General features: G+C 37.4%; 55 protein-coding genes (2 of these 55 cut by a window edge). 27 read left to right on the top strand and 28 right to left on the bottom strand.

Annotated elements, in window-relative coordinates; all coding sequences use genetic code 11:
- The 4 genes in view from EA772_RS03500 to EA772_RS03485 are tightly spaced (at most 54 nt apart) and all read right to left on the bottom strand, a layout consistent with a single transcriptional unit that may run on beyond the window.
- Positions 1-716, bottom strand: the 5' portion of a protein-coding gene (locus tag EA772_RS03500) for a carbohydrate kinase (protein WP_124911190.1). Its footprint begins 154 nt before the window's first position; the window shows 716 of its 870 coding nt (coding positions 1-716); the start codon lies at positions 714-716; its stop codon lies beyond the left edge, outside the window.
- Positions 717-770: 54 nt separating this feature from the next.
- Complete coding sequence (locus tag EA772_RS03495; RefSeq protein ID WP_124911189.1) at positions 771-1076, bottom strand: hypothetical protein; 306 nt, start codon at positions 1074-1076, stop codon at positions 771-773.
- A gap of 4 nt (positions 1077-1080) precedes the next feature.
- A complete protein-coding gene (locus tag EA772_RS03490; RefSeq protein WP_210405071.1) occupies positions 1081-1974 on the bottom strand; it encodes a CbrC family protein in 894 nt (297 codons plus the stop codon).
- Positions 1975-1976: 2 nt separating this feature from the next.
- Positions 1977-2645, bottom strand: a complete 669-nt coding sequence (locus EA772_RS03485; protein WP_124911188.1) for a suppressor of fused domain protein — start codon at positions 2643-2645, stop codon at positions 1977-1979.
- A 177-nt stretch (positions 2646-2822) separates the two neighbouring features.
- On the opposite strand from EA772_RS03485, the gene EA772_RS03480 reads away from it, so the two are divergent.
- Both EA772_RS03480 and EA772_RS03475 read left to right on the top strand, forming a co-directional pair.
- A complete protein-coding gene (locus EA772_RS03480) occupies positions 2823-3251 on the top strand; it encodes a DUF4440 domain-containing protein (RefSeq protein ID WP_124911187.1) in 429 nt (142 codons plus the stop codon).
- Between the two features lie 3 nt (positions 3252-3254).
- A complete protein-coding gene (locus tag EA772_RS03475) occupies positions 3255-3791 on the top strand; it encodes a hypothetical protein (RefSeq protein WP_124911186.1) in 537 nt (178 codons plus the stop codon).
- On the opposite strand, the gene EA772_RS03470 is transcribed toward EA772_RS03475, so the two are convergent.
- The 8 genes from EA772_RS03470 to hemW all read right to left on the bottom strand — a co-directional run bounded on the left by EA772_RS03470 (position 3769) and on the right by hemW (position 12014).
- Positions 3769-5037 (bottom strand): DUF5690 family protein, encoded by a 1269-nt coding sequence (locus EA772_RS03470; protein ID WP_124911185.1) that lies wholly within the window; start codon positions 5035-5037, stop codon positions 3769-3771. The two genes, EA772_RS03475 and EA772_RS03470, sit on opposite strands and share 23 nt — an antisense overlap.
- 54 nt (positions 5038-5091) lie before the next feature.
- Positions 5092-6069: a metallophosphoesterase gene (locus EA772_RS03465; protein WP_124911184.1), complete on the bottom strand. Its 978-nt coding sequence runs from the start codon at positions 6067-6069 to the stop codon at positions 5092-5094.
- A 59-nt stretch (positions 6070-6128) separates the two neighbouring features.
- Complete coding sequence (locus tag EA772_RS03460; protein WP_010599039.1) at positions 6129-6743, bottom strand: sugar O-acetyltransferase; 615 nt, start codon at positions 6741-6743, stop codon at positions 6129-6131.
- Between the two features lie 259 nt (positions 6744-7002).
- Positions 7003-7881: a cupin-like domain-containing protein gene (locus tag EA772_RS03455; RefSeq protein WP_010599040.1), complete on the bottom strand. Its 879-nt coding sequence runs from the start codon at positions 7879-7881 to the stop codon at positions 7003-7005.
- 130 nt (positions 7882-8011) lie between these two features.
- Complete coding sequence (locus EA772_RS03450; RefSeq protein WP_010599041.1) at positions 8012-8797, bottom strand: DUF3050 domain-containing protein; 786 nt, start codon at positions 8795-8797, stop codon at positions 8012-8014.
- A 79-nt stretch (positions 8798-8876) separates the two neighbouring features.
- Positions 8877-9758 (bottom strand): cupin-like domain-containing protein, encoded by an 882-nt coding sequence (locus EA772_RS03445; RefSeq protein ID WP_124911183.1) that lies wholly within the window; start codon positions 9756-9758, stop codon positions 8877-8879.
- A gap of 257 nt (positions 9759-10015) precedes the next feature.
- Entirely contained in the window at positions 10016-10798 is a 783-nt protein-coding gene (locus EA772_RS03440) for an SDR family oxidoreductase (protein ID WP_124911182.1), read from the bottom strand.
- Positions 10799-10883: 85 nt separating this feature from the next.
- Complete coding sequence (gene hemW / locus EA772_RS03435) at positions 10884-12014, bottom strand: radical SAM family heme chaperone HemW (protein WP_124911181.1); 1131 nt, start codon at positions 12012-12014, stop codon at positions 10884-10886.
- Between the two features lie 98 nt (positions 12015-12112).
- Between hemW and EA772_RS03430 the strand changes: the two genes are divergently transcribed.
- The 6 genes from EA772_RS03430 to gldN all read left to right on the top strand — a co-directional run bounded on the left by EA772_RS03430 (position 12113) and on the right by gldN (position 18766).
- Entirely contained in the window at positions 12113-13090 is a 978-nt protein-coding gene (locus EA772_RS03430) for a DUF4271 domain-containing protein (protein ID WP_124911180.1), read from the top strand.
- Between the two features lie 14 nt (positions 13091-13104).
- Positions 13105-13875 (top strand): uroporphyrinogen-III synthase, encoded by a 771-nt coding sequence (locus EA772_RS03425; RefSeq protein ID WP_010599046.1) that lies wholly within the window; start codon positions 13105-13107, stop codon positions 13873-13875.
- Between the two features lie 222 nt (positions 13876-14097).
- On the top strand, positions 14098-15423 hold the full coding sequence (locus tag EA772_RS03420) for an SUMF1/EgtB/PvdO family nonheme iron enzyme (RefSeq protein ID WP_116169120.1): 1326 nt from the start codon (positions 14098-14100) through the stop codon (positions 15421-15423).
- 41 nt (positions 15424-15464) lie between these two features.
- A complete protein-coding gene (gene gldL, locus EA772_RS03415; protein ID WP_010599048.1) occupies positions 15465-16274 on the top strand; it encodes a gliding motility protein GldL in 810 nt (269 codons plus the stop codon).
- A gap of 43 nt (positions 16275-16317) precedes the next feature.
- Positions 16318-17850 (top strand): gliding motility protein GldM, encoded by a 1533-nt coding sequence (gldM, locus tag EA772_RS03410; RefSeq protein WP_116169121.1) that lies wholly within the window; start codon positions 16318-16320, stop codon positions 17848-17850.
- Positions 17851-17857: 7 nt separating this feature from the next.
- Positions 17858-18766 carry a gliding motility protein GldN gene (gene gldN, locus EA772_RS03405; protein WP_246834032.1) on the top strand — a complete coding sequence of 303 codons (909 nt, stop codon included), beginning with the start codon at positions 17858-17860 and terminating at the stop codon, positions 18764-18766.
- Between the two features lie 58 nt (positions 18767-18824).
- On the opposite strand, the gene EA772_RS03400 is transcribed toward gldN, so the two are convergent.
- The 3 genes from EA772_RS03400 to EA772_RS03390 form a co-directional block, all read right to left on the bottom strand.
- Positions 18825-19433, bottom strand: a complete 609-nt coding sequence (locus tag EA772_RS03400; protein ID WP_124911179.1) for a SprT-like domain-containing protein — start codon at positions 19431-19433, stop codon at positions 18825-18827.
- A 46-nt stretch (positions 19434-19479) separates the two neighbouring features.
- Entirely contained in the window at positions 19480-19857 is a 378-nt protein-coding gene (locus tag EA772_RS03395; RefSeq protein ID WP_116169124.1) for a GxxExxY protein, read from the bottom strand.
- 67 nt (positions 19858-19924) lie between these two features.
- The gene (locus EA772_RS03390) at positions 19925-22195 is read right to left on the bottom strand and encodes a helix-turn-helix domain-containing protein (RefSeq protein WP_124911178.1); all 2271 of its coding nucleotides are present in this window, start codon (positions 22193-22195) and stop codon (positions 19925-19927) included.
- Between the two features lie 464 nt (positions 22196-22659).
- Here EA772_RS03390 and EA772_RS03385 point away from each other — a divergent pair, with 464 nt between their 5' ends.
- On the top strand, positions 22660-24243 hold the full coding sequence (locus EA772_RS03385; RefSeq protein ID WP_116169126.1) for a peptide chain release factor 3: 1584 nt from the start codon (positions 22660-22662) through the stop codon (positions 24241-24243).
- Positions 24244-24316: 73 nt separating this feature from the next.
- Positions 24317-24916, top strand: a complete 600-nt coding sequence (locus EA772_RS03380; RefSeq protein ID WP_124911177.1) for a thioredoxin family protein — start codon at positions 24317-24319, stop codon at positions 24914-24916.
- 109 nt (positions 24917-25025) lie between these two features.
- Here the strand turns inward: EA772_RS03380 and EA772_RS03375 are convergent, their stop codons facing one another.
- Positions 25026-25307 carry an ATP-dependent Clp protease adaptor ClpS gene (locus EA772_RS03375; RefSeq protein WP_010599054.1) on the bottom strand — a complete coding sequence of 94 codons (282 nt, stop codon included), beginning with the start codon at positions 25305-25307 and terminating at the stop codon, positions 25026-25028.
- A gap of 164 nt (positions 25308-25471) precedes the next feature.
- Between EA772_RS03375 and EA772_RS03370 the strand changes: the two genes are divergently transcribed.
- Positions 25472-26518, top strand: a complete 1047-nt coding sequence (locus EA772_RS03370) for a 3-oxoacyl-ACP synthase III family protein (protein ID WP_010599055.1) — start codon at positions 25472-25474, stop codon at positions 26516-26518.
- Between the two features lie 71 nt (positions 26519-26589).
- Here the strand turns inward: EA772_RS03370 and EA772_RS03365 are convergent, their stop codons facing one another.
- Genes EA772_RS03365 through EA772_RS03355 form a run of 3 tightly spaced genes read right to left on the bottom strand, consistent with a single transcriptional unit; the run spans position 26590 to position 30460 of the window.
- Positions 26590-26988: a hypothetical protein gene (locus EA772_RS03365; protein WP_124911176.1), complete on the bottom strand. Its 399-nt coding sequence runs from the start codon at positions 26986-26988 to the stop codon at positions 26590-26592.
- A gap of 33 nt (positions 26989-27021) precedes the next feature.
- Positions 27022-29469, bottom strand: a complete 2448-nt coding sequence (locus EA772_RS03360) for a hypothetical protein (protein ID WP_124911175.1) — start codon at positions 29467-29469, stop codon at positions 27022-27024.
- Complete coding sequence (locus tag EA772_RS03355) at positions 29435-30460, bottom strand: hypothetical protein (protein ID WP_246834031.1); 1026 nt, start codon at positions 30458-30460, stop codon at positions 29435-29437. Before EA772_RS03355 ends, EA772_RS03360 begins: the two co-directional genes overlap by 35 nt.
- Positions 30461-30490: 30 nt before the next feature.
- Here EA772_RS03355 and dtd point away from each other — a divergent pair, with 30 nt between their 5' ends.
- Together dtd and EA772_RS03345 are read left to right on the top strand one after the other, a co-directional pair.
- The gene (dtd, locus tag EA772_RS03350; RefSeq protein WP_124911173.1) at positions 30491-30943 is read left to right on the top strand and encodes a D-aminoacyl-tRNA deacylase; all 453 of its coding nucleotides are present in this window, start codon (positions 30491-30493) and stop codon (positions 30941-30943) included.
- A gap of 3 nt (positions 30944-30946) precedes the next feature.
- Positions 30947-31273, top strand: coding sequence for a nucleotide pyrophosphohydrolase (locus tag EA772_RS03345; RefSeq protein ID WP_124911172.1), 327 nt, complete (start codon positions 30947-30949; stop codon positions 31271-31273).
- Between the two features lie 5 nt (positions 31274-31278).
- On the opposite strand, the gene EA772_RS03340 is transcribed toward EA772_RS03345, so the two are convergent.
- Entirely contained in the window at positions 31279-31581 is a 303-nt protein-coding gene (locus EA772_RS03340; protein WP_010599060.1) for a DUF4286 family protein, read from the bottom strand.
- A gap of 87 nt (positions 31582-31668) precedes the next feature.
- Between EA772_RS03340 and EA772_RS03335 the strand changes: the two genes are divergently transcribed.
- Positions 31669-32223 (top strand): GNAT family N-acetyltransferase, encoded by a 555-nt coding sequence (locus tag EA772_RS03335; protein WP_124911171.1) that lies wholly within the window; start codon positions 31669-31671, stop codon positions 32221-32223.
- 8 nt (positions 32224-32231) lie between these two features.
- Here EA772_RS03335 and EA772_RS03330 read toward each other — a convergent pair whose 3' ends face one another.
- Entirely contained in the window at positions 32232-34055 is a 1824-nt protein-coding gene (locus tag EA772_RS03330) for a tetratricopeptide repeat protein (protein WP_124911170.1), read from the bottom strand.
- Positions 34056-34321: 266 nt separating this feature from the next.
- Here EA772_RS03330 and EA772_RS03325 point away from each other — a divergent pair, with 266 nt between their 5' ends.
- From EA772_RS03325 to EA772_RS03315, 3 genes are all read left to right on the top strand, one after another.
- On the top strand, positions 34322-36208 hold the full coding sequence (locus tag EA772_RS03325) for a prolyl oligopeptidase family serine peptidase (RefSeq protein WP_124911169.1): 1887 nt from the start codon (positions 34322-34324) through the stop codon (positions 36206-36208).
- 3 nt (positions 36209-36211) lie between these two features.
- Positions 36212-37879 carry a sensor histidine kinase KdpD gene (locus EA772_RS03320; protein WP_116169138.1) on the top strand — a complete coding sequence of 556 codons (1668 nt, stop codon included), beginning with the start codon at positions 36212-36214 and terminating at the stop codon, positions 37877-37879.
- A 102-nt stretch (positions 37880-37981) separates the two neighbouring features.
- Positions 37982-38671 (top strand): response regulator transcription factor, encoded by a 690-nt coding sequence (locus EA772_RS03315; RefSeq protein ID WP_010599064.1) that lies wholly within the window; start codon positions 37982-37984, stop codon positions 38669-38671.
- Positions 38672-38775: 104 nt separating this feature from the next.
- Here EA772_RS03315 and EA772_RS03310 read toward each other — a convergent pair whose 3' ends face one another.
- From EA772_RS03310 to EA772_RS03280, 7 genes are all read right to left on the bottom strand, one after another.
- Positions 38776-40044 (bottom strand): metallophosphoesterase, encoded by a 1269-nt coding sequence (locus tag EA772_RS03310; RefSeq protein ID WP_124911168.1) that lies wholly within the window; start codon positions 40042-40044, stop codon positions 38776-38778.
- Positions 40045-40130: 86 nt separating this feature from the next.
- Complete coding sequence (locus EA772_RS03305) at positions 40131-41618, bottom strand: sigma 54-interacting transcriptional regulator (protein ID WP_124911167.1); 1488 nt, start codon at positions 41616-41618, stop codon at positions 40131-40133.
- Between the two features lie 79 nt (positions 41619-41697).
- The gene (locus tag EA772_RS03300) at positions 41698-41991 is read right to left on the bottom strand and encodes a DUF3861 domain-containing protein (RefSeq protein WP_124914966.1); all 294 of its coding nucleotides are present in this window, start codon (positions 41989-41991) and stop codon (positions 41698-41700) included.
- Between the two features lie 80 nt (positions 41992-42071).
- Positions 42072-43169, bottom strand: a complete 1098-nt coding sequence (locus EA772_RS03295; protein WP_116169142.1) for a VWA domain-containing protein — start codon at positions 43167-43169, stop codon at positions 42072-42074.
- A 418-nt stretch (positions 43170-43587) separates the two neighbouring features.
- Positions 43588-44277, bottom strand: a complete 690-nt coding sequence (locus tag EA772_RS03290; RefSeq protein ID WP_124911166.1) for a hypothetical protein — start codon at positions 44275-44277, stop codon at positions 43588-43590.
- A 1-nt stretch (position 44278) separates the two neighbouring features.
- Positions 44279-44785 (bottom strand): hypothetical protein, encoded by a 507-nt coding sequence (locus EA772_RS03285; RefSeq protein WP_116169145.1) that lies wholly within the window; start codon positions 44783-44785, stop codon positions 44279-44281.
- A 68-nt stretch (positions 44786-44853) separates the two neighbouring features.
- Entirely contained in the window at positions 44854-45585 is a 732-nt protein-coding gene (locus EA772_RS03280) for an intradiol ring-cleavage dioxygenase (protein WP_124911165.1), read from the bottom strand.
- Positions 45586-45814: 229 nt separating this feature from the next.
- Here EA772_RS03280 and EA772_RS03275 point away from each other — a divergent pair, with 229 nt between their 5' ends.
- The 10 genes from EA772_RS03275 to EA772_RS03230 form a co-directional block, all read left to right on the top strand.
- Positions 45815-46114, top strand: a complete 300-nt coding sequence (locus EA772_RS03275) for a hypothetical protein (RefSeq protein ID WP_010599073.1) — start codon at positions 45815-45817, stop codon at positions 46112-46114.
- A gap of 137 nt (positions 46115-46251) precedes the next feature.
- A complete protein-coding gene (gene secA, locus EA772_RS03270; RefSeq protein ID WP_124911164.1) occupies positions 46252-49554 on the top strand; it encodes a preprotein translocase subunit SecA in 3303 nt (1100 codons plus the stop codon).
- A 200-nt stretch (positions 49555-49754) separates the two neighbouring features.
- Positions 49755-50198, top strand: a complete 444-nt coding sequence (locus tag EA772_RS03265) for an SPOR domain-containing protein (RefSeq protein ID WP_246834030.1) — start codon at positions 49755-49757, stop codon at positions 50196-50198.
- On the top strand, positions 50185-51369 hold the full coding sequence (locus tag EA772_RS03260) for a M20 family metallopeptidase (RefSeq protein WP_124911162.1): 1185 nt from the start codon (positions 50185-50187) through the stop codon (positions 51367-51369). The genes EA772_RS03265 and EA772_RS03260 overlap by 14 nt, the downstream gene beginning before the upstream one ends.
- Before the next feature lie 108 nt (positions 51370-51477).
- Entirely contained in the window at positions 51478-52419 is a 942-nt protein-coding gene (locus EA772_RS03255) for a hypothetical protein (RefSeq protein ID WP_124911161.1), read from the top strand.
- A 57-nt stretch (positions 52420-52476) separates the two neighbouring features.
- Complete coding sequence (locus EA772_RS03250; protein WP_124911160.1) at positions 52477-54048, top strand: serine hydrolase; 1572 nt, start codon at positions 52477-52479, stop codon at positions 54046-54048.
- A 20-nt stretch (positions 54049-54068) separates the two neighbouring features.
- Positions 54069-54728: an SGNH/GDSL hydrolase family protein gene (locus EA772_RS03245; protein WP_124911159.1), complete on the top strand. Its 660-nt coding sequence runs from the start codon at positions 54069-54071 to the stop codon at positions 54726-54728.
- A gap of 93 nt (positions 54729-54821) precedes the next feature.
- The gene (gene dnaG, locus EA772_RS03240) at positions 54822-56810 is read left to right on the top strand and encodes a DNA primase (RefSeq protein ID WP_124911158.1); all 1989 of its coding nucleotides are present in this window, start codon (positions 54822-54824) and stop codon (positions 56808-56810) included.
- Positions 56811-56929: 119 nt separating this feature from the next.
- Positions 56930-57295: a YraN family protein gene (locus tag EA772_RS03235; RefSeq protein WP_010599081.1), complete on the top strand. Its 366-nt coding sequence runs from the start codon at positions 56930-56932 to the stop codon at positions 57293-57295.
- Positions 57273-57671: the 5' end (the start) of a glutaminyl-peptide cyclotransferase gene (locus EA772_RS03230; RefSeq protein WP_124911157.1), read on the top strand. It continues 684 nt past the right edge of the window; 399 of the gene's 1083 nt are visible here — the first part of the coding sequence; the start codon lies at positions 57273-57275; its stop codon lies off the right edge, out of view. The genes EA772_RS03235 and EA772_RS03230 overlap by 23 nt, the downstream gene beginning before the upstream one ends.

Here is a 57671-nt window from a genome sequence, read left to right as displayed (position 1 = left end):
ACGGTGTCTGCCACTTTAACCTGATAACCTTTGTGATGGTATAATTTGCCATTTTCCAATACATAGGCACCTTTTTCGCCAACAGTAAGGCAAATAATTTTTATTGTAAACAACTGGCTCAGTTGCTTAAGCAGCTGTTCATCAGTATTTCCGGTTAGCGAAAGTTCGTCTTTTAAATATACCAGCTCGTGTTCGTTCACTTTCAGAATATCAGCTTCGCTAAGCAATGATTTTAAAGTATCAATATTATAAAACGGCGGACGAAGGTTGATGTCGAAGATTTTAAGCTTTGCCTGCTTTAATAACGCTAGAATGGTGTTTTTACTTTTTTCATTTCTGCATGTTAAGCTGCAATATACAAAGGCATCTGTATGGGTTACAGCTAATAAAGCTTCTTCCGATAATTCAATAGCATCCCAAGCCACAGGCTCTACAATGGTATATGTCGCTTGGTGTTGGTCATCTAATTTTACCTCAACGGTACTTGTTGGCAAGTTGTTGCCTTTTTGAATTAAATCGATCGGATAATTTTTTGAACTAAGGAAATCCAGGAGTTCCTTTCCATTGTCATCATCTCCAATTGCGCTGATAAATTGGCTGTTGATATTTTGTTTATGAAGATTTAAAGCCACATTCATTGATGATCCGCCTGCTTTTTTACCTTCAGGAAAAACATCCCATAATATCTCGCCAATGGCCACAACTGATTTTTTCATAGTAGATTTTAAGTTTCGCAAGGTAGCAATTTTGAGAAAAAAACTTTAAAAAGATCAAGATCTCACCTGATTTTCACTTTTTAATGTTTTTCTGCGGCGTAACTTTTTGTAAGCCAATAGCATTAACCAGCTTAATAGCGATGCAACTGCTAGATCACATATAAAGTTTAGCGTATCAAATTCAATGCTGGTACCGCCTTCCATGGTTATCTCATTGTAGCCAGTTACTTTAGTGTAAAAGTTAAGCGGAAAACCATATCGATCGGCACCATCGGCATCATAATCTAAGCTCGTGGTAGCTAGTGTAATTATGCCAAATAATAAAACTCCACCCAGTAAAATTTTAATACCATTTTTCATTTTTTTAGTCGAAATCGTAATAGATCCTGTATTTATTGCAACAAATACATTGAAAGAGATAGCCTTGACAAGAGCCATTGTCTCTTAAATAATTTGGTAATTCTGTTAGTTTGAGTCCTCCGGCTTTTGCTAAATCACTTTCTATATCTGCGAACTGATCGAGCAAAGGTTCAATTTCCTGCCAGCCGACATAACCTTTAAAAGCACAGTAATCATTGCAATGCGCTAACCAATACTCTTGCTGCCATCCATTGTAACCCGGAGTGCGTTCCACTAATTCCTTCAATTTTTCTGGGTCATTTATATTATCAACACTGATATCATCCTGAAAACTACCTTCAAATTTCCTGGCTGCTTTACCATCGGCTATGCACCATGGACAAAGCGCTTCAATCTCATCGACAGCGAAAAATGGATTAGTATAGTAAATATCAGTGGGCATTTTACAGCAATCGCAAGTCACTACCGTACCTGTTTCAAAAGCACCGGTAACTGTTGGTTCCGGGTGATATTTAAAATAAGGAAGCGCTCTTTGAAGCGAATCACTTTTGGTTGTTTTTACCTTTGCCTTTGGTTTCGGAACATCCTTATGTTCCATTAATTCTAGTAACTGGGTTTTATCTTTCTGTTTATTTTCCAAAGCAATTACTTTTTCTAATGCTGTGATTGCTTCCACATAATCCATGGTATAGGTTTTAACGTTGCAAAGCATTCGCCAGAAATTGGTATCGGTAGGATAATCTTTTAAGATGGCATTTAACTGTGCTTCGGCTTTTTCAAATAAAGGCAAAGACATTTGCGAAGGCAACACATGCTCAAACCAGAATTTGTTGCTTTTAGAAATTGCACTCGAAATTAAAAGGTTAATCTCCTTCAATTTTTCAATCCTGTCATCCATGATTAAGCTAGTAAATTTTTCCTGCTATTATCTAAAATTTCCTGTGCATCTTTCTCAATCAAACGATCTAAAAGTGCATTGTAATTGTTGGCGATTTTGAACTCGAGTTCATTTTTATAAAGTGGAAATAAACTGTAAATATTAATTGAATTCTCTCCAGCTTTAATTTCCGTAAATTCTTCATCAAACGTTACTGAAGGCAATACCACCAACCCCACAAAATCGGTTTCTTTGCTATACGTTTCCATATCAGCAGTACTTTGTAAGGTGTGCCCAATGCTTAACCAGGTATCATAATGATGTGGAAAGCGAGCAGTATCTTTAATCATTTCTAATATCCAATCGTTTTCATTCTTACTTGGAAAGGTTTTTCCAAATTCGATTGACTTAGGTAGTAAGATCATCAGCTCTGCAAATTTATACAGTTCAGGCTCTTCAACTGATTCCGGAACAGTCATTTCCAGTAAACTCATGCCTGAAGTTAGTAAAATATTAAAAGCGTGTTTTTTAGAGTTGATGAAATAAACATCTAAATGAATATCAGGTGAAACCATTTCATGAAATACTGTGATTTCGTTTGATTCATAAAACTGATCTAAATGATCGGCAATGGATTCTGGATGATGGTCAAAATAGGTTCGGTTGCGAAACTTCTCGTAGAATTCATTCATATTTCTAAATTAAAAAGAAAACTAAATTATTGTTGCGTTTAAATTCACTGCAAATCTTAATCCATTTAATCAATTGAAGAGAATCTTATTTTTCAAAGGTTTTATTCATTTAGTTGCGGATGTATTTCTACATTTGAGTATAGAAGTAATTCATTTTTCTCATTTAATAAGCGCAACATGACTAAATCAATTTTCACTTTAATTTTCTGCTGTATTGTTTCATTTGCTTCAGCACAAACGGCAAGTGATAAAAAAGCAATCTTAAATGTGCTTGAAACACAAAGACAAGCCTGGAACAAAGGTGATGTAGAAACGTTCATGGAAGGATATGTTAAAAGCGATAGTTTACTTTTTGTGGGTAAAAGCGGACCAACCTATGGATGGCAACAAACACTTGATAATTATAAGAAAACTTATCAGGGAAAAGCAGGAATGGGCATTTTAACTTTTGGAATAAAAAAGGTGGAGTTTTTGAACAAAGACGTGGCTTTCGTTTTGGGTAGCTGGCATTTAAAACGCGATAAAGATGAACCGCAGGGTTATTATACTTTATTGTTCAGGAAGATTAATGGAATCTGGAAGATAATTGTTGACCACAGTTCCTAGTAGATGAAAAGATATCTTTTTAGCATTTGCACTTTAATCATTGTGATTTCGGCTTGTAATCCGTCAGCTGAAAAGCAACAGAACTCAATTTATAGTAAGGATGGACTGAGTTTTAGCTTACCAAAATACTGGAAAGTTAAAAAGGATCGCACCATTGATGGTGTTGCGAATAGCCGTTTTATTTCAATAAGTGACGAAGAACCTTTTTCAAAAGATGCTTATCTAATTATCACCTCGATGGATTCTGTAAATCTAGATAAGACTTTAAAAAATTTGATTACACAATCCAGAGCGAGTTATGGAAAACGCAATGTGGAGTTCGGGATGTTAAATGAGCCAAAGACAGTTAAGATAGGAAAATATGATGTTTTAAAGGCTGATTTTGAAACAAGGATTATTGCCAACCGCAATAAAGGAAGTTTAGCTGTGATGCATCACAAAGGAAAAACCTATTCTTTCATTAGCAGTGTTGATATTAAGGATAAAAAGAAAAACTTTAGCGTAGCCGATTCGGTAATTAAATCTTTGCGTGTGAAATAAACTTCCTGTTAAAGTAATACAGTGAATAGATGGTCAGCAAGCAGCCAATTATCGACAATAAGATTACGCTGTTGGAGAAAAAATTTACCCAGTTTAATTGTACCTTAAATATCTCTTTGCTCAGCAAAACACCTATACTCCCCACATAACCGAATGAATCAGCAATATAAATGAGGAAACCCACATTGCCTGTTTGTTTGAAAGTAGCTATTAGCCGATCAAAAAACACCGCATTAAAGGGAATGTAAACCATATAAAGTCCTAAGCCTACCAAGGTCATCCACCAAACAGGAGGAATGAGGCTTGCCTTAAACATTAGTGTACATGCACCGGCTAATAGAAATCCCGACAGGATAAAATAATGTGCCGTTTTTAAGGCAGTAAAATTATTTTTGATGAGAACCATACTGCCAATGAGCACGAGCACGATTAATGTGATTGGCGTTTCTGTTTTCGCGAATATGGCAGGTTGATTTAAAAAACCCATTTCCTTCCACATTTCTGCGCCAAAGTTGTCTCGGATATCTCTGAAAATAGTTGCAAAGCAATAAATGATCACACAGGCGATCAGTCCTCCAAAAAATTCTTTAACAAATAATTTCCGATCTAGATCGATCATTGGTGTTCGCTCTGATCGATATTGAATATCTTCAGTGTCTGGTGGTGGAATTTTTTCCATCAAAAAGATAAACAGCAATAGGGGCAATGCAAAAACTAAACCTGTGCTAAAAGGAATCCAGAATTCTGAAAGATGAAAAGTAATGGCCAACCACGAGCCAACAGACTTTACAAATCCTGACGCGAAAATAAAACTTACGGCCAATGTTGCCCCAATGAAATCGGTACTTCGCCTGCCTTCAACATAAGAGAAAACCACTCCCCAAAGCATGCCAAGTGGAAAACCATTAATGAAAAGAAAAACAATATTGTACGGCAAAGGCACAATGGCAAAAAACAGCCAGCTTAACCAGGAAATTGCAGTTAGAACGATAATTATTTTTCCTCGACCGTTGCGTTTTAATTCGGAAATATATTTTATACCGTAAAATTTTGCCAATAGATAACCCAGCATCTGGCAAATGACCAGCACAGTTTTATAGCTATAACCTCCAATAGTGAGCCCATCGAATGTGGCAACCGTGAATGATTTTCTAAAACCAAAAATCATTGTATATGCTAAGAAAACCACTATTGAAGTATATAATCCTGTTTTGAGGTAGTTATTGAACTTTAAGGTTTTAGGCATCAGTATTTCCAAATGTTTGGTTTTGGAAATATAAATAAAAGTTAAGATATGTTCTTAAGTTCCTACGAACTTAACATTGCTGAAGGTAAACTGCGTTGAAATATCTGATTTGGTATTGTTATAAAATGGAGAAAACATTTTACCAGAAATGGTGCCCTGTTTCGTATCAATTTGCAGCAATCTTAAATAACCACCTCCGCTATCTTCGCATTGATAATTTTGTAGTATGGAGTAAATGGTATTTCCATTTGTTCCAAGATCTGACCGTTGCGCAGCATAACATACATGACCGCTTAAAACCATCAACAGGTTTTTATGATTCTTTAAATACTTGTTAAAAATATCTGAGCATTTCATGTTTCCATAGCCAGCATTAGTTGTATTTATTTCGCCGGTTGGGGTTAAATGATAATGGGTCACTACGATTGTATTAAAATCCGGGTATATTGATATAATACTGTCGGCCCATTTTACAGCACTTTCTCTGGCACAAAATTCAAGGTTAATCACCATCCATTTTTTATTGACGGCTGTAAATTGATGAAAGGCATTATCACTTTTATTTGCTTCGAAAACGCCTTTTTGAAGTTTGAATCGACTTGTTGGGAAAAAGGAATTGAATTTTGTGGTATTCCTTAGGTTAGCATTTACATTTCCGGGTGCCGCACTTCCGCTGTTAGGTAAAACAGCTCCGGTATCATGATTTCCGACGGCGATAACATATGGTACATTGCGATCGTCCAAACGTTTCATAATATTACTGGCCGTTTGGTATTGCGGAATCGTATCGAAGTTTACCAAATCTCCAACATGGAGCGCCAACGGGATATTTAATGAATCCTTTACTCTTGCTATCCAATCGCATTGCGTGGTAAACATCGCATTGTTTCGGGTAACGGCTTCCTGTGTGTCAGGAAAAATTGGAATAACAAAGGTTGTACTGACCGTTTCAGGCGTAGCTATAGCCGGTTCAGTATGCTTTGAGCAGCTGAATAAGAAGAGTAAAACAAAAATATTAATTAAGTTTCTCATCTCGTTTATCCAGATAACGATTATGAATTTGTTTTAGTATTACCAGGCTATCGTAAAGATTATTCTCCGAGCTTAAAATCTTTATAATAGAAATCTTTGTCAGCATCAGTAAGCTGTCGGATTACCCTGCAAGGATTTCCTGCCGCGAACACATTATCAGGAATATCTCTGGTGACAATGCTTCCTGAGCCAATAACCACATTTGAGCCAATTTTAACGCCAGGATTAATCACGACATTTCCACCAATCCAAACACTGTTGCCAATGGTAATTTCTTGTGCCCATTCCCATTCCTGATCACGTAGATGTGCATGAATAGGATGACCTGCGGTATAAATGGCTACATTTGGAGCAATGAAAACGCTGTTTCCGATACTCACCTTTGCGCAATCTAAAATAACCAGGTTAAAGTTTGCATAAAAGTTGTCGCCTATTTCAATGTTGTAACCATAATCACAACGGAAAGGCGGCTCGATGTAAAACATCTTTTCGGTTTTGCCGAAAAGTCTTTTTAACAACTCTTTTCGTTGCTTGATAAATTTGGGCGCAAGGTTGTTAAATTCGAAAACAATTTCGCGGGCTTTTAATCTTTCTTTTGATAATTCGGCATCTCCAGCTTGATACGCTTTGCCGGCAAGCATCTTTTCTTTTTCGGTAAGTAAATTAATTTCCATAAAATGATTTTGTTCTTAGCTGATCCGGAAAAGTTATAAAATAAAATCTTTTTACTGTGAAGAATTACCAGAATAATTTATCAACGATGTTAACATGGCGAGGTGCGAAGCATTTCATATATGTACAAGCAACAACAAACACCAATCAGCAAATTGAAATTGCGTTTTGTTTCAAAAAAAACGGGGCTATCGATACATCGATTCCCCGTTGAAATTGCTTTCCCCAAAATCCTTAAAACGGATTTTGTTATCATTTATTTTAAGGCTTGCCTTTCGCTAACGCTTTTTCGGCAATTTTAATTGCTTTTTTCTCTCTCCAGTGGGCATACTTTTCTTTGAAAGTCATTTTAATTAAACTATCCACAGCACCGTGTGTAAACAAACTCCATACGCTTGCAACTTTACGCGAAATCGATTGATCCCAGGCTCGCAAGCTTAATGAGAATGAACCATCTAAATATTTCATCCAATGCCACATTCCTGTAGGCATAAATAAAGTATCACCATGCTCTAGGAAAACTTCGTAACCTTCTACACCTTTTAAGGCAGGGAATTTTTCGAAATCCGGATTTGCAACATCGTAATCTTCCAAGGCATAGGTCGCATTTGGAAGGCAATATAACCGGTCTTTCCACTTGTTGTCAAAAAGAACAATATGCTTTCTTCCACCAAAATGAGTGTGAAAAATATGAGGTAAATCGATGTCGTAGTGCAAAAAGGTAACTGAGTTCGAACCACCAAAAAACATCGCTGGCATACTTTCGATAAAACCGCCCATTAAATCTTTGGGAATTTTAACGTCGTTAATTAAACTCGGAACTTTTTTGAATAAATTGAAAAAGAAGATCCTCAATTCAGTAGGCTCACGTTTAATTAGATCTAGGTAATCGCCGAATTTCATATGTGCCGTAGCAGCATTAATTGGCTTTGAAGGATCTGCTTTAGAGTTGTCGTACAAAGGAACTTCCAAATCGCCACCAATTTCTTTCAGATATTCAGTAGTCCATTTTTCTCTCGCTGGCCAATCTTTTGTTAAGCCCCGAATCACTAATGGTTTTTTTGTTTTCAGGTAGTTTTTCTTGAAATCCTCAGGAGTGATATTCTCGACGATGTCTACTGGTTTTAAGATGAAACTCATGCGTTTTATTTTGGTTTTTGTTGCCGAACAACAAATGTGTAAATTTTATTTTACAAATAATATATCTCAAAAGAAATGTGACGAAAATTACTTAATTCTAAAGTATCGTTCCCTTAACATTTCCGTAATGTTAAGCGGGGATCTTTCTTCCTACGATTTCTGCATAAGCAGCATCCCACAAATCAATACGTTTTTGCAGCGCTTGCCTGGTCGTTTCTTCAGCTTCAGCCCAATAACTTTCATCTTTTTCGCATAGCTTTTCGGTCATGGCCAAAGCCAAATGACTGTGATGGTCGCCATCTACCTCGATATGGCGTTCCAGGTAGTATTTAAAAATCGAAACACGATCAGGTTGTGTGCTGTTTAAATCGTTCACCATGCTGAAAAACATGTTCGGAATTAAATCTTCTCTACCAAAAGTAAAACTTGCCGCCTGTAGATGTGTTTTGCCACTGTTAATCGTGTCGAAGGTAGCTTTTACAAAATCTCGGGCAGCTTGAGGTACTTGTGCCAGTTCAAAAGCCATGTCAAAATCTCTGCCTTTTTGCAAGGAGCTTAAAAAGTTTTTAACTGGTAAAACATTTGCACCACATTGCGCCATGGCATCCAGGTAGAGCTCGAAATGACTTTTAATCTTACCATCTGCATCTACATCACTTTCTTCGCCGGCAACAATCTCATTAATGAGCTGCCTGGTAACAGCGTCGCCAACCGGAAACCAGGGCAATGTGGTGCAGGTTAAGTTTATTTGTAATGCCTTAAGTAGCGACATGAAATCCCATACGGCATAAATATGGTGTTCCATAAAGACCTGAAGATCTTCCAATTCACTGATCGCTGAATAAACTTTATGATTTATAATTTGCTGCCTAAGCGGCTCAATGTTCTCTTGAATTTTTAAAATGTTGGGATGCATATTCTAATTGTGGATTGCAGATTAATGAGTGAATGTTTTATAGTGCTGATCTTCGCTCTAGAAATCATTCAATCTTTTGTTATTTTGGTAAATTATGTATAAGTGATTTCTTTGCTCGTTTGATGGCTAAATTCTCTTTCCAACTCATGTATTTCTCTCGGTAGTTTGCTTTCATAAAGTCGTCAAATTTGCGCTGTAGTGTTAAATTGTATAAGCTTTTTGCTTTCACCTTCCAGCTTTTATCCCAGGCCCGTAAACTAATAGAGAATGAACCATCGAGGTATTTCATCCAATGCCAATAACCTGTAGGCATAAAAAGTGTATCACCATGTTCAAGAAACGCTTCCACACCTTTAACACCTTTCAACGCCGGGAATTTCTCAAAATCCGGGTTTTCGACATCATAATCTTCTAAAGCATAGGTGGCATAGGGAATCTGATAAAGACGCTCTTTCCACTTGTAATGAAATAAAATTACCTGTTTTCGACCATTAAAATGTGTATGGAAAATGTGCGCCAAATCAATGTCGTAGTGTAGGAAAGTTACTGATCCTTTTCCTCCAAAAAACATATTAGGATATCGGTCTAAAAAACCACCCATAAGCTTTTTAGGAGCGATATAATCATCGAGTAGTTTAGGCGCAAATTTTATGGGATCAAAAAGAAAAATCCGTAAATCTGTCGGTGTTTCTTTAATTAAATCAATATACTCAGTGAATTTCATTTCCGCTGCTGCGGCATTTATGGGTTTGGATGGATCGGCTTTTGAGCTGTCGTACAATGGAATAATTTTCTCTCCAACTACTTTCTTCATGTAATCCATTGACCATTTTTCGTACGCAGGCCATTCTTTTGCCATGTTTTTTATAACCAGCGGTTTGCGTGGAATAAGATAATTCTTTTCGAAATCTACTTTAGAAATATCATCCACCACATCAATTGGAGATAAATCGAACTTCATGTTAATAAACTGTTAATGCGTCAAAACTAAGGAGTTAAAACTGCAATGCCGATAATAGGTGAAAACTTGAAATACTACTGACAAATAACTTAGCCATTGATTAACAAAAAAACGCTCCAGCTACCAGCTGGAACGTTAATTAATTATACGGGGACGTGATATGTTTCTTTAAATATGGATGATTTTTCAACCAACATCTATATTTACGAATAAAAAAAACAGCTGGTTTTTAAGTGCTGCATTTTTTTTAAAAACATCTAAATAACTTTAGCCTCACGCACCTTTTTCGAGAAGATTTTTGGGAAAAAGCGTTTGAGCAAAACGGCTCTAGTCTCTTTTCCGCCGATGTAGACTTCTTCTTTTTTGGCTTTTACTGCTGTTACAATTTCCGAAGCACAATCTTTTGCCGACATGGCTGTTTCATGGGCTTCGCCCATTACGTTAAGTGGTTTTCCATCCCCGGTAAGGGCGTTATAGGTAACATTTGTTTTGATAAATCCAGGGCAAATAATTGTTATATTAATATTTTTATCGAAAACTTCTGACCGCACTGAGTCGAAATAGCCATGCAACGCGTGTTTTGAGGCTGCATAAGCCGATCTTAATTTTGTTCCGAATTTGCCTACCAAACTGCTGATGATCACGATTTGACCGCCCCCATTTTTGATCATATTTGGTATAACAGCTTTGCTTAAAGTAACTGTTCCCCAAAAATTAGTGCTCATAATTTGTTGTTCGGTCTTCAAATCAGTTTCAAGCGCCAAGCCCCGCTGGCTAACGCCTCCGCTATTAATTAACAAATCGATTTTGCCGAAGATTTTAATTGCGTCCTGAGCCTTGCTTTCCAGAATTTCTGTTTCACTTAAATCGAACGGAAGCACGTGTACATTAAACGAGTTTTGGCAATTTCCCTTTACCCTAAACAACTCATCGCGGTTGCGGCCCGAGAGGATTAACTTGTCTCCGGCTTTGAAATATTCATAAACCAGGGCTTCGCCAATTCCTGAGGAGGCACCCGTTATCCAAACAATTTTCGACATATACTTTAATTATTAAATTCTGAGTGTTCAAATATTGATCTCAATTATGCTTCAACTTTGTTCCTCATCATTGAGTTATCCGAACTTACTCCTTAATGATAAACAATTCAGCGGCAATATGGTCAGCAAAGAGCTTTCCATTTTGGCTTAATTTAATGGTATCCTTCTCGAGGATCAACCAGTCTTTATCTTCAAAACCTCGAAGGTTTTGCATGGTTTCCTCAAAAAAATCCTTCCCAAAGTCGTTGGCGATTTTCGTTAAATCTATACCCCACATTGTTCTCAAGGAAGTCATCATATATTCATTGAAACTATCTTCTATGCTAAGCGTTTCAATAACTTCCGGCAACTTATTTCTTTCCAGGGCATCTATGTACATGGCGTTGTTTGCCGGGTTCATATATCTGTTTTGCCCATCAAAACCATGTGCTGATGGGCCAATGCCGATGTAATTAATGCCTCGCCAATAGTTGGTGTTATGAATCGCATAGCAGTTTGGCTTAGCAAAATTTGAAATTTCATAATGATCAAATTCTGATGCCGTTAATTTGTTCATTAAGATTACAAACTGCTCGGCACTTTGATGATCGTTAACGGGTATTTGCTTTCTAGTTTTAATGGCATGAGCCAGAGCTGTTCTGGGTTCAACAGTTAACGCGTAAGCGGAAATATGTGGAACATTTAACTCAATCGCTTTGTCGATATTACTGAGCCACTTCGTATCCGTTAACAATGGGTAGCCATAAATCAGATCGAGCGTCAAATTTTCAAAACCGGCATCTTGACTTCTCTTTATAGCATTTTCCCCTTCACTGGCATGATGTGCCCGGTTCATCCAGGTCAAATCCTCATCAAAAAAAGATTGGATGCCAACACTAAACCGATTCACGGGTAACTGCTTTAGTTCTTTTAATTTTTGTGCAGTCAAATCATCAGGATTGGCCTCCATGGTAATTTCGGCATTCGAATCTATCTGATAATTTTGAGTAATAGTATCAAAAATCTTTTGTAGTGCAGCCTGCGATAAAATAGATGGGGTTCCTCCTCCAAAATAAATACTACCAACCTGCCCCGGTATTCGGTTTTTCTTCATTTTGATTTCTTTACAAATGGCTTCAACCATCTCATCAGCATATTTTAAAGATGTACTGAAATGGAAATCGCAATAATGGCAAGCCTTTTTGCAAAAAGGAATATGGATGTAGATACCGGACATTGCTGCAAAGATACAGCATATTCTAAATCCATTTATTTTCTTTAGGTAAACAATGATTATTCAACTACTTTTGCAAGCTTAAAGTTTTGATTCAAAGCATGCCGAAATTCGCTTTCATTTTATTTACGTTTTTATTGTGGGGAAATATAACAGCTGCACAACAAACTCCCGTGAATATTGATTCTACGTCGGTAGTGAAGTATCAATATCGAAGATATCGCCTGGATTCGGCAGCACTTGCCCGCCAAAAATTTGTAACAGATTCTATTGTAAAACACACCTGGGCACTGTCAGACAGTTTAATTAATAAAACTATTCTGTTGGATAGTGTAGAGAAAGAATATCTTTTTCCTTCACTCGATTTAATAGCCTGGCATAAAAAATATCAACACCTAAAGAAAAAGGCAAATCCTTACCAGTTAGGTTCTCAAATTCCTAAAGGCAATGTAGGTTTGCTGGGCTTTATTTTTGCCATGCTTGTGATTTTTGCCATTTTGAAAAATGCATTTTCAAAGCAATTGTCGGCAATTGTGCAGTCATTCTTCAGTAACCGTATTTTAAATAATATAAACAAAGAGGATAACCTATTTAGTTCCTGGCCATTCTTGTTGTTGTTTGTTCAGTTCGGGTTTGTATTCGGAATGTTTTTCTTTTTGGTGGCACAATGGCGGGATATGTACCAGGCAAAAGAAGGATTTCGGTTTTTCTTTACAATTTCACTCACGATTATTGGTTTTTATGCGTTGAAACTTGTCGTTTTAAGGTTTCTAGGTTTTCTGTTTAATGTACAAAAACCAGTTGGAGAATACATTTCGATATTGTACCTCAGTTACTTCAATGCATCTTTACTTTTTATTCCTTTAGTAGTGGCATTTGCGTTATCACCCCTTAAATATGGCGAGGTATATATTGTATTGGCGGTCTTATTGTTAGGGGTTATTTTTGCCTTTCAACTTCTCCGGGCTGGAGTTACTATACTTTCTAATAATAAGTTTTCTAGAATGCATTTAATTTTGTACTTTTGCGCCCTCGAAATATGTCCTATTTTAATACTAATTAAAACGATAGGATTGTAGCTGGAAAAAGGAAAATGCAAGAAAAGAACGACTCTAGAATTCGCAAAGTGAAAAGTATTTTGGTTACTTTACCAAAACCTGAAACAGAAAAATCTCCTTATTACGACTTGGCCAAAAAGCACAATTTAAAAGTTGACTTTAGGTCTTTTATCCACGTTGAAGGTGTGCCTGCAAGGGACTTCAGGAAGGATAAAATTAATCTTGCCGACTTTACGGCTGTTATTTTTACAAGTCGCAATGCTGCAGATCATTTTTTCAGAATTTGTGAAGAAATGCGTTATGATGTTCCGGCTGAATTAAAATATTTTTGTCTGTCTGAAACTATAGCTTTGTATTTGCAGAAATATATTCAGTATAGAAAGCGCAAGATTTTCTTTGGAAAACAAACGGCTGCTGACTTAGCAGAAGTATTGAAGAAGCATGCAAATGAGAAGTTTTTATATCCTTGCTCGGATGTAGCAACAGAGGATACCATGAAGTTCCTTGAAAAAAGTGGTTATGATTTTACTCCAGCTGTGCTTTTCAGAACCGTAGTGAGTGATTTATCGGATTTAGCGGAGGTTTTTTATGATGTAATTGCCTTCTTTAGTCCTTCAAGTATTCAATCGTTGTTTAAAAATTTCCCTGACTTTAAACAGAATAATACACGTATTGCAGCTTTCGGAGTAAACACAAGTAAAGCTTGTACAGATATGGATTTGATTGTTGATATAGCAGCGCCAACCCCCGGCGTACCTTCTATGACCATGGCTATTGAAAACTATATCAAAACATCTAATAAATAATACATTCAATAATTTATTTTCAGTCAACACAATAAAAGCGTAACTTTGCTGTTATAAGAAGGTTACGCTTTTATTGTAACAGAAATATTAGGCGAATTTGTGCTGATAACTACAGCTATTTGCTTTAAACAAACGATTTAACTTAAAATATTTGCAATTGTTGATAATTTCAATGATTTTTGATAAAATTGCTCCTAACGTGCTTTGCACACTATATTTAATATGAAGAAAATCTACCTTCTAGCTATTGTGGGTATAACTGTATTGCTAGCAAGTTGTGGTCATGGTGGCCAGGGCGAGTTAGTTGGTGCATACAACCGAAAATTCAAAAACAACAGAATTCCTTTAGGCATGGTTTATATTCCGCCAGGCCACACTCCGCTCGGTGGATCTGATGAAGATATTACTTTTTCGCAAAATGGTCCGAGTAGGATGACTACCATCCCAGCTTTTTTCATGGATCAAACTGAGATCTCAAACGCAGAGTATCGCCAATTTACCAATTGGGTTCGTGATTCAATTGCAATTGCCATGATGGGAAATCCTCAGCAGTTTATGATGACACCGAGAGGTAATGCAGCGGCTCAGGTTGGTGGAGAGAAATACATTGATTGGAAAAGGGTTGGTCAAAATGGCGCCAATATCTGGCGCAACAGAGGCAGAGGAGCTAACGGTGCTCAGGCAAGCCAGTTAGACGGCATGTATTATTCTGGTTTAGATGCATTACCTGGCAAAAAGGAAATCGATGTACGCAAGCTGGAGTATTCATATGCGGAATTAAATATGGATAAAGCTGCTTTAGGACATAAAAATCCGAACAGCAAACGCCAGGATTATATTGATAGGTATACTGTTGCCATTTATCCTGATACAATGGTTTGGAAAACAGATTATTCTTATTCAATGAATGATCCGATGGTACGTGCTTACTACAGTCATCCATCTTATGATGATTATCCTGTTGTAGGTGTAAGTTGGGAGCAGGCAAAAGCATTCTCTCAGTGGAGAACAAGATTGTATGATGGCGTAGCGCAAGCGAGAAAAATGCCGGTAGGCTCTAGATCTGATTACAGATTGCCAGCTGAAACGGAATTTGAATACGCAGCAAGAGGTGGTAACACTAAAACAAAATATCCATGGGGCGGACCTTACATCAGAAATACCAAAGGATGTTTACAGGCAAACTTTAAACCGGGTCGTGGAGATTACTCTAGCGATGGTGGAATTTACACAGTAGGAGTAAGATCATATTTTCCAAATGATTACGGTTTATATAACATGGCTGGAAATGTTTCAGAATGGACGATTACTGCTTACAATAAAGGTGCTGCACCGTTACTTCATGATTTAAGTCCGAACTTTACTTACGATGCCAGTGCTGGAGACAGTAAATACAAAAAACGTAAAATAGTTAAAGGGGGCTCCTGGAAGGATACAGGTTATTTCTTACAGAACGCCGTTTCTACCTACGAATATCAGGACACCCAAAGATCATACATTGGTTTTAGATGCGTTTCATCTTACCCAGGTACCGATTTAAGAAATTAAACCAAAGAAAAACTAAAACTAAAGAAAAACATCAAAATTTTATGGCAGCAAAGAAACAACCAAGCTGGTTACACGTAGCGATTTCATGGGGAGCAAGTATTGTAATTGTAGGGGCTTTATTTAAAATCCTTCATATAGGGGGAATTGTAGGTAACTACATGATTGGTATCGGTCTTGGTGTAGAAGCGATATTATTCTTCTTAACAGGATTTTTTCCGCCAGAACCAGAACCAGCATGGGAAAGAGTGTACCCAGAGTTAAAAGAAGATTACAAGGGCGAATTGCCAACCGTATCTGCAAGACCAGTTGCAGCACCTGTTTCAGCAGGAAATACTGCAGCATTGGATAAGTTATTAACTGATGCTAAGATTGGACCGGAATTAATCGAAAGTTTAGGATCAGGTTTGCGTACGTTTGGTGATAAAGTAGCTACTATTTCAAATGTTGCTGATGCATCAACTGCTACAAATGAATTTACAAGCAAAGTAAAAACGGCTTCTGCTGGTTTTGATAACTTAAGTGCTTCTTTTGAAAAGGCAACAGCTAATTTAAAAGCAATGGGTGAAAGCAACGTAGATTCTCAGGCTTATCACGATCAGGTAAATAATTTAGCAAAGAATTTGTCAGCGCTAAATGCAGTGTATGAATTAGAATTACAAGATTCTAGCGCACACTTAAAATCGATGAATAAATTCTATTCTAACCTATCTTTAACCATGCAGAACTTCAATGAATCGATGGAAGATTCTAAACAGTTTAAAGAAGAGGTGAATAAGTTGGCTAAAAACTTAGCTTCACTTAACTCGATTTATGGCAATATGTTATCGGCCATGAACGGCCCACGTGTATAATTTATCTAGTTTTTAATTTTTAGAAAAAAAAGCTACATAAAATATGGCAGGCGGAAAAGAAACAACAAGGCAGCGGATGATCAATATCATGTATTTGGTATTGTTGGCTATGCTTGCCTTAAACGTATCAGATACAATTTTAGATGCATTCAAAAATATCAATGATAGTTTGGATACTTCTAAAAACAATGTAAATACAAGTATAAATCAGCTTTTTTCTGCATTCGAAAATTCGAAGTTGAAAGAAGAGCCTGCTCGAGCACAGCCTATTTACGAAAGGGCTAAGCAAGCACAGGCTGCTGCTGATGAGTTAAACAACTACATTGAAAGCATCAAAAAAGAGTTTACAACAGCTGGCGATGGAATTGATCCAGAAACGGATGATTTAGTAAACAGATCTAATCAGGATATTGCTCAGAATATCATGATTAACCAGAAAAAGGCTACACAGCTTAAGGACAAAATTAACGCGACAAGAGAGAAATTAATTTCATTGTTAGATCCTGCGGATCGTGCAAACGTTGCCTTTTCTCTAGAGGCCAAAGATCCGGTTAGAAAAAGAAAAGGTAATTGGCAGGAAACTTATTTTGGAGAGGGAACGCCTTTAACGGCTGCAATGACAATTTTAACAAAACTACAAGCTGATACAAAAAATGCGGAGGCGGAAGTGGTTAAAAAGTTGTTTGGAAATATGGATAAGGCACAGGTAAATTTAGATCAGTTTGCAGCGGTTGCTGTGGCACCTACATCTTATGTAATCCAGGGCCAGCCGTATACAGCAGAGGTGTTTTTAACCGCAAGTGATTCGAGATCTACTCCTGATATCTCGGTTAACGGAAATAAACTTTCTATCAAAGAAGGTAAAGGAACTTACACAGGTGGAACAAGCAGTGTTGGTGAATTTACATGGGTGGGTACAATTCGTGTTCGTCAAACTGACGGGCAGGTTAAAGAATACAAAACCCAGCCACAAAAATATCAGGTAGCAAAACCATCTGCAACGGTTTCATCAACAAAAATGAATGTGATTTATGCAGGTATTCCGAATCCATTTACAGTTTCGGCAGCAGGATTTCCGTTAGAAAGTGTTCGTGCTACTATTTCAGCTGGATCAATGTCTGGCTCAAATGGAAATTATAACGTTAACGTTTCAGGTGGTCAGGTTGGAAGTGAAGTGTCTATTAACGTAAGCGCAACAAATGCGGGTAAAACGGTTAGTCTAGGTGCTCAGAAATTCAGGGTAAAAGCTATTCCTAAGCCGGTTGCAAAAGTTGGTGGAAGAGCGGGCGGCGATATCGCGTCAGTTCAGTTAAAAAGCGAATCAGAAATCGAAGCAGATTTAGATGATTTTCCTTTTGATGTTAAATTTAAAATTCAGCGTTACAAGTTAACGGTAATTAAACCACGTTCAGACGCGGTGACTATTTCTGGTAGTGGAGGAAGTTTTGCAGGTGCTGTAAAAGCTGCAATCAATTCTGTAACGCCGGGCACCAGAGTATTTTTTGAAGATATCGTTTCTGTGGGTCCTGATGGCCGCCAGAATGTTTTACCTTCATTAGCATTCAATGTTAAATAAGAAGAAGATGAAAAGGATTGTAAGCATCATTGTTTTAGGTTTATGTACATCACTGGCTTTCGCTCAAAAAAAGCCAACGAAGCTGGCACCTAAAAAAGCTGCTGTTACTACGGCACCTGTTGCAGATACGGTAGCAGCTCCTGTTAAAGTTGCTAAGAAAAAGCTAAAAGTACCGCCTAAAGATGGTTTTTATGCTCGTAGAGATATTGATAGCACAGAGATGGTGCCACTGGCCGAGGTGCGTGACGAGGACGTATTTTACGCAAAACGTATCTGGAGAGAAATTGATTTAAGAGATACTGTTAATTCTGCGTTGAAATCTCCGAAATCGAGATTGATTGATGTATTATTATCGGCAATCAAGTCGGAAGAACTAACTGCGTATGCCCCGATTGACAGTGTTTTAAATGAGGATGATGCATTTAATACACCTATGACAGCTGATTCTGCAAGAATGGCTGCCGCAGGAACTGTTGAGGTTACAGATGCTAAAGCAGGTACAGTAAAAACCGTAGCGAATGATCTCAATCCAGAATCATTTTTAAAATTCAGAATTAAAGAAGATTGGATTTTTGATGTGAAACGTTCCATCTTCGAACCACGTATCGTTGGTATTGCTCCAATGAAATATAACGAGGTTTCGAAACAATGGCAACCGGTTTTCTGGGTATACTATCCTGAAGCCCGTGAAATCTTAACTAAAAAACGTTTAATTAACACCAATAACGATGCTTCTTCTTTGAGTTTTGACGATTTCTTTATTCGTCGCCTATTTAGCAGCTACATTGTAAAAGAATCTAATCCAGGAGATAACAAACTTAGAGACATTATTACGGATCCTAGACAAAGATTGTACGAATCAGAACGGATTAAAAAATCTGTTCTTGATTATGAACAGGGACTTTGGGAATATTAAAAAAAAAAAGCTTCGATTTTTATCGAAGCTTTTTTTTGCTCCATTACACTGTTGTGATTTAATTTATTACAAAAACCTCCGCTAGTGGATTAAAAAGATAGATTCGTTTATCATCAAGGCAAACACAGCGGTAACGTTTTCTAATACGTTCGCCTTTGGTGAAACGGCGGCCATCCTTGATTTTGAAAATGGTATTTACAGGAAGTTGTTCTAAATGCAACGTTTCAGTTTGATCAGAATCATACTTCTTTAACGCTCTAGACAAATGCAAATCAGAACAGCTTGAAGCTGCTGGATTAGACATGTACTTATCAATAGCTTTATGAATATCATCAGGAAAAATGTTCATTTCAAAAAATGGAACCATCATCCGCTGGAAGTTTTTCTTCCATTCTCCACCATGTGGTTTTACTTTGTTCTTGAAATCGTTCCAGGTTAAAAGGTGTGCAAATTCATGAACTGTAGTCACCAGAAAAGCATAATGATTCAAATTAAAATTTACTGAAATCCGATGTCCTTTATCGCGGTAAGGATGGCGGTAATCTCCAAGTTTGGTAGAACGGGTTTTAGCGATTTTAAATTCGCACTGAAAATAATCTATCCATTTTGCAATTAGCGGCGCCGCCTGAGCCGGCATATATTGCGCTAATAAATCAACTTTCTCCATTTAACCGCAAAGTTCGCAAAGTTTTTCGCAAAGAAACAAAGAAAAGTTACAGGCCATTAGCGATACGTTTTAAACCATCCTTTAAAAGAGTAACATTGAAATTCATTAACAAACCCAACTTATAATTTCCTAGTTTCATATAAGTTAATGTTTGAGCCAAGTGCACATCATTTAAAGCTTCAACGCTTTTCAGCTCAAGGACTAATTTCCTTTCTACTAAAATATCAATTCTATAGCCACATTCCAACCTCACCTCTTCAAATATCAAAGGCATTATCTTTTCCTTTTCTACAAATAATCCAGCTTTAGCAATTTTGTAAAATAAGCATTCTTTGTAAGCACTTTCTAACAAGCCTGGCCCTAATGCATTATGTACTTCAATTGCTAAACCGATTACAACTCTTGATAATTCATTCTCACCCATAATTTTAATTTAGCTTAGTGTTCTTTGCGCCTTTTTTCTTAGCGTTCTTTGCGGTTAAACTAATACTCTAATCCTCCGATGGAAATAACGAAGCTAATACCAGCTTAATCTCACCAAAAGAATAATCCTTGCCTAGAAAATCCCGAATCGTTGCCATCGATTTAGTTTTTTGGCTTTCAACAGCTTCGCTAATGTTTCTGATTTTATTTGGTTTAACCAGTTTAGCTACATCAATTTGTTGCGTAGAAACATAATAAGCCAAATGACCTTCGATAGTTGTAACTGACAAACCTCGTTCTTTTGCAATCTCCGCTAGAGTTTTTCCTTGCTCGTAAAGTTCAAAACTTACCAGTTTGGTATCTATTTTTGGCTCTTTTTTCTTTTTCTCTACAGCCGATTTCACTTTCAAAACCTGACCTTTTAGCTGAATAGCTTTTTGTAATTGTTGGTTCCGTTCAGAAATGTTTAACAATGCATCAGTATCTGCTTTGCTAAACTCCTTTCCATCAATGATGGCTAGCAGTAAGGCCTTGCCTTTGTGCATCTTTTTAAGCTGCTCATAAACCAGTATCTCCAGTTCAAGCAATTCGGTCAAATATGTCTTTATTCCCTTTTCTTCCTTCACCGCTTCAATTTGGGCTAGAAACTTATCCGAAACCGCCTTAACTAGCGGATTAAAATATTTCAATGCCGCTTCAACCCTTTTAGAAACATTAAATAAAGTATGCTCCGTTTGATGTGCGAAAAGGTTTTTAAGCTGATTGACAAATGAATCGGCAGTGGCCGTAATTTTTTGGAAATCCTTGTATAAATCCATTGTCCAGCTATCGTAACGCTGCTTCGTAGATTTTGCCTCGCTCTTATCGAAAGTTTCTACATGCTCTTTCATATAGTAGCGAACGACGTTTAAATCAAAAGCGGCCAACAGGTAAGTTCTAATGAAATCGTAGCTTTCCAAACTAATCTGGGCTGTTAAAACTTCAGAAGGTTGTTTGGTACTCGAAAAATAATGGATGTTTTGATCTTGCTGCAAACCATTTTCACGCAGATGCGAAGTTAAAACCAAGCCTTTTAGGGAGCGTAAACGCGAAAGCGCAACATAAGCTTGCCCAGGGGCAAAAGCATCGCCAATATCAATAATTGCTTTATCAAAAGTTAACCCCTGACTCTTATGCACCGTAATTGCCCAGGCCAATTTGATCGGATATTGTACAAATGAACCTGCAACATTTTCAGCAATTTCGTTTGTGGCCTCATTCAATTTATACTTCACATTTTCCCATGTATAGGGTGAAACAGAAATTACGGTTCGTTCCTCAGGAAGTTCAATTTCAATCATATCCTTTTCGATATGATGTACCACACCGATTTTTCCATTGTAATAACGTTTTTCGGCAGTCATATCATTTTTAATGAACATGACTTGTGCCCCAACTTTAAGTTCTAAACTTTTTTCATTTGGGTAAGCATATTCATTAAATTCACCGGTAACCTTTGCATCAAAAAAGTAAGATTTGGTTTTGAGTTGGGTTAATCGCTCACGATTAATGGCGTCAGCTTTATTATTGTGAGTGGTTAAAGTGATGTAATTTTCATCCGTTGCAGGCTTAAAATCTTGCTTAAAGTGTTGTCGTAGTAAAGCGGTATCTTCAGGTGTAATTTTATTGTTCCTTAAATTATTCAACAAGTTAATAAACACGGCATCATCCTGGCGGTAAATTTTATCCAACTCAATATACACCGGTGGATTATTCTGCAGCGCTAAAGCATCAAAGAAATAAATGCTTTTATAAAAACCGGCCATTATACGCCATTCATCGTTTTTGACCACGGGAGGCAGCTGATGTAAATCGCCAATAAATAATAACTGAACACCACCAAAAGGTACGTTTCTATTTCTTCTGATATAACGCAAGGAAAAATCAATGGCATCGAGCATATCTGCCCGAAGCATACTCACCTCATCAATAACGAGTAATTCTAGTTCCTGAATCATACGCCTTTTGTTGCCCTGCATATTTAAATGCTTCACAATGGTACGTGGCGTATTGAAGTTAAAATTGATATTCTGATTGATTAAACTTCCTGCCGCATCCGGAAAAAATGCACCAAACGGCAATTGAAAAAGTGAATGAATGGTAACGCCAGAAGCATTAATTGCTGCAATGCCAGTTGGAGCACAAATCATCGCTTTTTTATGCGTAAGCTGAATAAGTTTGCGTAAAAAAGTAGTTTTACCTGTTCCCGCTTTCCCGGTTAAGAAAACATGTTTAGAGGTATAATTAACAAACTTCGCCGCAATTTCTGCGGGCATAGAAGTTTCTTCTAATTCTGGCATTGGCAAATAAGATTTTAGTTTGCTTAATTCGGAAGGGATGATTAAAGCTAACAATTTTAGCACAAAAATAAGTATGATTTATAAGATAATGGCGCTACTTAATAGAAATTGAGGATTTATTTTTGGAAATGGACGTTCCGTTTATCATAGGGAAGTGTAGTCCTGCTGTTCGCTTTACTGCGTTGCACTCCGTGTCCGCTGCCATCAGGTTTACTTAACAAAGTTTGTTGGTCTTCGGATTTAAACCTATAAATGAATGGCGGGAATAACTCAAACCGAATAACTACTACTATTGCTTTTCAAAAACGCTTAACCATTTGGTTTTCAATTAAACAGTTAAGCGGTAAAAACAGTTCATCAAATTTCTTATCTTTGCAGCCTGATGAAACAAAATTATTCAAATCTAATCGCAGTTAAATTCCTTTAACCAGGTTTCATCGCCATTTTTTACCCAAAATTTTATTATGCTTAACCCCGAAATAGAAAAACGTAAAACCTTTGCCATTATTAGTCACCCCGATGCGGGCAAAACCACATTAACAGAAAAATTTCTGCTTTTTGGTGGTGCGATTAACACAGCTGGTGCAGTGAAACGTAATAAAGCAAATCAAAGCAATACGTCCGATTTCATGGAAATTGAGAAACAACGTGGTATCTCGGTGGCAACTTCGGTAATGGGTTTTGAGTACAGTGGTAAGCGAATTAACATTTTAGATACGCCTGGTCACAAGGATTTCGCGGAAGATACTTACCGTACTTTGTCGGCAGTAGATAGTGTGATTTTGGTGGTAGATTGTGTAAAAGGTGTGGAGGAACAAACCGAAAAACTGATGTCGGTTTGCCGCATGCGTAACACACCGGTAATTATTTTCGTTAATAAAATGGACCGTGAGGGTAAGGAAGCTTACGATTTATTAGATGAAATTGAAGAGAAACTGAATATCAGTTTGTGCCCGCTTTCATGGCCAATTGGACAAGGACATACTTTCAAGGGGGTTTACAGCATTTATAACAAACACTTAAATTTATTTAATTCTGATAAAACCAAAGTAACCGATTCGGTTGTGGCGGCTAACGATTTGAATGACCCCTCATTACTGGATTACCTAAAGGAAAACGAAATCAGTACCCTGAAAGATGATGTTGAATTGGTTGATGGTATTTACGGCAAAATTGATAAAGATTTGTACACCGATGGATTGGTAGCACCAGTGTTTTTTGGCAGTGCGATTAACAACTTTGGTATAAAGGAGCTTTTAGATACATTTATTGATATTGCTCCAAGTCCACGCCACCGAGAAGCCGAAGAACGTGATGTATTGGTTGAAGAGAAAAACTTTAGTGGCTTCGTGTTTAAAATCCATGCCAACTTAGATCCAAAACACCGTGATCGGATTGCTTTCTTGCGTATTTGTTCTGGCAAGTTTGAACGTAATAAATTTTACTACCATACCCGCCAGGATAAGAAACTGAAATTCTCCAATCCAATGGATTTTATGGCCAATGAGAAAAGTATTGTAGAAGAGGCTTGGCCGGGTGATGTGGTTGGTTTGTACGATAGCGGTAATTTTAAGATTGGCGATACGTTAACCGAAGGTGAAAAATTGCAGTTTAAAGGTATTCCAAGTTTCTCTCCATCTATTTTTAAGGAGGTAGAAAACATGGACCCAATGCGGACCAAACAGCTTGAAAAAGGTATTGAGCAGTTAACAGACGAAGGTGTGGCGCAATTATTTGTGATGCAGCCTGGAAACCGAAAGGTAATCGGTGCGGTTGGTGAACTTCAGTTTGAGGTAATTAACTTCCGTTTAGAGCATGAATATGGTGCTAAATGTCGTTTCCGTACCTTAAGCTACACCCGTTCGAGCTGGGTAACATCAGCTGATAGAAAAAAATTAGATGAGTTTGTAAAGCGTAAACAACAGCATATCGGTTTCGATAAAGAGGCAAATCCGGTTTATTTATCAGATAGTGAATACATGATTAATTTAACCAAACAGGATTATCCTGACATTGATTTCCATAAAACGAGCGAGTTTAAGAGCTAGAATTTTCTTGCAAAACCGTGATTAATTTCGCTGAAATTCTGCTTTCCTTTGCGCTATATTTTACAGCAGTATTATGGTTAATTACAGCGAAATTTTCAGTGAGCAAGGCATGGATTATCAAACCTATCGTGCCTTGGTAGATCAACTTTTGTTAGAAGGAAAAGCTACAGGAGATGTGACTTATGATTTGCACTACACCAAAATGAATGTGCAACGTATGAGTCGTGTTGATAAAACCGCTAGCCTAACGGAGGAACTAACTGCTACAATAGATCAGCTTAAAACTAGCTATAAATTCTTGGTCATAACGGAAGGTTGGTGTGGCGATGCCGCACAGATTGTTCCGGTATTCAATAAAATTGCTACAGCATCTTTAGGTAAAATTGATTTGAAATTTGTACTCAGAGATAAAAATCTGCCCTTAATTGATGCGCATTTAACAAACGGTGGTAGAGCGATACCTGTTTTAATCATTTTGAATGAAGAAGCAGATCAGGTTTTGGCAACCTGGGCACCACGACCTCAGGTATTGCAAGAATTGTTAAAAGAGTGGAGGCAAGAAACGACAGAAATGACCATTCTGGCAGAGAAGCTACACAGCTGGTACGCCAAAGATAAAACGCTGAGTACACAAGCAGAGTTAAACGAGGTTTTGAAAGGGTTGGAAAAGTAATTTTAATAATTCGTAATCGTCATCCTAAGTTCGATTCAGTGTATTATAGGCTTGATTAAGCTTAAAAATATTGAATCATAATCAGCATGACGAACTTTCAAAAAACAATTTAATCAACCGAAACCGTTAATCCTTCTTGCTGTAAAATCTTGCGGTAAACTTCCATCTCGGTAAAAGATCCTTCAAGAACTGGGCATTTGCCGTCATTATGCACTTTCCATGCAATTTTTTCTGCTTGAGATTCGTTATAATCCAGATATTTCATCATGCAATAAATTACATGATCGAAAGTATTTACATCATCATTCCACAAAATAAGGCGGTGTACGGTTTTTAAGGAAGTTAGAATTTCTTCGAGCGTAAAGGTCTCTTCTTTGGTTTCTGTAGACATGTTGCAAAAATAACTAATTTTATGGAAGATGTAATAGGTTAAATGGAAGATGATTGTGATTATTGGGGCATGAAATAATATTTTGGTGTTCACATTACATTTTCCCGCTTACCTCACACATGTTCCATCTGTTTTAATACATTTGTTAACCAAATAATATGAGCATGCATCAATCTAAAATAGCAGGAATAGGTTACTACGTTCCTAAAAATGTATATACCAATACAGATTTAAGTCGTTTTATGGATACCAATGATGAGTGGATTCAGGAACGAACAGGGATTCAGGAACGTCGCTTTGCCGATCGGAACGAAGAAACTACCACCACGATGGGGATTGAAGCTGCTAAAATTGCCATCGAGCGAGCTGGCATTACTGCAAAAGATGTTGATTTCATCATATTTGCGACCTTAAGTCCGGATTACTATTTTCCAGGTTGCGGTGTTTTGTTACAGCGTGAAATGGGCATGGGCGAAATAGGCGCTTTGGATATTCGTAACCAATGTTCTGGATTTGTTTATGCACTTTCTGTGGCGGATCAATTCGTGAAAACAGGCATGTACAAAAATGTTTTGGTAGTAGGCAGCGAAAAACATTCTTTCGCAATGGATTTTGAAACTCGCAGTCGCAATGTTTCGGTAATTTTTGGCGATGGAGCAGGAGCAGTTGTACTTCAGCCTACTGATGAAAAAGGTAAAGGTATTTTAAGTACCCATTTGCATAGTGATGGTGCAGATGCGGAAATTCTGGCCATGTATTATCCGGGTTCTCATGCTAATAAATGGATGAAAGATAAACCTGATTTTCCTGACCAGGAATTGGGCGGTTTGTTCATGACGCCAGAAATTCTTGAGAGTGGAGCCGCATTACCTTATATGGATGGTCCCTCGGTTTTTAAAAAAGCAGTGGTAAAATTTCCGGAAGTAATTAAAGAAGCTTTGGCCGCGAATAACTTAACCGAAAAAGATATTGATATGCTGGTGCCGCACCAGGCAAATTTGAGGATCAGTCAATATGTTCAAAACCTGTTGGGTTTAAGTGATGATCAGGTTTTTAATAACATTCAAAAATACGGAAATACTACTGCAGCATCCGTTCCTATCGCTTTATGCGAAGCATGGGAAGCCGGAAAAATCAAAGATGGTGACTTGGTTTGCCTCGCCGCTTTTGGTTCAGGCTTTACCTGGGCAAGTGCATTAATCAGGTGGTAAGGAAATAATGAATTAAGGATGTTTAGTTAACACTTTACATCCTTGATTTTTTGCCTTAGATGATTAATTTATCATCTGCGGAACCTTAAATATTTTTCTTTGCTCAATAAAGAAATCAGGCCAAAAGATAGGAAAGAGGCACTCATGAATGAAAAAATGATAAAAGATGAAGTGAATCCACGGCTGATGCCATAATTTTCATCGTAATATATCAATTTCTTCAAACCCACGCTATTTTTCATAACATCGCCGCTATCGTCTACAACCTCAACGGTTTTATTTTTGTAAATAAATTTAAATACGGGGTAATATACGTAAGTGAACCGTTTATCGTCAACACGTTTGGTAGCAACAATTGTCGCTTCAGTTTTTACCCCAAATATCATCGGTAAGGCAGAACCAATCATACCGTATGCTAAAAAACCTCCAAGTAAAATTAATATTATTCCAAAAGTTCGGATTATTGCCATTTCATTTTTCTCAAGCGATTACCACTTTAAACTTTATTTTTTCGCGATAAAATCTCCCAAATAACTGCATTCTCCAGCTGCCACCTGATAAAATGGCGTCTTACTGTATTTCAATTTCAATTCCTTGAAATACGGATTGTTGTAATTCGCATTGATGAAATTTTGATACTTCACATCATCTTTATTCCAGTAACTGAATGAGTTTAATTTCGAATTCAGAATAATTTGCTTTTGAGCACATTTTGCAAGCATAAATGTACACTTTGCCTTAAAATCTGCATTTGTACTTAGCGATCTGGCTTTCAAATACCATTTTTTGGCAGTTTGTGCTTTTTTATAATCTACATCGTAACCATATCTTGCCGGGCTAGCATTAGCATAAGTAGACCAATCATAGCTAATCAAAAACCAACTATTTCCATAATAACCTGTTTGATAAACAGCATTAGCCATTTTGTAATAATAAAGGGCAGCATTTTTCTTATCGCTGGTGGTTAGTTTTTGTAATCGAAACATCTCAGCTGCAAAATCTTTCTTAGTTATCGATGCCTTGGCATTTACATATTTTTTAGGGAAATCATTAATGGTTTGGATAAATGGATTTGCATAAAGCTTTGAATTGGCATCATCAGCATACCAGTTTTCTGGATTGAAATAGTGATAATCTGGCGATACTTTTGCAAACATTTGCACCGCTTTTCCATATTGATGTGTCCTCAAATATGTTGTTCCAAAAAGTTCATAAAAATCATCATTTTTAAGTTGATTTAAAGCTTTAGACAACATAGCCGTAACATCGCTTCCAGCTGCTTTCTTTTTGTAATTTAACAAACCTTGCATGCTTTTCGGACTTAAATATTGTTGCCAAAAAGCAGTCGTTTGATAGCTCATATTTTTAAAAAGCGAGTTGTCTTTTACAATTTTGTATTCCAAATCTCCTTTAACCATTGCCAGGGCGGCCTTTGCAGTATCGCCTAGTTTTAAATATGCAGGTGCCAATAGTTGTTGGTAAAAGTTTCTGGTGGTTCTGCTGAATCGTTTATCTTCCTGATCTGCCCAATCATAATATTTGTCTCCCGGATGTGATTTGTTCTCTGCAAACCTTTTTTCGTCCAGCCATTTCAGGTTTGGCAATAAATCGTTTTCGTTAAATGGATTTCCTTTTTTGATATTTTTAGCCTTAATCAATAAATCAGTAATTCGGTACTGATCACGCAATTTTTCCGGAAGTTTTTCAGGATTTAACCTGTTTAAATAACTGGAGGCTACTGCATCTTTGTTCTCCATCCACGATAAATAAGCTGCCGTTAGAGTGCCAAGTTCTGGTTGCGGATATTTTTTTTCTGCCGCCAGTTTTACCGCAAAATTTCTGATTTCATTTAATTGTTTCAGATTTACATTCCTAACACTGTCTTTGGATTTTGACCGGTCGTTGTAGGAGAAATAATAATCAAATGATATTTTAGCGATATCATTCGCTTCGATTAGCGCCTGCTCCAATTTATTTACTTCCCTAACCAGCAGAGTGCCGGTTAACTGGCTTTTTGGATCGTATTGATAAACTTTGTTTAAGCTTTCGATATCGAAATCTGAATTTCCGAAACCATTTATTGCCCAGATATTGGCTTTTTCTTCATCTGTTTTAGCGTATTTTAGCGCACCGCTTACTGGAGCGCTATTATAATAATAGTTTTTGTAGGCTTGCACTCTTCTTTCTGGATTGGAAGCAAACACTTTCGAAAATAAAAATGCAGATTCGTCAGGATTGCCCAATCTTCTAACCGATCCGGCATAAAGGGCAAGTGCCCAGCCTTTCACGGCGCTATTTGATTGATTTGTTTTAATAAATTTCTCAAAAACATTTTTGCTATCGTCATGCTGTCCGGCATAATGAAACATTCTTTCCGCCTGATAGGCATACCGTAATTTTAAAAAAGCGTCTTTCTCAGATTTTGTTAAAGTCAATGCCTCTGTTGCAAGCAAACTCATGCCTGCTGTATCTCTTGGTTTCGGATTCCAAAGGTCGAAATCTACATTGGCAAAAGGCTCACAACTTTTGGCGAAAATGTAATATTTCAGCGCACTTTTATGCTTGTTCAAGCCTTGTAAAAAAGTGTTTTTTTGCAAGCTATCCGGTAATTCTGATATTTTTCCATCATAAAGCTGAAGTTTAGCTTTCATGGCACTGTCAGCCTCGTACATAATCTGATGCACATCTTGCGGCTTAACATCTAAATATTTTCCCCATTCCCGACTGTTGATCTCTGATTCGCTCTCCGTATTTTCCTCACTATTTAAATACGCCATTTGATTAAATGCAAATGAGGTGTAGTCATCGCCCTGAACGTTATTGTGAAAATAGGAAATGTAATAATCGTAAGGATCAACTTCGCCACCGCAGGCAATATTTACGGCAATTTCGCCGAAAAATGTAATTAAGAAAATGCTAGAAATTAGCGATAACTTTTCGAAAATCTTCATCAGTAAAATGTTTTAAAAGGTCGGTGTCGAGATGATAGAAAACGAGATTTCGTTCTTCCGGTTTTAAATATCGGGATAAAAAACTGGATGTTGCAAGTAAATCTTCAGTAGTAATTTCTTCCCACCGGATTACATCGCCACGTTTTAATCCCGCAGCAGGATAATCCATTAACAGATCATACAAAATGGAGTTTTCTCTCTGCTTGAATAATTTTTTATCCTGAATTTGTCCTTTGTTGATCCGTTTAGAAATTCCAGCATATTTCTTACTCCTAAATACTACCGCCCACTCAAATGTTGGTAATGCAACATCAAGTTTCAAGGGGTAATTTTCCAAATAATCTTTTAAATAAAGATCCATTTCGTGTTGATCGAGAATAGAATTTTGATTTCCGTATTTCCGTAGATTTCCCATGTTGTAACACATCAGCATTGCTTTTTCAACCGGAGGAATTCCGCTTGTGGCAATGTTTTTTACCTGATGCAAACGCAATGTAACGGAGATGGTTTTATCTTTAAGAAGAGGATGTTTTTTCAACTGATTTAAAAATTCAAAGTATCGATCTCTGCTTGTTTTAGTCCAGTCACAGTCGATTTGAAGTTCGCTATAACTTGATTTTCCGGATTGTTTCACTTTAGCTTGCACAAAAACCGCGATGTGATCGGCAAGCAATTTTATTCTGTTTGAATCTATCTCATTAAAAATACGGTTAACCAAAAATACCACAGGAATGATATTGACTTGCGGAGGTAAAGGATCGGAAAATTTTATAGGAGAAACAGGAACGTCTTGTTGAAAATCTGCATTAAAATCTACATCCATAATGCGGACATAAAGCGACTTCGATTTAAATTTGCTGAGTGCTGCGGTTTCTGCTTTATGGTTATGGTAATCTGTTTTCCAGAAATAAAAAGTTGGATGAACAACAGATTTTTGCTTACAGCCGAATAAGAAAAACACGAAAATCACTAAAATACTTATCTTGCGCATATCAAATTTATCAATCAAAAGTAATATAAAATGCGAGCGGTTTTACAAAGAGTTACACAAGCAAGTTGCGCTGTTAATGGAAACATTACCGGCCAAATCGAAGCTGGGTTTTTAGTTTTGTTAGGTATCGAAGATGCGGATAACAGTGAAGACCTGGATTGGCTTGCTCAAAAAATTGTAAATATGCGTGTTTTTAGTGATGAAAATGATTTAATGAATAAAGCATTAGCAGATGTTGATGGCGATATTTTATTAATTAGTCAATTTACGTTGTTTGCATCAACAAAAAAGGGGAATAGACCAGGTTTTACCAGAGCGGCAAGGCCTGAGGTAGCCATTCCACTTTATGAAAAAATGATAGAAAAGTTAGCTTCATTAACAGGTAAGAAAATTCAAACCGGGATTTTTGGCGCTGATATGAAAATTACCCTGGTAAATGATGGGCCAACAACCATTTTGATTGATACAAAAAATAGGGAATAGAAGATGACCATTAACGAAGCACAGGAAACCGTAGATCAGTGGATTAGAACCACTGGTATTAGATATTTTAACGAGCTAACCAACACCGCCATTTTAATGGAAGAGGTTGGAGAAGTTGCCCGAATCATGGCCCGAAAATATGGCGAACAATCTTTTAAAAAAAGTGATGAGGATGTAAACCTTGCCGATGAAATGGCTGACGTAATGTTTGTGTTGATTTGCCTGGCCAATCAAACCGGGATTAACTTGACCGAGGCGCTGGAAAAAAATCTCGAAAAGAAAACCATCCGCGATGCGGACAGGCATAAGAATAACGAGAAATTGAAATAAGTAATTTAGTCTACATATTCCATTAACGTTCGGTATGCCACAAATCGGTTTTTAAACTTCTCGTTTAACTTTTCTTGTAAAACCGGGGCATAAGTTTTTTGGTATTCATTGTAGTTTTCTAAGGTTTCTGCGATATATTGGGCACAATAGGTAACCCCTTCATTTGGCGAATCCACAACTTTTAACAAACGGTTAGAAACAAACATGCCAGTTGCCAATACTTCCGGAATGTGAATTTCCTGCATCCACTGCAACCATTCTTCAGCAGCAGCATCATCTAAAATCAAAGTAACATTGTATAAAAACATGCTGCAAAGATAATAAATGTGTCTAAGTAAAATGGAGGTTCGCAAACGGATTTCTTATATTCGGCTTTTACTACTTTTAGCATACAAATGATTGAAATTTTAACGTCAAACTCAACGAAAGACCTGGAAGGGATTGTTGCGCTTCAGAAACAAAATTTAAGAACTGATTTATCTCCGGAAGAAATTAAGGAACAGGGTTTTGTGACCGTTTCGCATTCGCTTGATGATTTGGAAAAGATGCACCAGCATGAGCCAAACGTCATTGCTAAAGATGGAAATCAGGTTGTGGCCTACATATTAGGAATGACGGAGCAATCGAAAAACGATGTTCCTCGATTGGTAGAAATGTATGAAAGTTTTGACCACATTGAATACAAAGGTAAATCTGTTGCCAACTATCAATACATCGTTGTTGGACAAGTTTGCGTGGATAAGAATTATCGTGGACGAGGGTTATTTGACAGATGCTATGAGGCCTATAGAGCGTATTTTAACAAAAATTATGAATTCGCAATAACAGAGATTGCCAGCATTAACTTACGTTCAATGAAAGCCCATGAACGTATCGGTTTCAAAACTATTTATAGTTATACGGATGCTTCAAATACAGAGTGGAATGTGGTAATTTGGGACTGGATATAGTTTATTTGTTAAACCCCATCACCTCTTAAGTTTCTAAATCTTTTTCTTGCTTCTGCACTAAACATACTTCCGGGATAATCCGTAATCAGTTTTTGAAAATAAAGCTTTGCCTGAACGATGTCATTTAATTTTTTCTCATACAAATCGCCCAGCGTAAAAAGGGCATCGTCCGTCCAAATCCCATCTTTAAAATTTTCTGCTAACTTTTTAAGGATGTCTGCAGCACTTTGAAAATCATTTGATTTTATTAATATTTTCGCTTTCGTCATCAATACGGCATCTTTTAATCCATTTTCAGGAAAAACAACGGCAATGCTATCTAATTTACGAATGGCTTGTGCAGGTAAATTTCTAAAAACGAGCATTTCTGCATCGGCATACATCTTCAAAGCATTGCTGTCGGTTGGTGTTTGAATGTTGTCTGAAATTAATAAGCTTAAATTCAACGCGTCGTTTGCAATTAACTGTGAAGTAGCGGCCTTTAGCACCTGGCACTGACCGCTGCTGTAATCAAAATTACCTTGATAAAATGAAAGTTTAGCGCTGCGAAAACGGGCTTCGTTGCCTATAGGCTGACCTTCAAATTGTTTGCTTACTTGCTCATAAACTAAAAACGCCTCCCAGGGTTGGTTGGTTAAAATGTATATATCTCCTAACTCAAGCTTTAATTGCCCGAGATCTTGTCCATTCAATCCGGGCATTTGTAACGCCTCTTCAAGGCCTTTCTCTGCCTGTGCCGCTTGATTTAGATAGTATGCTTGCAGGTTTGCCAACCTTTTAATGGCAAATAAGGTGTTTTTATTTTTGCCATTTTCATCCAGTAAAACCTGAAAGTCTTTTGCCAACAGATCGAGTGCTGCTGTGTTGTATTTTCCAGCAGTTTGGATATTATACTTGGTATTTAACAGCTCTATTTTCGATGGAAGATAATATTGATTCTCTTTACCCTTTGTTAACAGGTATTCGTAAGCTTTAATTGCGGTTTCATAAGCACTGTTATCTACAAAAGTATATATGGCATTAAAAAGTGTGCCTCCATCAGCTTTTGTTCTTTTATCGAAGGCAATTAGCTGGCGCAACGCCATATCGTATTGCTGCTGTTGAATATAATTCCAGGTTAGCAGCTGTATATAGATTTCGGCATCAGGATCTTTTTGTATTTTTTTAAGAATTCCAACCTGAAAGGTTTGATAATCTGCTTTGTCATCAAAAATCATTGGCAAAACAGCCTGAGCTTGTGGTAGCAGCTGAGGGATAGTGGCTAATGCATCCAGGTATTCCTGCATTAGCATGGGCTTATCTTTTTTAAAGCGATAGATATTTAATAATTCATAGGTAAATAATTCATTGTTTCCCAGAATTTTTCTCCCCTGTTTAAACGTTTGGACTGCAAAATCGTAGTTTTCAAATCGATAAAAGTTATTGGCCAGGTTTCGGATTTTAAATTCATCTTTGGGCAGTTTATTGATAATATCACTAAAAATCTTATTTCCATTTTGAACGTCTCCCTTTTCCTGGTATAGTTTTCCTAAGGCAATAGGATAAGCATCGTTTTCCGGATGCTGCCTCATTAGTTTTTTAACTGTTTTTTCGGCAACATCATAACGTTTTAATTTGAGCAATGAATTAAAATAAATATCGAAATACCCTTCGCTATTGGCACCAGAAAACATCTTCTCCAACAAAACAACTGCTTTTTCATATTCCCCGTCTCGGTAGTACTGAAAAATCAATGGCGTATCATCTGCAGCGATTGAGGAGTTGGAACGTAGAACCTGTGCCTGTACGCTTAAAGTAAATGCAAAAAAGACTAGGATGATCAATCTATTCATTATCCTCATTATAAGCTTTAAATGTAACTAAAAAGGATGAAAGCGAAAACTTTGAACAACTAACGTTGCCTAAATGGATTTAGTTTAGAGCAGAGTGGTGCCATTTTAATTCCAATAATAATGTTACCTGCATTTTATTTTGTCTCCATTTTATAAATACTAAATTGAGCCGCAAGCTGATTTCAATCAGTAAGTAACATTGTTGGTGTAATGCGTGGTTAACTAACCGGGATATTTATTTTTGTCATCCCGTGAGAAAATTGTTTATGTTGAGAAGAATTATTTTATTCGTATTAGTGGCTTCAATTTGGGGGTGTAAAAGTTCCCGGAATGAGCAAACTATACCTGTAGATGATTTTTTTAAAACTTTTGATAAGGCTTACTATCACATTTCTCCAGATGGTAAAAGTTTATCGTACCTGAAATTGCAAGACCGGAAACTAGATCTCTTTGTAGAGGATCTGGCCACCGGAAACAGTGTGCAGCTTACGCACTTAACCGAAAAAACAATAAGTTTTCATTTCTGGACCAGCAATAACGAACTGATTTATTATACAGAAGATGAATCCAAGGACCGCCGGTCAGACATTTTCGTTATCAATAAAGATGGCAGTAAACAAGTGCAGCTAAGTGCGAACGAGAAGACGCGGCTGCGGGTAATTGAAGATCAGCTGATAGATGATAAATACATCGTAGTTGCTTCGAATAAAAGAGATTCTACGGTTTTTGACGTATACCGCCTGAATGTACGTAACGGACAAATGGATATTGCTGCCAAAAATCCGGGTAATATCACAGAGTGGATGACCGATCATAAAGGCGTATTGAAAATTGCTGTAGCCAGTGATGGCGTGAATGAAACCCTTTTATACCGCGAAAATGAGACGCAAACTTTTAAGCCGGTTTTAACCAATAACTTTGAAACTACTTTTCAGCCAATTGCCTTCTCAGAAGAAGAACCGAACGTACTTTATGCCATTTCAAACGTAAATCGTGATAAAAATGCTTTGGTAGCTTTGGATTTAAAGAATGGGAAAGAAAAAAAGGTATTGTTTGCAAATGATACACTAAATGTTGTTGATGCAAGGTATTCGCGTACGCAAAAAAAGATGTTGTTCGTAACCTGCGAAACCTGGAAGAAGAAAAAATATTATCTCGATGATCAATCTAGAAACACTTACAGTAAGATCGATCAGCTTTTGCCAGGCTCTGAGTGGCGCATCATGGAGAAGGATAAAATGGAAAATGTTTTTGTCATTAGAACATTTACAGATAAAAACCCAGGTTCATATTATCTGTACACCGCCAGCCAAAATAAACTCAGAAAACTAACAGATATTAATTCTGCCATCAATGAAGAAATGATGAGCGATATGAAGCCCATTAGTTTCAGAAGTAGAGATAGTTTACATATCAATGGCTATCTCACCTTACCACGAAATAAAAAAGCAACTAATTTACCGGTTGTGGTTTTGCCTCATAATGGCCCCGGCGGGAGAAACAGTTGGGGATACAATGCTGAAGTGCAGTTTCTGGCAAGCCGTGGTTATGCTGTTTTGCAGGTTAACTACAGAGGATCAACAGGCTATGGCAAATCTTTTTATGCAGCCGGGTTTAAGGAGTGGAGTGATAAGATACAGGAAGATGTGAATGATGGCGTACGTTGGTTAATAAATAAGCAAATCGCGAATCCGAAAAAAGTAGCCATTTACGGAAATGGTTTTGGTGGTTATATTGCACTAAATTGTTTGTATAAAAATCCTGATCTTTATAGTTGTGGCGGATCAAATTCAGGCGTAATCAATTTATTCAGTTACCTGAAAACGATTCCTCCGTTTTTGAAGTCGAACCTGCAGATGTACTATGAAATTTTGGGTAACCCTGTTACAGATACTGACTATATGCGTTTCGCTTCGCCTGTTTTTCATGCTGATCGTTTTAAGTCGCCCTTATTTATCGCACAAAACCCAAAAGATCCGAGGGTAAACGTAGCAGAAGGAGTTCAGTTTATTAAAGAATTGAAAAAGCGAAATGTACCTGTTACGTATATCGAAAAAGAGGAAGGACCCAATCCGGTATTACGCCAGCAAGGTAGAACGGCTTTGTATAAAGCTTTGGAAGAATTTTTAAAAACAAACTTGAGTAAGAAATAGGTTATGGCCCTGGATAAGAAAAGTGGTTACCGGAAAAATTCCTCGCTTGGCGTTACCTTCATTATACTCATCTCCATTCTATTCATCCTCTCTTTATTTTTAGCGTTTAACTACAGTAAAAAATCTATTGAGAACGAATTTGTATCTGAAAAGGTGAATGTTTTAGAGCAAAGCATCAAAGCCTATAACGATTTCTTTCAGAATAAAATGCCCGAAATATCTTATTATAATGGGTTTTTAGATTCGGCAACTGCTGCAAAGTTTGTTGATACGGTAACCATTAAATATCCATTTATTGCAAAGGTTACTTTTTACGATACCGAAGTGAAAAATATTCCGGTGAAGGATGGGATGAATGTTGGAAGTTTGTCCATTGGTCCTAAATCGATATTTCAGTTTGGTAAAACCGTTTCACCCGATTCGGTTAAGCTGTTTTCAGAGTACGATACGCGTTCATTTAAAGTTGGCGATGATTTTAATGCCATGGCCTACAAGCTGGTTACTTTTGTAGATCAGTTAGATACCGCTGCAGTTCCCACTCAGGAAGAATTGTTCACTAATTTTTCGGTAGTTAAATCAAATAAGATTACCTATCTCAATATACCGAGACGGGAGGATTTGAAGATTTATAAGGATATGATGCGCCGTAAGCTTGATCCTTTGCCGGTTTATCAGCAAGACATGCTGGTTTTTCAGCTTGATCCGAACAAAATTAAAGTAATCAATACGAGACCTTTATTGTATCAAAAGATAGAAGTAGAACCTTTAACTTATGATCCGATTGATACTTCGGACGAGAACATGACCACCGAAATAGCACTTCCGGGTGCATTTTCTGATTTCAAACTTTATTTCACTTCATCTAAATCATACATCAAAAAAGAAATATTCATTTATTTCATGCCAATTGCGTTGGTCTTGTTGCTGGTTTACGGTGTGTTGCTATTGGTTGCTTTTTTGATTTACCGCAATTTGAACATCAATAGCAAAATGTTTAAGCTCCAGTACGATTTTGTGAATAACCTTACCCATGAGTTTAAAACACCCGTGAGTGTGATTAAGATTGCAGGAAACAACATTAAAAGTGCCACAGCGCTAAGCCAGAAAGAACAGCAGCTTTATGGTAAGATTCTGGATGAGGAGGCCGACAAACTGAATGGTTTGATGAATAAGCTGCTAGCCTTTACACAGATTGAGAACAAGGCAATTAAGTTAAATCAGGAGCAGGTTAATATTGAGGATTTTATTGAAAGTACAATTGAATCGCACACCTTGAAACATCCTGATTTCAAAATCACCTACGAGGTACTTGGCTTTAAAAGTTTTATCACCGATCCGGTATTGTTAGGCAGTTTGTTTGATAACCTGGCTGAAAACGCTTATAAATATTCAAAACCTGCAAACAAAAAGCTGCATATCAGTGCTAAATTAATTAAAGGTGTTTTGGTCTTTCGTTTTACTGATAAGGGAATTGGCATTCCATCTTCAGAATTAAACAATATCTTTAAAAAGTTTTTTAGAATACAGAATGAATACAACCAGATGGGAAGTGTGGGCTTGGGTTTGGCTTTCTGCAAAGAACTGGTTAACTTTATGCAGGGAGAAATCTCTGTAAAAAGTAAAGTGGGCAATGGTACAGAATTTAAAATTGTGCTGCCTTATAACAAGTAAAATTGAAATAATTTAAAATGTCGTAAAGTTTAAGTGTGATAATATTACCTGGCAACTTGAAATATTAAACCTTAAAACGATTCAAAATATAACAACACACAAATGTCTAAAGAAGTAAAAATATTAATTGTTGAGGATGATGAAAATCTTCGCTTTTTAGTGGCCCATCGATTGAAGACTGAAGGCTATAATGTATTGGAGGCCAACGATGGTGAATCAGGCGAGCGAATGATTATTGCCGACCAGCCAGATATTGTATTGCTGGACTGGATGATGCCAGGCAAGCAGGGCGCAGAAGTTTGCGAAAATGTGCGTAAGCAAGGTTTCGAAAATCTGATTATCATGATGACTGCGAAGGCGCAGGATGTAGATAAAATTGATGCGTATAATTTCGGTGCGTCAGATTATATCACGAAACCATTCAATATGGATGTTTTGGTGGCGATGCTGGAAAGCAAGGTGAAGTTTATTGTAAATAAAGATACTGCTGAAATTCACCGTTTTGGTAACATGGAACACCACCCGAATATTCATACTTTGTTCAGAGATGGGAAGAAAATTGAGTTGACGATCTTAGAGAACCGTATTTTACTCTACTTCTTGCGTAATCCGGGTAAAGTGATCAACCGTGATGAATTAATGCTGGTGGTTTGGGGTTATAACTCTGATGTGAACACCCGTACATTAGATATGCACATTGTTCGTTTGCGTAAGAAAATCGAATTGAATCCAGATAATCCTCAATTGCTGCAAACCGTAAGAGGCGTGGGATATCGCTTTAATGCAGGATAACGAATTAGTGAATTATTGAATGAGTGAATGATTGAATAAGTGAATGTTCTTGCGTTTGGCAGACAATTTTCACTCATTCAATCATTCAAAACTCAATCATTTTTTTAAGCTCTCTTCAAAGTGAAAACTGTGATCTCCGGCAAAACCCCAACTCTGCCTGGGTAGCCTAAGAAACCATAGCCAACATTAACATACAATTGTTGTTTCTGTTCCTGGTATAAGCCAGCCCATTCTTTATAAATATATTGAACCGGGCTCCATTGGTACTCTTTTAAGCGAACACCAAACTGCATGCCGTGGGTGTGTCCGCTAAACATGGCGTCTATCTGTGGGTATTTTTTCAGCACCTCTCCACGCCAGTGCGAGGGATCGTGACTCAATAAAAGTTTAACAGGCAAATCATCGGTATTTTGTACAGCCAATTCCATTTTGCCATATTTTGGAAAACGACCCATACCCCAATTTTCGATACCTAAAATGCCAATTTCCTCTCCATCAACCTTAAGCCTGCGGTTTTCGTTCATTAATAAATCGTAACCCATAATCTTATGTACATCAACCATGTCCTTCAGGTTTTTAACCTTTGCAGGTGATGATTCTTTACCAAAATAATAATCACCATAATCGTGGTTGCCTAAAGAAGAATAAACGCCTAAAGGTGCTTTAACTTTCGAGAAAATATCCTGATAATCTTTCACCTCATTGGTTAGATTATTCACCAAATCACCGGTGAAGAACACAAAATCAGGTTTCTCTGCAAGCAGCATCTCTACGCCACCCTTCACCGCTGTTTTGTTATAGAAACTGCCGGAATGGATGTCAGAAATTTGTGCCATGGTAATTCCGTCAAAGGCTTTTGGGAGATTTGGAAGAATGAGATTTACCTTTCTAATCTGATAATCATATGCGCCTGAAATAATGCCCCAGCTCAAAGAAGTTAAAGGAACTGCCGCCGCCACTAAACCAGCTTTAACCAAAAATTCTGAACGTGATATTGATTCTTCGGTTTTTAAATTGTTTGGTTGTGGAGATGTTGCACTGTCAGGTTGAGCTTTGGATGGTTTTCTAAATAACTTAATGAAAAGCCTGCGTAAATCATCAATTAATAAAAAAGGCAACATAGCCATTTTGCAGGCTACGGTTAAAAAGAAAGCCACTAGTATAATAGCCCGAAGAGTTAAAAACAGATTTAGGAATATCCCAGCAAAAACACCTACAATTAATAAAACGCTGAAGGTCCAGTAGAAAATCCCGAAAACTTTCTTTGTTTTTGGTTTCCAGTTCTTAAATACTGCCATCAAGGCATTGAAGCAATAAATATCGAAGGCGGTAATAAGTATGCAAGCAGCAATAATGAAGGGTAATCTTCCCATTTAAATGTTATTAAAATAAAAAAGCTTTAATATTTCTCTCTTATTAGAAAGAAATATCAAAGCTAGTAAAATGTATAATTTAATTGCTATCTGAAATCGTCTTCATCTTCTTCCTCGTCAAATTCAGCATTGAATAAACTGCCAAACATATCAGAAAATCCGAAACCGCCATTCAGATAATTTTTACTCAATTGAGAATATTCTGCCAGGCCATGCAGTACAAACTCCATCAGTAATAAAGTTTGATTTTCGCTTAACTTCGGGTGGAATTTTTTAACGGTATCATACAAACTTGGCACCAGCATCAAGGCTTTTTTGTACTGCGAATTGGTTAAAGTATCTGTTATATCAACATTGTTTCCTTCTGTAAACCACTCTGTAATTTCAGTATAGGGATTGGCCGTTTTAGTTTTTTTTGCTTTTTCCGGATCAGGAAAATAACGGGCAAACAAAGTTTTTACCGCTTTGCCGATTAAGGTAGTGGCTACATGAGCCGGGCCTTCCAATTCACCTTCGTAAACCAACTCTATTTTACCGGTAATGGCAGGGATAATTCCAGCCAAATCAGATAACCTAACGAAAGTGTTTTTCTCCCCAGAAATCAACATTCTGCGTTCAGCGGTGCTGATTAAATTCTCGAAGGCCGAAATGGTTAATCGAGCCGAAACTCCTGATTTTTGATCAATATATTCACTTTTACGGGCTTCAAAAGCGATTTGCTCAACTAAATCTTTTACCAGTCCGTCAGCTTCGATATTTTCTTTTTGGGCTGCGGTAAGTTTCGCTTCCTGGAAAGTAATTTTACGCGAAACTTCTATGCTTTTTGGGTAATGCGTTAAAATCTGGCTTTCAATTCTATCTTTCAGTGGGGTAACAATGCTGCCCCGATTGGTGTAATCTTCAGGGTTTGCTGTAAACACAAACTGAATATCTAAAGGTAAACGTAACTTGAAACCACGAATTTGAATATCCTTTTCCTGAAGCATGTTAAATAATGCTACCTGGATACGGGCCTGTAAATCTGGCAACTCATTGATCACGAAAATACTTCGGTGCGCCCTGGGAATTAATCCGAAATGAATTACCCGTTCGTCATTATACGTTAACTTTAATGTTGCCGCTTTAATCGGATCAACATCGCCAATTAAATCGGCAACGGTAACATCTGGCGTAGCCAGCTTTTCTGTATAGCGTTCGCTGCGATGCAACCAGGCGATTTCAGTTTCATCTCCTTTAGTTTCAATCTCATGCTTGGCATACCACGAAATAGGATTTAAAGGATCATCAAAAATCTCGCTTCCGGCAACATAAGGAACATATTCATCTAATAAGTTGACCATTAAACGGGCAATACGCGTTTTCGCCTGCCCACGTAATCCTAAAAGTAAAATGTTATGTCGGGAAAGAATTGCGGTTTGAAGTTCTGGAATAACGGTTTCATCGTATCCAATAATTCCTTCAAACTCCGTTTTTTTATCACGTAAAACTTTGATGAGGTTTTCGCGAAGTTCTTCTTTAACTGATCTTGATTTATAATTTGTGGCCTTTAACTGGCCTAGAGTTGTGTTTTGCATATATCTGTGTTATGAGTTGCCAATTGTAGGTTGCAAGTTTGGATATTTAAACCTAAAACTTTTACCTTCAACCTTTAACTTATTTACTTTTCAATTTCTTCATAAACTCAGCAATGGCTGGTTGCAATTCTTTGAAAAGTTCATTATCTCTGTTTTTTAGAATCACCTCAGTAAACATTTTCAAGCCGATGGCAAATTCGGTACTCTGATTTTCATCTTCAAAAATAGCTTTGCTTTTTACAACATTTATAATATTGAAAAGATTATCATGATTGTCAAATTCCAATTTTAATGGAGCATTTTTTACCTCATCTTCTTTTGCTAAAGATATTTCTTCTAATGTTAACTTGTATCTATTTGTGCGTTTTGCCATTAATAATATCTCTTGTGATTTCAATCACTTAACTATTGTCTTAGTGTCCTATCTATTCAATTTCAGCCAAAAACTTCCGACTATTTAACTGTTTTTCTTCTATTCTTAATGTAATCTTCAAAAATGTATTCACCCAAGCCGTTTAAAGAGCTATAGAATGCTCTGCCGCCATTAATTTCAGTAAATTGGCGCACAAACTGTTGTAGGTATGGATCTTTAGCAATCATGAAGGTGGTAATGGGAATCTTCAACCGTTTGCATTGAGCGGCCATATTTAAGGTTTTATTAATTACCTTTCTATCCAGGCCCATACTGTTTTTGTAGTATTTTCCATTTTCTTTCAAGCAGGTTGGTTTACCATCGGTAATCATAAAAATTTGCTTGTTATGAGTTTTTCTGCGGCGAAGTAAATCGGTGGCGAGTTCCAGGCCTGCGAAAGTATTGGTATGGTAAGGCCCAACCTGTAAATAAGGTAAATCTTTCACGGTAATTGGCCAGGCATCATTTCCAAAAACAACAATATCCAATGTGTCTTTTGGATACTTGGTTTTAATTAATTCGGCTAAAGCCATAGCCACTTTTTTAGCTGGCGTAATTCGGTCTTCACCGTACAAAATCATCGAGTGAGAAATATCGATCATCAACACTGTTGAAGTGAGGGTTTTAAAATCCTTTTCTTCCACCTCCAAATCGCGGTCGGTCAGGGTGAAATTATTAATTCCATGATTGATCTGAGCATTCTGAATAGATGCAGTCATGTCGATCTGATCCAGACTATCTCCGAAATTATATTCCCTGCGATCGGCATTTTTCTCTTCTCCAATACCCGATTGATTGCTGTTATGATTTCCCCTTCCCGATTTTTTGAGCTTGCCAAAAATTTCATCTAACGCTGATTTTCGGATAGTTTGCTCTGTTTTGGCTGTAATCTTAAATTCGCCAGATTGATTATCTTCGGTGAGGTAACCCTTATCCTTTAAATCATCAATGAAATTACCAATGCCATAATCATTATTGGTTAATTTATATTGTTTGTCGAGCTCATTTAACCAACTCAATGCCTCTGCCGCATCTCCTGCTGTATAATTTAGCAATTCGCTAAATAATTTCAGCAACTCATCAAACCCACCTTTTGGCGTATCGCCAGGCTTATAATCAGAAAAACGAAAACCTCTCATGTGCTTGTATTAACGATTTATCGAAGATAAAAGTTTCGATTTGGATTAATTTAAGTAGGATGTCATATTTGGTGAGGGGAAGAAGGTAAAAGTTGAAAGTGGAAAGTCAAAAGCGGAAAGTCGAAAGTCAAAAGTGGAAAGTTAAAAAAAAGTCAAAGGCAAACTGCCAACTAAAACTGTAAAGTAATTTGGGCGTTCCCCAAGCTGCGCAAGGGGCGGGCTTTTCAGGGCTCCGCTTCGCTGCGGTACCAATGAAAAATTGGTACTGAACCCTTACAATCCCTAACGCAAAACCCATTGCATCAAAATCGGCTATTCATGCTTGCGCTCGTTTCTAACGAGTGCATTAATAGCAATACGACTTTGTCGTAATAGGTGAAAAAACATAACTCTTTAATCAAGAAGTAACTTTAAAAAATTAAAAATGTTCCAATACCAGAACAATAGCATTATTGCTTAACGCTTCCAGCTCAACCTTTTTAACATCCCAAAGTGCCAGTCCATCTCTGGCATGCATCAACCTGCCTTCAATTTCAAAAGCACCATCAATCACCAAACAAAAGAGCTTATGATCAGGGTTATTTAAGGTATAAGTTGTCTCCACTCGACCATCAAAAATACCCGCACTTAATTTGAATGATAATTTAGGTGTAGAAACGATTTCAATGAGCTGATTCTTGTTTTGATCAAAATCGAATTTAAAAAGCATTTCGCTCGCTCGAAGTAAAAACAGATCTGTGGTCAGCCCAATTTGAATATAGTTAATTACATCATTAGGGTAGGGGTTACTAATTTCCAAAACCTCACCTTTACCCAAATTAAGTATTTGTACTTGTCCGGTATCAACAGCAAATTCCTTTCCGCCCTGAACAATATCTAACCCACCTGTAATGGGAAAAAATATTTGGTAGGAATCTTCCTTTGATAGGAAAAAAATTAACTTTCCGGCAGCTATAGATTCGTCATTGCAAACAAACAGCGTTCCCGATGGTGCCCTATGTTCATCGTTATATTTTTCAAAGTTAAAGGTGCTGTATCTCCTTAAAGTATTGCTTTCCGTTAATCCCCGTTGATCGGCTAAAAAAATCTTTCCAGGTGTTGGGCTCATGCTAACTTATTGTTTTAATGGAATGGATACTTACAAAAGGTTGAATTTGGAAGAGATTAGTGAATGTTTCATCCGTTTCAGCTCCAGTGAACTGGGAAACCAGCAAATGATTATCGATACGCTCATGCCACACCAATGGTTTCGAAAAAAAATTGATAGCCACCTTATGCTTTTCAATGTCATTAAAATCCGAATTAATGATTTCGAACTTAAAATTTTCAAAAGTTAGAAAACGCCTGCCCAGGTTATCTAAAATATCGGGTATAATGCCATTAAGCTGCCGCAAGTAACCTGTAATGGCAGCGCTTACCAAAAAATGAAGTTTATCTGCCCCCGGAACATGCATCAGTAATTCTGCAAATGTGCCATATTTTCCATCTTGATTGTAAAATTGAGACTGCATTTTAAACTCTAAAAAGCTATCTTCATGAACAAACTTATCCCAATGACTGGAATTAGAATCATCAATGATTTTCCGATAACAAAGCGTAATTATTTTTTGGGACATGGCATAAAATTAAAAAAGACGTCAGGATATCCTAACGTCTGTGTAAAATAAAAAAAATAGGACGAATATTATGCTCTTACGTTAAGTTTAAAAGTTAAATCGAAGCCAGCAGCTAAAGTTCCGCTAACTTTTGCAATCTCAATGCCCGTTTTGTCATCACTAAAAACATTATCGGCATTATTATAGGTATAACCAGTCAGGCCTTTTGAATAGCCGTTTACCAATGCAACAGCACTTCCGGCACCTTCAGGAAAAGCAATTTGTGTTACACTTAATGATGTTCCACTGGCACTATAAACATGTACGTGAATATGAGTTGCACGCCCACTGTACCAACCAGGAAAAATAGAAGTAAAGGTTACCAGGCCATTTGCATCAGTGGTTTGGCGGCCACGTAAAAAGTGAACAGATTGATAGTTGGTTGATTGCATGCCCGTGCCCCCGTATTCAGAATAATTACCTTCGGCATCGCAATGCCAGATATCTACAATGGCACCTGCCAAAGCAGCACAACTATTATTGATATTACCTATGGAAATCTTCGCTGTCATTTTATAACCGCTTCTGCCATCGGTTATGTCGCTGCGTACATATGATGCCGGAACTTTTGTAGGAAATGGACCTTCGGTTTCCGTTGGCGCAACGGTACAAGTTCCATTTGTTCCAGCTGAGGTATTTGCCGTCCCCGAACCTGAGGTAGTATTACTTTCTGTAGTGCCGGCTTTTTTGCAGGCTTCGATAATTACCGGAGTGGAGATTGCCCCAATCATTAAACTCCTGATGAAATTTTTTCTTTCCATGGCTACACTGTTTTGCTTCGTTAAAATAAAAGTAGCAAACCTACTGCTGAGTAACAGCGATGTGACGATGTACGGCGATTTTGTATCGTTAAATGTTAAAATTGATTGAATTTAAAGAGTTGTTTAGGTTAAAAAGATATCAATTAATACAATTGGAAATAGAGGTATGGTTTTTGAGCATGCGTAATTTCATTTTGTAAAAGATTAAAACTAGCTTTGCCGCAAATTAATGAAACACCTCGTTACCATATCACTCGTATTTTTTAGCTTAACACATTTGGCGAAAGCCGAACGCGTTGAAGGGCTAAAACTGTTAAGTGAATATTGTAATGAACATAAAATCAGCGTTAATAATGTAGGGAAACCAACTGTTCAGCTTAACGACGAGCATAATCCTTATTTATTATCCTACACTGCACTTGCTTTAAGCGGCACCCAGGTTCCATCAAAAGTTGTTAAGTATGTATGCGTTAATCAGCTAATCTCTGATTTAACCATTCGGAAAAAACCGAAAAACAATAGCCCTTAGGTTTCTTTTTGACAAATCTTATTGAAGATTTCAACCCCCCCCCAATTATACTATAAGCAGCCAAATTGACTTAGATAAGCCAATGGATTGGTTGTTGTAATACACTTTTTATTAATACAAATACGATTTAAAATATAATGTTAGGATTTTTAGCGAAGATTTTCGGAAGTAAATCAGAGAGAGATATAAAGGCGATTCAGCCATTGGTTATTGCCATAAATGAACACTACAGTAAACTTTCAGCTTTAAGCAATGATGAGTTGCGTGGGAAAACAATTGAATTCAAAGAGCGCATTTCTGCATTTTTGACTGAAATTGATGGAAAAATTTCGGCCTTAAAAACCGAGGCAGAAAGTGAGGAGCTAGACCTTCATCAAAAAACAGCTATTTATGATCAGGTAGATGCCTTAGGCAAAGACCGTGATACAGAATTGGAAAAAGTCCTTTTGGAAATTCTTCCAGAAGCATTTGCTGTGGTTAAAGAAACTTCCCGTCGTTTAAGTGAAAACGATTATTTAGAAGTTACTGCCACACAGTTCGACAGGGATTATGCAGCCCGCAAAAGCAATGTGAAAATTGTAGGCGATAAAGCACAATGGGCTAACCGTTGGGATGCTGCCGGTACAGAAGTGGTTTGGAACATGGTTCACTACGATGTACAGTTAATTGGTGGTATCGTTTTACACAGTGGTAAAATTGCTGAAATGGCTACAGGTGAGGGTAAAACTTTGGTTTCTACCTTGCCTGCTTATTTAAATGCACTTGCCGGACAAGGGGTTCACATCGTTACGGTGAATGATTATCTTGCCCGTCGTGATAGTGAATGGAACGGACCTTTATTCGAATTCCATGGTATTAGTGTAGATTGTATTGATAAACACGAGCCGAACTCTGAAGAGAGAAGAAGAGCTTATGCCGCAGATATTACCTACGGAACCAATAACGAATTTGGTTTCGATTACCTGCGTGACAATATGTCGCAAACGCCTGACCAGTTGGTTCAGCGTAAATTACACTTCGCCATGGTTGATGAGGTCGATTCAGTGTTAATTGATGATGCCCGTACGCCATTAATTATTTCGGGTCCGATTCCTCGCGGCGATGAACACGAATTTTATGAATTGAAACCACGTATCGAACGTTTGGTGAATGCACAAAAAGCTTATGTTTCTCAAGCTTTAAATGAAGCTAAAAAATTAATCAACGCTGGTAATACAGGAACTGAAGAAGGCGAAGGTGGTTTAGCATTATTACGTGCTTACCGTGGTTTGCCTAAAAACAAAGCTTTAATCAAATTCTTAAGTGAAAGTGGCGTTCGTGGCTTGCTGTTAAAAACAGAAAACTACTACATGGCCGATCAATCTAAGAATATGCCTAAAGTTGATTCTGAGTTGTATTTCTACATCGATGAGAAAAACAATCAGGTTGAATTAACAGAAAAAGGTATTGAATTGATTACGCAATCTGGAGAAGATCCTAATTTCTTTGTATTGCCTGATGTAGGTACTGAAGTTGCTGATTTAGAAAAATCGGCGCTGCCTTTAGAAGATAAGGTGGTTCAAAAAGATGCTTTGATGCGTGATTATTCTGTAAAAGCTGAACGTATTCACTCTGTTAACCAATTATTAAAAGCTTATACTTTGTTTGAAATTGATGTAGAGTACATCATCGATGAAGGAAAGATTAAAATTGTTGATGAGCAAACGGGTCGTATTATGGATGGCCGTCGTTATTCTGACGGGTTACACCAGGCGATTGAGGCAAAAGAAAATGTAAAAGTTGAAGATGCCACTCAAACTTATGCAACGGTAACCTTGCAGAACTATTTCCGTATGTACCACAAACTTTGCGGTATGACGGGTACAGCGACTACAGAAGCAGGTGAGTTTTGGTCGATTTATAAATTAGATGTGGTTGAAATTCCAACCAACAGAAATATTTCAAGAGCTGATCAGCAAGATTATGTTTACCGTACAGTACGTGAAAAATATAATGCTGTGGCTGATGAGATCGTAAAATTAACCGAAGCAGGTCGTCCGGTATTGGTGGGTACCACTTCTGTTGAAATTTCAGAATTGTTAAGCCGTATGCTTAAACTTCGTGGAATTAAACACAACGTGTTAAATGCTAAGATGCACCAAAAAGAGGCTGATATTGTTGCTGAAGCTGGTCAGGCAGGTACTGTAACCATTGCTACCAACATGGCTGGTCGTGGTACGGATATTAAGTTAGGCACCGGAGTTAAAGACGCTGGAGGTTTAGCCATCGTGGGTACGGAACGCCATGAGTCTCGTCGTGTAGACAGACAGTTACGTGGTCGTGCTGGTCGTCAGGGAGATCCTGGGTCATCTCAGTTCTTCGTTTCACTAGAAGATAACTTGATGCGTTTATTCGGTTCTGAAAGAATTTCAAGCATCATGGTGCGTATGGGAATTGAAGATGGTGAAGTGATTCAACACTCAATGATTACCAAATCTATAGAACGTGCTCAGAAAAAAGTAGAAGAAAACAACTTTGGTATCCGTAAACGTTTGTTGGAGTACGATGATGTAATGAACTCACAACGTACGGTAATTTATGCTAAACGTAAAAACGCCTTGTTTGGCGAACGTTTGGATGTAGACATGAACAACATGGTTTACGATGTTGCTGAAGATATTGTGAGTGAGTACAAACAAGAGGCAAATTATGATGGATTCAAATTAGAAGTAATTAAAAACTTCTCTTTAGATACCGCCATTACTGAAAAGGATTTTGCTTCTACGAATGCAGCTCAGTTAACCGAAAGATTATTTGAAGAAGCTGAAGCATTTTATGCCCGCAAATCAGATGCGATTATTCAACAGTCGTTACCTGTTTTAACTCAGGTTTACGAAGAGCGTGGGCAACATATCGAACAAATTGTAGTTCCTTTTACCGATGGAATTCGCGGTATTCAAGTAGCTGTTGATTTGAAGAAAGCTATTGAAAATAAAGGAAAAGAGGTGGTTCGCTCATTCGAAAAAACAATCGTTTTAGCCTTGATTGACGATAGCTGGAAGGAGCATTTACGTGAAATGGACGATTTAAAACAGTCTGTTCAAAATGCAGTTTATGAGCAAAAAGATCCATTGGTGATTTACAAAATGGAAGCTTTCAACTTATTTAAAAACATGCTTAATGCGGTAAATAAAGAGGTAGTAAGTTTCTTGTATAAAGGTGGTATTCCGGTTCAGCAGGAAGCTGAAGAAGTTAGGGAAGCACCAGCCCCGGTAAAACAACCAAAATTGCAAACCACTAAACAGGAGTTTGGTGCAGAGCAACCAGGTGTTGAGTTTGGAGATACCCGTGAAGCAGTACCACAACAACCAATTCGCAAAGAAGCAGCTATTGGCCGTAATGAGCCATGCCCTTGCGGAAGCGGCAAAAAATACAAAAACTGCCACGGCGCAAATCTGTAATTTGATTACTGAAGTTTAAAATCATATACAAGGCCACATGAAAATGTGGCCTTTTTCATTCCATTTCAACTTAGAGTCGGGATCCGGATATCAACATAGCCAAACTACCATTTGCACAACCCATAAAGAATGCCGATTTTTGCAGTGAATTCGGCATTCTTCTTTTTAAACAATTTCGGAATGCTCTTGGTTACTTACAAATGAAAATAACAATAACTTTTATATTTAGCTTTTTACTATTTACTGCATCTTTTGCGCAAAGAGGAGAAGTAACTGTTATAAAAGACCCGTTAATTGATAGTTTAATCGCTAAACGTTCTGCTGTTTACAAGACTCCTGGCGAAGTGAAAATTGGCAAGCCCATTGTTTCTGCTTATGGATACAGGGTTCAGGTTTTTTACGGTTCCGATCGCCGGGAAGTATTTAATCAGCAAGCTCGCTTTAAAAGTCTTTATCCGAAATATAATACCTACCTGGTTTACAAGGAGCCGAACTATTATATCCGCGTAGGCGATTTCAGAACCCGTTTGGAGGCGCAGCGTTTAATGAGCGAAATCCGGCCGGCCTTTCCAACACTATTCATTTTTAGGGAAAAAATTAATGCCCCACAATTAGATACGACCACTACTGATGATCAAAGATAAAATTCAAGAACTGGCTGCTACTATTTTCAACGATGTAGTAGGCTACCGTCAACATATTCATGCTAATCCTGAATTATCCTTCAAAGAATTTGAAACTTCAAAATTTGTAAAAGAGAAATTAACAAGTTGGGGAATAGAGTTTACCGACTGTGCAAACACAGGCGTAGTTGGCTTAATTAAAGGAAATTTACCATCTGATAAAGTGATCGCTTTGCGTGCTGATATGGATGCCTTACCAATTTTAGAAGATAGCACTAAGCCTTATGCCAGTAAAAACCAGGGGGTAATGCATGCCTGCGGCCATGATGTTCATACTTCTTCTCTGTTAGGCACAGCCTACATCATCAATCAATTAAAGGATGAATTCGGCGGTACCGTTAAACTGATTTTTCAGCCGGCAGAAGAGTTGCTTCCAGGTGGAGCAAGTATCATGATTAAAGAAGGTGTACTCGAAAATCCAAAACCAAATTATATTGTAGGGCAGCATGTGATGCCCTTAATCGAATCAGGTAAAGTGGGTTTCCGTTCTGGTATTTATATGGCTTCAACCGATGAATTGTACGTTACGGTAACCGGAAAAGGTGGTCATGGCGCACAGCCTCATCAAAATATCGATCCGGTTTTGATCGCTTCGCACATTATTATCGCTTTGCAGCAAATCGTATCGCGTAATGCTGATCCTCGTTTGCCCTCAGTGTTATCTTTCGGAAAAGTAACCGCAAATGGTGCTACGAATATTATTCCTAACGAAGTTAAAATTGAAGGCACCTTTAGAACTTTAGATGAAGACTGGCGGGCAGAAGCGCATAAACGCATGAAAAAAATGGCCGAGGGTATTGCAGAAGCCATGGGTGGAAGCTGCGATTTTGATATTCACAAAGGCTATCCGTTTCTAATCAACGAAGAGCAATTAACTGCCAATGCTAGATCGTTTGCTGAGGAGTTTTTAGGCAAAGAAAATGTAGTTGATCTGGATATATGGATGGCTGCAGAAGACTTTTCTTTTTACTCGCAGGTAACAGATGCGTGTTTTTACCGTTTAGGTACTGGAAACGCAGCAAAGGATACGCAGTATTCTGTGCATACTCCAAAATTTGATATTGATGAAGATGCGCTGAAAATTTCGACCGGTTTAATGGCTTACATTGCCTTAAAGCAACTCGGAAACTAAAGATAGATTTGAAGAGCTATGACGCAAGATGGAATTTGAATTTCAGGCTTAATTAGTGCGTGGCCATCTTACATTTTCCCAATACCATTTTTATATATACCATTCTACATGAAAAAAATACTTTTGCTATTCATATCATCCGCTTTCATCTTTAGTGGTTTTGCCCAGGAGATTCCACGTTTCAATCCCGATACCATCAAAACGATTACTTTGGATTCGGTTGTAAATATTAAAGCAGAGCGTTTAAATATTGAAACATTTATCAATAAGGTAGTGAATGACACCTCATTTTATGAATCTTTCAGAGATATGAAACGTTATAGTTTTATTGCTGAAAACCGAATTTTTAGCTACGATAAAAAAAACAAAGTTGATGGTAAAATATACCGCAAAATCAAACACAACAATGCGGGTAAATATAAAATGGAGTATCTGGTAAAGGAAGAAAGTGGCAACCTTTACAAAAGAAATGGCAAGTACCAGCTTTATACCGTCGAAATGTTCGATTATATTTTCATGAATGCTTATAACACAGATTTTGTTCCAAATGCTCCGGCAGGAGATGGTAAAGGAGGAACAAACGAAGGTTATAAAAGTAAATTGAAAACGCTGATTTTTAATCCCGGTAGACCGGTAAAAGTTCCTTTTATTGGGAGCAAAACTGAAATATTTTCTGCCAATATGCGGCAGTATTATGATTATGCTTTTACCAGTGGTATCTATCTTGATTCTATTCCGGTTTATCGCTTTAAAGTTTCTGTAAAGCCAGATTTATCAAGCTGGACAAAAGATGGTATCATGATTAAAGAATTGGTTACCATTTTCGATAAGCGAAACTTTAATATTCTGGGTCGCTATGTAGACATGAAATACGGCAATATGCTTTTCGATTTCGATGTAAAAATGAACATCGAAATGGGCTATTTTGGTGACGACAAATTGCCTACAAAAATCACCTATCAAGGCAATTGGGATTATCCATTTAAAAAGGAAGAACGAGCCAGCTTCTTAATCGTTCACAAAGATTACAAGCTGGAAAAGGGTAAATAAGTTTAAAAACGCTTTTGAAAGATTTATTATCTTTAAACGATTATTAAACCAACCTCAATGCCATTAATTTCCAATTTTTTGTTCAGGATAACTGCCTGCTCCTTAATTTTCTGTAGTATAAATCTACAGGCACAGGTACTAACCACCAAGCAAATTGATAGTGTTGCCGAGAAAACTTTAGCAGCTTTCGATGTTCCTGGGCTTGCAGTTGCTGTGGTAAAAGATGGCAAGGTGATTCACTCCAAAGGATATGGTGTTCGCTCCCTGAAAAATAGTTTAAAGGTTGATGAACATACACTTTTTGGTATCGCATCAAATACAAAAGCCTTTACCGCTGCCGCATTGGGTATGTTGGTTGACGAAAAGAAAATCACCTGGGATTCGAAGGTTACAGACATTATTCCCGAATTTAAATTATATGATGCTTACGTTACGTCGCAATTCACCATTCGCGATTTATTGTCTCACAGAAGCGGATTAGGTCTTGGTGCCGGCGATTTAATGATTTGGCCAGATTCCTCAACGGTTACTAAGAAACAAATTATTCACAATCTAAGATATCTTAAACCTGTTTCCAGTTTTCGTACCCAGTGGGATTACGACAACTTGCTTTATATTGTCGCCGGCGAAGTTATTGAAAGAATTTCTGGTCTTAAATATGAAGATTTTATCGAAACACGAATCATGCAGCCTCTAGGGATGACCAAAAGTGCTTTATCATACAATCGTTTAAAAGATAAAACCAATATTATTGATGCGCATGCTCCTGTAAATGGAAAAATAGCCGTGATTCCAAAAGACTTTACGGAAAACAGCAACGCTGCAGGCGGTATGAATGCCAGTGTGAGTGAGTTAAGTAAATGGGCGTTGGTACAACTCAATGGAGGGAAGTACGGTGAAAAACTCGACAAGACGTTGTTCAGCAAAGCGGCCCAAAATCAAATGTGGACATTGCATAGCATCATTCCTGCTGGAAAAGGATCTTACAACAGGCACTTTTTTGGGTATGGCTTAGGCTGGTTTTTAAGTGATGAAAAAGGTTATATGGTTGCCGAACATACTGGCGGACTTGCCGGAATGGTGAGTGAAGTGACATTAATTCCTGATTTAAAATTAGGCATTATCGTATTAACCAATCAACAGGCCGGCGGTGCTTTCACGGCAATCACCGAATCTATCAAAGATGGTTATTTCGGTATTACCGGAAAGAACCGGATTAAGGATGCATCTGATAATGAAAAGCAAGAAAAAAGTTACGGTAAACAAGTAACCGACAAAGTTTGGGCTGATATCGCTACCGCTCAAAAAAACGTTAACAATAAACCAGCTGTTAAAAATTATCTGGGTACCTATCAGGATGAATGGTTCGGGGTGGTTACCATCAGCGAGTTGAATGGCAAAACGCATTTTGAGGCTAAGAATTCTCCGAAATTAAAGGGTGATATGGTATATTATAAAGGCAATACTTTCATTGTAAAATGGTATGATAGGAGTATGGATGCGGATGCATTTGTTAATTTTTCGCTTGATTTTGAAGGGAAACCCACTGCCATCAAAATGGAAGCCATTTCTCCTTTAACCGATTTTAGTTTTGATTTTCAAGACCTCGACCTCAAAAAGGTTGATTAAAATAGCTAACCAAATCCATTATGAAAACATTAATTAGAACAAGTATTTTACTGAGCTTTTGCTTAATTGCATTTACTTCAATGACATTAAAACCAAAACGAATCATATTTTTCGGCGATTCCATCACTCAACAAGGTGTTTCGAAGAACGGTTACGTTACTTTAATCAAAAAATCACTGGATTCTACCAAATATGAAGTTCTAGGTGCAGGAATTGGCGGCAACAAAGTTTATGATTTGTACCTGCGTTTAGAAGATGATGTATTAAATAAAAAGCCCGATTTAGTGGTGATTTATGTAGGTATTAACGATGTGTGGCATAAGCAGTCTTCTCACACCGGAACAGATTATGATAAATACCTGAAGTTTTATCAGGCACTAATCAATAAAATTCAGGGGGTTGGAAGTAAAGTGATTTTAGTTACGCCATCTGTGGTAGGGGAAAAAAAGGATGGTACCAATGAACTAGATGCTGACTTGAATAAATATGCTGCAGGTATCAGAGAACTGGCAAAGAAGAATAATCTTCCGCTGTGCGATCTGCGAAAAATATTTACCGAATATGAAGCTAAAAATAATCCGGAAGATAAAGAAAAAGGCATTTTAACCACCGACCGTGTGCACTTAAACGAAACTGGAAACAAATTGGTGGCTGAACAATTACTGCCATTGGTGAAATGATGTCAAAAGTTATCGGTTATAAATTGTAAGTCTGAATGCTTATCGTTTATAAAATTCATCCGTAACTTATAACAATCAACATGTAATCCAAAAATGATAAACCGCGAAACGATAGATAAGATAATGGATACCGCCCGAATTGAGGAGGTAGTAGGGGATTTTGTGCATTTAAAAAAACGCGGAACCAGTTTAATTGGCAACTGTCCTTTTCATGGAGAAAAAACACCATCCTTTCACGTATCTGTAACCAAAGGAATTTATAAATGCTTCGGTTGTGGTAAAGGTGGCGATTCAGTGCGTTTTATTATGGATCACGAAAAATATTCGTATCCTGAAGCGCTTAAGTTTTTAGCCAATAAATATAATATTGAGGTTGAAGAAACCGAGCTCACCCCACAAGATGCCGAAGCCCAAAGTGCCAAGGAAAGCTTATACATTGTTTCTCAGTTTGCAGCCACATTTTTTGTAAAACAACTTTGGGAAACCGATGAAGGCAAAAGCATTGGCTTAAGTTATTTTAAAGAGCGTGGTTTCAGGGAAGATATTCTTAAAAAATTCGAGGTTGGTTATTCTCCTGATGTTTGGGATGCCTTAACCCAAAGCGCTACAAATGCAGGGCACAAGCTTGAATTTTTGGAGTCGACGGGTTTATCTATTAAAAATGATAATGGCAAAATTTACGATCGCTTCCGCGGTCGTGTAATGTTCCCTATTCATGGCTTCACAGGGCGGGTAATTGGTTTCGGGGGGAGAACGCTTAAGACTGATAAAAATGTTCCCAAATATGTAAACTCGCCAGAAAGTGAGATCTACCATAAGTCGAATGTATTGTATGGCTTGTTTCATGCAAAAAAAGCCATCCGCGATTTAGATAATTGTTATCTCGCAGAAGGTTACGCAGATGTACTTTCCGTACATCAGGCGGGCATTGAAAACGTGGTAGCTTCTTCCGGAACTTCATTAACAGTAGAGCAGATTAAGCTTATTGGTCGTTTTACACAAAATATTACCATTTTATTTGATGGCGATGCCGCGGGGATAAAAGCCTCACTGCGTGGTTTGGACATGATTTTGGAAGAAGGACTGAATGTGAAAATTGTATCTTTTCCCGATGGTCACGATCCTGATTCTTATATGCATCACGTGGGTGCAGGTGCTTTCAAAACCTATTTAGAAAATAACCGTAAAGATTTTATCCTTTACAAAGCCAATGTTTTACTAAAAGATGCCGGCGATGATCCGATCAAACGGGCAGGCATTATTCGGGATATTGTAGAAAGTATTGCTAAAATTCCTGATCCAATCAAAGCTTCGGTATTCGTTCGTGAATCGAGTAGTTTATTGGAAATTGAAGAAAAGATCCTAATGAGCGAACTCAACAAAATGCGCTCCGGTAAGGTGAAAAAAAACTTCGAGAGCAATCAGAGAACACAAAGCAATTTTTCGAATAATAAAGCCAATTCCTTTTCTTCCGGTCCGCCTGAGCCGCTTGGTCCGCCAGATGATTTATGGGACGATAACGCCGGACCTGGTCATGTACATACACCAGCAGAAACAGATGAAAATCAGGAAAAGGAAATTGTGCGTTTATTGTTGGCCTATGGCCATGAATTTGTGAACTGGGATAAAATTGATGACATGTACATTGGCTCTTTCATTATGCAAAACCTGGCCGATGTAGAATTCGAAAACATTCTCTGTAAAAAAATTATAGATCACTATAAAACGGAAATTGATAATGGGCGCTTGCCTACTGCAAACCATTTTATCAAACATGAAGATAGGGATATCGCTGACTTAGCCATTACCCTTTCCACATCAGAATATGCTCTAAGTGAGAATTGGTTAAATAAACATTTGATTTATGTGAAGGACGAGAGTATGAATCTCAAAGCCACAATTTTGGGTGGGATTTTTCATCTGAAAAAGCGTAAAGTAGATAAGATTCTGACCAATTTGCTAAAGGAGATCAAAGAAGAAAAAGATACGGATAACCAGATGATTTTAATGCAACGTTACGGGGTGATTAAAGGAGTAGAACGCGAAATTTCTAAATTTTTGGGATCCGTAATTGTGAAATAAATACTGTAGCGTTTCAGGCATTTGAGGTTGCCTGGATTGATATTTGGAAAAAGTAAAATACATTAGGTATTTAAACGCGTAAACGAGAAGTGAAAACTGTAAATTGAAAAACTGAAAAAATGGCTTCTCATAACGAATTAGGTAAAACAGGAGAAGATATTGCCAAACAATATCTGGAAGCCAGTGGTTATGAAGTGCTGGACGAAAACTGGACATTTGGTAAAGCTGAAGTTGATTTAATTGTTTACAAAAACGGAATTATGGTTTTTGTGGAAGTGAAAACCCGAACATCAGTTGCATTCGGTCAACCGGAAGAATTTGTGCATAAAGCCAAACAGAAACAGATGGAGTTGGCCTCAGCTGAATATATTGCGCTGATGAATCATCAGAATGATATTCGTTTTGACATCATAGCCATTACCTTTGAAAAAAATAAAAATTATAACTTAAATCATATTGAAGATGCTTTTTGGCCTGAAGATTAATCAAATCAAAAAACTACTATTTGTTGGAATTATTGTTGCTTTTATAAGCGCCTGTAAGGATGATAAACCGAATGTTTACCGAAACTTCTTATCGCCGATGATTGGATTAAATGTTCCGGTAGGGAATGAGTTTGAAACAAAAATTCAATTTGGCAACGAGAAAAAGGTAGATTCAGTTATCTATTTAATTGATAGCACAAAGGTTGCTACGAAAACCGATACTTCGGCGATTAAACTAAAAACGGAAGGCCTTAAGTTAGGAAGCCATATCATCACGGCGAAAATTTATGAAGGTACAGATGCCGAGGATTTAACCACTAACATTAATGTCTTAGCGGCTCAGGCACCGGTTGAGTACATTTACAAGGTCATCAAA

The organism is Pedobacter sp. G11, assembly GCF_003860265.1.
Classification (GTDB): Bacteria; Bacteroidota; Bacteroidia; order Sphingobacteriales; family Sphingobacteriaceae; genus Pedobacter; species Pedobacter agri.
Note: the sequence above shows the minus strand (reverse complement) of the source record. Positions and strands in the feature narration are given on the sequence as shown.

Coding starts and splice junctions, on each gene's coding strand:
- EA772_RS03340 (WP_010599060.1), bottom strand. CDS start 31,581: ATGTTTTTATACAATGTTACTTTGATTTTAGATGATGCTGCTGCTGAA.
- hemW (WP_124911181.1), bottom strand. CDS start 12,014: ATGTCCGGTATCTACATCCATATTCCTTTTTGCAAAAAGGCTTGCCAT.
- EA772_RS03395 (WP_116169124.1), bottom strand. CDS start 19,857: ATGGGTGAGAATGAATTATCAAGAGTTGTAATCGGTTTAGCAATTGAA.
- EA772_RS03235 (WP_010599081.1), top strand. CDS start 56,930: ATGGCTTCTCATAACGAATTAGGTAAAACAGGAGAAGATATTGCCAAA.
- secA (WP_124911164.1), top strand. CDS start 46,252: ATGTTAGGATTTTTAGCGAAGATTTTCGGAAGTAAATCAGAGAGAGAT.
- EA772_RS03285 (WP_116169145.1), bottom strand. CDS start 44,785: ATGTCCCAAAAAATAATTACGCTTTGTTATCGGAAAATCATTGATGAT.
- EA772_RS03475 (WP_124911186.1), top strand. CDS start 3,255: ATGAAAAGATATCTTTTTAGCATTTGCACTTTAATCATTGTGATTTCG.
- EA772_RS03480 (WP_124911187.1), top strand. CDS start 2,823: ATGACTAAATCAATTTTCACTTTAATTTTCTGCTGTATTGTTTCATTT.
- EA772_RS03335 (WP_124911171.1), top strand. CDS start 31,669: ATGATTGAAATTTTAACGTCAAACTCAACGAAAGACCTGGAAGGGATT.
- EA772_RS03325 (WP_124911169.1), top strand. CDS start 34,322: ATGTTGAGAAGAATTATTTTATTCGTATTAGTGGCTTCAATTTGGGGG.
- EA772_RS03330 (WP_124911170.1), bottom strand. CDS start 34,055: ATGAATAGATTGATCATCCTAGTCTTTTTTGCATTTACTTTAAGCGTA.
- EA772_RS03245 (WP_124911159.1), top strand. CDS start 54,069: ATGAAAACATTAATTAGAACAAGTATTTTACTGAGCTTTTGCTTAATT.
- EA772_RS03465 (WP_124911184.1), bottom strand. CDS start 6,069: ATGAGAAACTTAATTAATATTTTTGTTTTACTCTTCTTATTCAGCTGC.
- EA772_RS03450 (WP_010599041.1), bottom strand. CDS start 8,797: ATGCATCCCAACATTTTAAAAATTCAAGAGAACATTGAGCCGCTTAGG.
- EA772_RS03420 (WP_116169120.1), top strand. CDS start 14,098: ATGAAGAAAATCTACCTTCTAGCTATTGTGGGTATAACTGTATTGCTA.
- EA772_RS03265 (WP_246834030.1), top strand. CDS start 49,755: ATGAAAATAACAATAACTTTTATATTTAGCTTTTTACTATTTACTGCA.
- EA772_RS03400 (WP_124911179.1), bottom strand. CDS start 19,433: ATGGAGAAAGTTGATTTATTAGCGCAATATATGCCGGCTCAGGCGGCG.
- EA772_RS03375 (WP_010599054.1), bottom strand. CDS start 25,307: ATGTCTACAGAAACCAAAGAAGAGACCTTTACGCTCGAAGAAATTCTA.
- EA772_RS03385 (WP_116169126.1), top strand. CDS start 22,660: ATGCTTAACCCCGAAATAGAAAAACGTAAAACCTTTGCCATTATTAGT.
- EA772_RS03305 (WP_124911167.1), bottom strand. CDS start 41,618: ATGCAAAACACAACTCTAGGCCAGTTAAAGGCCACAAATTATAAATCA.
- EA772_RS03300 (WP_124914966.1), bottom strand. CDS start 41,991: ATGGCAAAACGCACAAATAGATACAAGTTAACATTAGAAGAAATATCT.
- EA772_RS03365 (WP_124911176.1), bottom strand. CDS start 26,988: ATGGCAATAATCCGAACTTTTGGAATAATATTAATTTTACTTGGAGGT.
- EA772_RS03280 (WP_124911165.1), bottom strand. CDS start 45,585: ATGGAAAGAAAAAATTTCATCAGGAGTTTAATGATTGGGGCAATCTCC.
- EA772_RS03440 (WP_124911182.1), bottom strand. CDS start 10,798: ATGTCGAAAATTGTTTGGATAACGGGTGCCTCCTCAGGAATTGGCGAA.
- EA772_RS03495 (WP_124911189.1), bottom strand. CDS start 1,076: ATGAAAAATGGTATTAAAATTTTACTGGGTGGAGTTTTATTATTTGGC.
- gldN (WP_246834032.1), top strand. CDS start 17,858: ATGAAAAGGATTGTAAGCATCATTGTTTTAGGTTTATGTACATCACTG.
- gldM (WP_116169121.1), top strand. CDS start 16,318: ATGGCAGGCGGAAAAGAAACAACAAGGCAGCGGATGATCAATATCATG.
- EA772_RS03445 (WP_124911183.1), bottom strand. CDS start 9,758: ATGAAGTTCGATTTATCTCCAATTGATGTGGTGGATGATATTTCTAAA.
- dtd (WP_124911173.1), top strand. CDS start 30,491: ATGCGAGCGGTTTTACAAAGAGTTACACAAGCAAGTTGCGCTGTTAAT.
- EA772_RS03460 (WP_010599039.1), bottom strand. CDS start 6,743: ATGGAAATTAATTTACTTACCGAAAAAGAAAAGATGCTTGCCGGCAAA.
- EA772_RS03380 (WP_124911177.1), top strand. CDS start 24,317: ATGGTTAATTACAGCGAAATTTTCAGTGAGCAAGGCATGGATTATCAA.
- EA772_RS03295 (WP_116169142.1), bottom strand. CDS start 43,169: ATGAGAGGTTTTCGTTTTTCTGATTATAAGCCTGGCGATACGCCAAAA.
- EA772_RS03355 (WP_246834031.1), bottom strand. CDS start 30,460: ATGCGCAAGATAAGTATTTTAGTGATTTTCGTGTTTTTCTTATTCGGC.
- EA772_RS03455 (WP_010599040.1), bottom strand. CDS start 7,881: ATGAGTTTCATCTTAAAACCAGTAGACATCGTCGAGAATATCACTCCT.
- EA772_RS03315 (WP_010599064.1), top strand. CDS start 37,982: ATGTCTAAAGAAGTAAAAATATTAATTGTTGAGGATGATGAAAATCTT.
- EA772_RS03250 (WP_124911160.1), top strand. CDS start 52,477: ATGCCATTAATTTCCAATTTTTTGTTCAGGATAACTGCCTGCTCCTTA.
- EA772_RS03485 (WP_124911188.1), bottom strand. CDS start 2,645: ATGAATGAATTCTACGAGAAGTTTCGCAACCGAACCTATTTTGACCAT.
- EA772_RS03260 (WP_124911162.1), top strand. CDS start 50,185: ATGATCAAAGATAAAATTCAAGAACTGGCTGCTACTATTTTCAACGAT.
- EA772_RS03310 (WP_124911168.1), bottom strand. CDS start 40,044: ATGGGAAGATTACCCTTCATTATTGCTGCTTGCATACTTATTACCGCC.
- dnaG (WP_124911158.1), top strand. CDS start 54,822: ATGATAAACCGCGAAACGATAGATAAGATAATGGATACCGCCCGAATT.
- EA772_RS03490 (WP_210405071.1), bottom strand. CDS start 1,974: ATGGATGACAGGATTGAAAAATTGAAGGAGATTAACCTTTTAATTTCG.
- EA772_RS03430 (WP_124911180.1), top strand. CDS start 12,113: ATGCCGAAATTCGCTTTCATTTTATTTACGTTTTTATTGTGGGGAAAT.
- EA772_RS03255 (WP_124911161.1), top strand. CDS start 51,478: ATGAAAAAAATACTTTTGCTATTCATATCATCCGCTTTCATCTTTAGT.
- EA772_RS03345 (WP_124911172.1), top strand. CDS start 30,947: ATGACCATTAACGAAGCACAGGAAACCGTAGATCAGTGGATTAGAACC.
- EA772_RS03370 (WP_010599055.1), top strand. CDS start 25,472: ATGCATCAATCTAAAATAGCAGGAATAGGTTACTACGTTCCTAAAAAT.
- EA772_RS03290 (WP_124911166.1), bottom strand. CDS start 44,277: ATGAGCCCAACACCTGGAAAGATTTTTTTAGCCGATCAACGGGGATTA.
- EA772_RS03390 (WP_124911178.1), bottom strand. CDS start 22,195: ATGCCAGAATTAGAAGAAACTTCTATGCCCGCAGAAATTGCGGCGAAG.
- EA772_RS03320 (WP_116169138.1), top strand. CDS start 36,212: ATGGCCCTGGATAAGAAAAGTGGTTACCGGAAAAATTCCTCGCTTGGC.
- EA772_RS03470 (WP_124911185.1), bottom strand. CDS start 5,037: ATGCCTAAAACCTTAAAGTTCAATAACTACCTCAAAACAGGATTATAT.
- EA772_RS03275 (WP_010599073.1), top strand. CDS start 45,815: ATGAAACACCTCGTTACCATATCACTCGTATTTTTTAGCTTAACACAT.
- EA772_RS03360 (WP_124911175.1), bottom strand. CDS start 29,469: ATGAAGATTTTCGAAAAGTTATCGCTAATTTCTAGCATTTTCTTAATT.
- gldL (WP_010599048.1), top strand. CDS start 15,465: ATGGCAGCAAAGAAACAACCAAGCTGGTTACACGTAGCGATTTCATGG.
- EA772_RS03425 (WP_010599046.1), top strand. CDS start 13,105: ATGCAAGAAAAGAACGACTCTAGAATTCGCAAAGTGAAAAGTATTTTG.